This window comes from Rhodococcus triatomae (assembly GCF_014217785.1).
GTDB lineage: Bacteria > Actinomycetota > Actinomycetes > Mycobacteriales > Mycobacteriaceae > Rhodococcus_F > Rhodococcus_F triatomae.
Genome location: NZ_CP048814.1, coordinates 690,763 through 748,213, shown reverse-complemented (window position 1 = coordinate 748,213; position 57,451 = coordinate 690,763). Strand labels below are relative to the sequence as shown.

Sequence of the window (57,451 nt, the reverse complement as noted above, 5' to 3'; positions counted from 1 at the left end):
CGAATCCGGCGATCATGACCGACCTGCAGGCCGACGTGAACATGGTCGTCTGGGTCACCAGCGCCTATCTGCTGACCTACGCGGTGCCGTTGCTGGTGACGGGGCGGCTCGGAGATCGGTTCGGCCCCAAGAACATCTACCTGATCGGCCTGGTCCTGTTCACGGGAGCGTCGTTCTGGTGCGGTGTGTCCGGGGACATCTCGATGCTCATCGTCGCCCGCGCCTTCCAGGGTCTGGGCGCCGCACTCATGACTCCGCAGACGATGTCGGTCATCACCCGGACGTTTCCGCCGGACCGTCGCGGCACCGCGATGGGCCTGTGGGGCGCGGTGGCGGGGGTCGCCACCCTCGTCGGTCCACTCGCCGGTGGCGTGCTGGTGGACAGTCTGGGCTGGGAGTGGATCTTCTTCGTCAACGTCCCCGTCGGCATCCTGGCCTTCGTCCTCGCCTGGAAGCTGGTGCCGTCGTTGCCGACGCACACCCACCGGTTCGACATCCCCGGCGTCGTGCTCAGCGCGGCAGGCATGTTCCTGCTCGTGTTCGGCATCCAGGAGGGCAGCACGTACGACTGGGGCCGAGGGGTGTGGATCTGCATCGGTGCCGGCCTGCTGGTGCTCGCCGCGTTCGTGGTGAACCAGGCGCGCAACACCGACGAGCCGCTGCTGCCACTGGGATTGTTCAAGGACCGCAACTTCTCGCTCGCCAACATCGCGATCAGCTCCATGGGATTCGCGGTCACGTCGATGGTCCTGCCGCTGATGTTCTATGCCCAGGCCGTGCGCGGCCTCTCGCCCACGGGGGCGGCGCTGCTCATGGTGCCGATGGCGGTCATCACCGGTGTCTGCGCGCCGTTCGTCGGCAAGCTCGTGGACCGTACCCATCCGCGGTACATCGCGGGATCCGGATTCCTGCTCTTCGCCGTCTCGCTGGGTTGGCTGGCTCTGGTGATGACGCCGGACTCCGCGACGTGGGAGTTGCTGATCCCGATCGGGCTCATCGGTCTGGCCAACTCGTGCATCTGGTCTCCGCTGGCCGCCACGGCAACACACAACCTGCCGCCGCAGCAGGCGGGCGCCGGGTCGGGCGTGTACAACACGACCCGACAGGTCGGTGCCGTCCTCGGCAGCGCGGCGATCGGTGCGCTCATCACCGCGCGTCTCGCCGCCCAGGGTCTCGGCGGCGGGGCATCCGAGCACGAGGGGGTCCAGGATCTCCCCGACGTGGTCCGCGAACCGTTCAGTACAGCCATGTCGCAGTCGGTCTGGTTGCCCGCCGCGGTGCTGCTCGTCGGGTTCCTGGCGTCGGTGGCCTTCGCCCGCCCGCTGCGGGCCGGCGACCGGGAGAAGTCCTCGGCGAGGTGACCGGGGGCGGGGTCCGGGCGATGTGGCAATCTGACGGCCATGACTGATTCCGCCGCTCCCCGCGCCACCCGACTCGAGCGCCACACCACTGCTGCGGGCGCGGAGGTCGCCGTCCTGACCTTCGCGCACGGTGAGCTGAACCTGTTCGACCAGGCCATGTTCGACTCCGTGATCGGTCACGTCGCCGAGCTGGCGGAGGCTCCTCCGCGTGCACTGCTGCTCCGCGCCGAGGGACGAGTCGTCTCCGGCGGCGTCGACGTCCACGTGTTCGACGGGCTCACCGTCGATCAGGGCCGCGAACTCTGGGAGGACCTGTTCGCCCGGATCTGCCACCCCCTCGAGGCACTACCGTGCCCGGTGGTCTACTCGGCGCACGCGCTCACCCTGACCGCGGCGTTCGAGATCGCGTTGGCCTGCGACATCGTCCTGGCCGGCCCGAAGGCGAAGTTCGGACTCGTCGAGACCGTCGTCGGGCTCACGCCGTCGATGGGGGGTCCGCAGCGGCTGGCCGAGCGCGCAGGTTCGGGACGGGCCCGAGAATTCGTCATGACCGGAGACCTCTACGACGCCGAGACCCTGCACTCGTGGGGCGTGGTCAACGCGATTCACGAGGACGTCGACGCGGCCGCCCGGGCACTGACGGACCGGCTCGCGGACGGACCCACCCGCGCCCACGACGCGACCAAGCAGATCATCTCGGCCTGGCGGTCGGGAGGCGTCGCACACGCGGATTCGATCACCCCCGAGGTGTCGGGGGCGTTGTTCGGCACGGACGATCTGCGTGGCGCGGTCCGCAGTTTCCTCGAGGTCGGTCCGGGCAAGGCGACCTACCGCGGACGCTGAACGCGGCGAAGGGGGAGCAGCCGGGAGAATTGCTCGCCCGGGAGGGCATGCCGACCTATAGTCGTCGGTAACGCCGGTCCGTCGCCCGGCAGGGAGGTCGCGATGCCGTCGTCGCTGGTCGAGTACCCGGATGTCGCGCGGTTCTACCCCGACACGAGAATCGCCCGCGAGGCGGACGGGCTGCTGCACTACGACGGTCTCTACCCCTCGCTGAGCGAGCTGCTCGACGTCGTCGTACACAAGTACCCGAGGCGGATCGCCGTCGACGACGGCACCCGGTCGGTCACCTATGCGCAACTCTGGAACGCGGCCGCGCACGTCGCCGGTGGGCTGAATGCTCGGGGCGCCTCGATCGGCGATCGCATCGCGGTCGGTGGCCCGCACACGGTCGGATGGGTCGAGGCGTTCGTCGGTGCCGTCCTCGCGGGCGGGGTTCCCACACCGCTCGCGGACGAACTCGACATCCGGTCGCGGCTCGAGGTGCTCGACGACAGCGGGTCGGCGTTCCTGCTCGACGGGTCGCTGCCGGACGGGATCTCGTTCATCGACGACGGAGCAGGTCTCGACGAGCTGGCGTTGCTCTGCTACGGCGACGACGGCATCGGTGTCGAACTCAGCAACGAGAACATGCTCTCCGCGGTCGAGTCGATCATCCACGCCCGCGGATTCGACGACGGCGGGCTGCGGAACCTGGTGGTGACGGCGGGTGTCGAATCCGTGACGGTCGTCGTCGAGTTGCTGTCGACGTTCGTGGTCGGGGGCACGGTGGTGATCACCGACTCCGTCGATCCGCGCTTCTGGCGCGGTACCGGTGCCGACGTTCTCACCGCGTCGCCGAGGGTGCTCGCCAGGGCCGTGTCCGAGCATCCGGTCACCGGGTTCGGACGCCGTGCCGTGCGCTGGATCGACTACTCCGCGGCCACTGCGGACGAGGCGGAACTGTTGCGGGACGCATTTCCCTCGGCACGTCACTTCTCGGGTTGGGGGCGGACGGAGACCTGTGGCAGCGGATTCGTCCTGCCCGCCGGGTTCGCGCGCAGCCATGCCGACAGCATCGGAGTTCCGTTCGGGGGCATGGAGGTTGCGCTGCTCGGTCCGGACGCCCACCACGGTGTAGGGGAGTTGCTGTGCCGCGGTCCCGCCGTCACCCGTGGTTACTGGCACCGCCCGGAGGAGACCGAGCGCCGCCTGCGGGGTGGCTGGTTTCACACCGGTGACACCGCGACGGTGGATGTCGACGGCTTCATCCGTATCGTCCAGGACGAGCAGGCCGCGTGAGAGCCTGCACGGTATCGGAAAGGCCCTGAACTCGTGAACTCGTCCGCAGCTCGTCCCCACCCGCATTCGGCCGTCGCGCTGCACCGGCGGTATCCGGCAGCCGAGCTGCACATGCACATCGAGGGCTCGCTCGAACCGGAACTGATCTTCGAACTCGCCGAACGCAACCGGGTGAGCCTGCCGTACGCGACGATCGAGGAGCTGCGCGCGCGGTACGAGTTCGCCGACCTGCAGTCCTTCCTCGATCTCTACTTCGAGAACATGCAGGTACTGCGCACGGCCCAAGATTTCGCGGACCTCACCCGCGCCTACCTGGCGCGGGCAGCGGCCGGCGGCCTCGTCCATGTCGAGTTCTTCTTCAATCCGCAGGCCCATGTCAATCGCGGGGTTCCGCTCGCCGCCGTCGTCGACGGAATCATGGACGCGGCCGCTGCGAGCGAGCGCGAGTTCGGGATCAGTTGTGGGGTCATTCCCGCGATCCTGCGCGACCGGCCGGTGACCGAGGCGGACGAGGTGTTCTCGGAGATCCTGCGCCTGGGAGCGCCCGTCATCGGGCTGGGTCTGGACTCCGCGGAGGTCGGCTATCCGCCGTCGCTGTTCGAGGACGTGTTCGCCCGTGCGCGGGCGGAGGGTCTGCACGTGGTGGCCCACGCCGGTGAGGAAGGGCCGCCCGAGTACGTCTGGCAGGCGCTCGATCTGCTCGGTGCCGAGCGTATCGACCACGGGATCCGGGCACTCGAGGATCCGGCGCTGGTGCAGCGCCTGGTGGACGAGGAGATCCCGCTGACGGTGTGTCCGCTGTCCAACGAGCGTCTCAAGGTGGTGGATCGGCTCGAGGAACACCCGTTGCGCCGGATGCTCGACGCCGGGCTGACCGTGACGGTGAACTCGGACGACCCGGCCTACTTCGGTGGGTACGTCGACGACAACGTGACGCAGCTGCACGAGCGTCTCGGGCTCACCGAGGGGGAGTGGGAGACGCTGGCGCGCAACTCGATCCGTGCCTCGTTCCTCGGTGACGCCCGAAAGTCCGAGCTGTTGCGCTGATTCAGGGCCGTTGCGCTGTTCAGGGGCCGAGGATCCGGCGCAGGTATCCGTTGTCGAACACCCTGGTGGGGTCGTACTTGTCGCGGACGGCGACGAACTCGTCGAGGTGGGTGTAGGTCGGCCTCAGGTCCGCATACGTCCTCGAGTGCATCTTTCCCCAGTGGGGGCGCCCGTCGACGCCGCGAGCGATCCGCTCGACCGCGTCGAAGTAGTCGCGGTGGTCGCGGCGATGGAACTGGTGGACCGCGACGTATGCGGTCTCCCGGTCGTTCGCCGTGGACAGCCAGACGTCGTCGGCAGCGGCGAACCGGACCTCGATCGGGAAGGCGACCCGGAACCCGGACCCCTCGATCCACCGGTCGATCTCGGTGAGGACGTCGGGCAGTGTGGCGACCGGAACGGCGTACTCCATCTCCCGGAATCGCACTCGGCGGGGCGAGGCGTACACGCGGTAGCTCCGCTCGGTGTAGGCCCGCGGGCTGAGGGCGCGGGAGGTGATCGCGTTGATCGTCGGGATGCTCGCGGGGAGCGCCGTCCCGAGGACGTTGAGCGCGCCGAACACCCCGTTGGAGAGCAACTCGTCGTCGACGAAACCCTTCACCGGGTGGATGGGGTCGACCGGAGTGTCGCCGGGCAGTCGGGTGTTGCGCTTGGTCAGCACCCGACGGGTGTGTGGAAACCAGTAGAACTCGAAGTGATCCACCCCGGCGCGGTCCTCGTCCAGGCGATCGAGCGTCGCGTCGAGGGTTTCCGGTGCCTCCACCGCGCGGAGGGCGAACGCCGGGACGCACGCCAGGGTGACCGTGGTGATGATCCCCAGGGCTCCCAACCCGAGCCGGGCCGCCTCGAACAGGGCAGTGTTCTCGGTGGCGGAGCACCGGGCGACGCTGCCGTCGGCGAGAACGACCTCCAGTGCACGGACCTGGGTGACGAGACCGCCGAATGCCGCACCGGTGCCGTGGGTTCCCGTGGAGAAGGCTCCGGCGACGGACTGGACGTCGATGTCGCCGAGGTTGGCCAGCGCGAGTCCCCGGTCCCACAGCGCGCGATTGAGGTCGTACAGCCGGGTACCCGCATGGACCGTGACCAGGGCGCCGTCGGGCTCGGTCGGCGAGACCGAGACGATTCCGGTGAGCCGGTCGAGGCGTACGAGCACACCGTCGGTGACCGCTGCCCCGGTGAACGAGTGGCCGGCGCCGACGGCCTTCACGTGCAGGCCCTGCGCGGCGGCGTCCGCGACGATCGTGGCGAGTTCTTCCGCGGTGCGCGGGGTCGCGATGCGGTGTGGTCGCGCGTGCTCGGTCCCCGACCAGTTGTGCCACGTGTCACGTTCCATGCGCCCATCATGAACCTGGACGCTCGTCCAGGCAAATGTACGGAAGAGATCGGCCCCGTGGCCCTAGGATCAGAGGATGCTGAACAGGCTTCCCGCGGACGAACGTCGCGCCCAACTCGTCGAGTCTGCCCTGACCATCGCGGAGCGCAGCGGAGTGGCCTCCGTGACGGTGCGCGCGGTCGCCGAGGAAGCGGGAGTCTCGCTCGGAGTGGTGCACTACTGCTTCGAGAGCAAGGACGAATTGCTCGCGGCCATGGGCGAGGCGCTCATCCGCCAGCTGAGCGAGTCGATGAGTGCGTCGTTCTCGCAGGTTCGGCACGCGTCCGAGCTTCGGGGCGTCACCGGGCTGCGTGAGCTCCTGCACATCGGCCTCAGCGGCATGTGGCCGATCATCGAGGCGACACCGGACCGTCAGCTGCTCACCTACGAGATCACCGCGCAGGCGCTGCGGCACCGAGCGGTGGGTGCCGGGCGCGCGGGGGCGATCGCCGACGAGCAGTACCGCATCATGGACGAGGAGGCGGTGGCCTTCCTCGACGAATGCGCCGCCATCGCGGGGATCGAGTGGAACATGCCGGTCGCGGACATCGCGCGCAGTGGGCTGGCGATGATCGACGGCCTGGTGTTGCGCTGGCTGGTCGACCGCGACGCCGAGGCGATCGTCGCGGCCCTGGACGATCTCGCCCGCAGCATCTCGGACAAGGCGATTCCGAAGGAGTCCTGAGCCGGGCGCGACGCCACCGTCCTGGACAGTCGTCCAGAATGGTGGTTGACTGCGGAGAACCGTGACCGCAGCCGGCTTCCGCCGACGCGCGCGATGCGCCCGACCGCGAGCGATGCACACGAGCGACGCAAAGGACGAGACCGTGACGCCGACCCTCGACCGACTGGCCATCGCGACACGTGAGTGGGATCCACCACTCGCGGCGCTCGACCTGCGAACCCTGACGGCCAACGCCGGGGAACTGGTGCGGCGCGCCGGCGGTACCCGGGTCCGGGTGGCGAGCAAGTCGGTGCGCTGTCGATCGGTGCTCGAGACGGTGCTCGGTCCCGACCTGACCGCCTCCGGTGGCTTCGCCGGAATCATGTCCTACTCGTTGCGCGAGTCGATCTGGTTGGCCCGGGCCGGAGCGGGAGACATCCTCATGGGATACCCGACCGTGGATCGGGCTGCGCTCGCCGAGTTCGCCGCGGATCCTGTTCTGCGGGAACGGATCACCCTGATGATCGACTCCGACGAGCACCTCGATCTGCTGCGCGTCGCGTTCGGGTCGGACGCGGTCCGCGCCCGCGTGTGCCTGGACGTCGACGCGTCGTTGCGGCTCGGGCCTGTGCACATCGGTGTGCGCCGCTCACCGTTGAGGACTCCGGGTGCCGTGGCCGCTCTCGCGGCCCGCGCGCGGGGCCGCGGCTTCCAGGTCGCCGGGGTCATGTTCTACGAGGCGCAGATCGCGGGAGTGCCGGACTCCTCGGCTCCGGTGGTCTGGATGAAGAAGCGCTCGGCTGCCGAACTCGCCACGCGCAGAACGGCGGTGGTCGACGCCGTGCAGTCGGAGGTGGGGGAGCTCGAGATCGTCAACGGCGGGGGTACCGGCTCGCTGGAAGTGACGTCCGCGGATCCGTCCGTCACCGAGGTCACCGCGGGCTCGGGCCTGTTCGTGCCCACCCTGTTCGACCGGTATCGGGCCTTCCGTCCCGACCCGGCGCTCTACTTCGCCCTTCCGGCGGTACGGCGCCCGACCCCGAAGATCGCCACCCTGTTCGGTGGCGGATACATCGCGTCCGGCCCGGCCGGAGCCGCACGGGTGCCGACGCCGGTGTTTCCGCGAGGACTGAAGTTGCTGCGCAACGAGGGGGCGGGCGAGGTGCAGACCCCGGTGACCGGGAAGGCGGCGTCCGACGTGCAGATCGGCGACCGCGTGTGGTTCCGGCACGCCAAGGCGGGCGAGTTGTGCGAACGATTCGACTCCCTCCACGTCGTCGCCGACGGCGCATGCACCCCGGTCCCCACCTATCGGGGCGAAGGGAAGTGCTTCGGCTGACGGTGTTCTCGTCCGGGTAGGTGTCGGCACGTCACCGGCGCCCGCACGAGAAAGCACCGGGAACCGTGTCGGCTCCCGGTGCTGTCTCGTGTCTGGGCCGGTCGCTCGTCGAACGACCCGGCCGCCGATCGACTTACACGTAGATCGACTCGATGATCGCTCCGCGCTCCTTGTGGATGATGTTGCGCTTGAGCTTGAGCGTCGGAGTGAGTTCGCCGGTCTCGATGGTGAAATCGGAGTCGATGACCTTGTACTTCTTGATCTGCTCCGGGTTGGACACCTTCGTGTTCGCCTCGGCGACGGCGGCATCGATCTCGGCGATCAGCTCGGGGTGATCGAGCAACGAGCCGACCGGAGTATCCGCATCGATACCGTTGCGCTCCTTCCAGCCCGGCAGCGTCTCGGCGTCGAGCGTGATGATGGCGCCGATGAACGGCTTGCCGTCGCCGACGACGAGGCACTGGCTGACGAGCGGGTGTGCACGAAGGGCGTCCTCGAGTACCGCGGGGGCGACGTTCTTGCCACCGGCGGTCACGATGATCTCCTTCTTGCGGCCCGTGATGGAGACGTAGCCCTCCTCGTCGATCGAGCCGAGGTCACCGGTGTGGAACCAGCCGTCGCGGATCGCGTCGGCGGTGGCCTCTTCGTTGTGCCAGTAGCCGCCGAAGACGACCGGTCCCTGGAGGAGCAGCTCGCCGTCCTCGCCGATCTTCGCGGCGTGGCCGTCGATCGGCTTGCCCACGGTGCCGACCTTCTGCGCGTTCGTCGTGTTGACCGTGATCGCGGCGCTGGTCTCGGTGAGTCCGTAGCCCTCGTAGACCGGGACGCCGATGCCGCGGAAGAAGTGGCCCAGGCGGGCACCGAGCGCGGCACCGCCGGAGACGGCGCGGTCGCATTCGCCGCCCAGGGCGGTACGCAGCTTCGAGTACACGAGCTTGTCGAACAGTGCGTGCTTGAGCTTGAGTCCCAGCCCGGGGCCGCCGGTGTCCTGTGCCTCGCTCCACGCGATGGCGGTGGCGGACGCCTTCTCGAAGATGCTGCCCTTGCCGCCGTCGTAGGCCTTCTGCTTCGCCGAGTTGTACACCTTCTCGAACACGCGGGGGACGGAGAGGATGAAGTTCGGCTGGAAGGCGGCGAACTGATCGAGCAGGGTCGTCAGATCGGACGTGTGCGCGACGGTGACCTTCGCGTCGAAGGCGCCGAAGGAGACGGCCCTCGCGAACACGTGCGCGAGCGGCAGGAACATCAGCGTGCGCCGGCCCTTGTACATCGAGTCGCCGAGGGCGAGCTGCACCGCCGCCGACTCGGCGTAGAAGTTGGAGTGCGTGAGCTGAACGCCCTTCGGGCGGCCCGTGGTGCCCGACGTGTAGATCAGGGTGGCGGGCGACTCGGCCCGCACCTGGTGGCGACGCTCGTCGAGCTGCTCGTCTGTGACGGATGCACCGCGCTCGACGAGTGTGTCGATTGCTCCGGCCTCGATCTGGAGGACCTCGCGCAGGGCGGGGGCAGCCTCCGTGACCTCGGTGAGGGCCGTCGCGTGCTCCGGCTTCTCGACGACGAGGACGGACGTCGCGGAGTCCTCGAGAATCCAGCTGGCCTGGTCGGGCGCGGAGGTCTCGTAGATCGCGACGGTGCAGCCACCGGCGGTCCAGATGGCGTAGTCGAGGACGACCCACTCGTAGCGGGTGGACGACAGGATCGCCACGCGGTCGCCGAGCTCGATGCCCGAGGCGATCAGGCCCTTGGCGACGGCCGACACCTGCTTGGCGAACTCGGCTGCGGTGACGTCGACCCAGGCGCCATCGACGGGTCGCTTGAACGGGACGAACGTCGGATCCTCCGCAGCATGGCGGAAGACGGAGTCCGCCATCGAGGCGTCCTCCGGGATAGAGAACGTCTGTGGAACCGAGAATTCACGCACGATGATCCCTCCAGTGAAACAACAGGTCGGATGTGCATTCGATCACATCTTCCTCGATTCTGCACTATCGCCACTGCCCGGTTTGTCGTGCTTCGTGCGTCACCTGCGGATTTGACCGTAACTTGGCGTGCACGGGTAATTCTTCACGACCCACCGGAGTGCGGCGTGAGGTCTGGTCGGTCGTCCAGAAGCTCCGTCACCTCCGCGTCCGCCAGCTGATGGAAATCGGCGTATGCCCCGCCCACTCCGGTGAGGTCGTCGGGCGTGTAGGGACAGACGACTCGGTCGGCCACCACCTGCACCCGCCGCACCGCCTCCGGCATCGCGATCGGCACCGCGACCAGCACCCGGTTCGCCCCGGCGGACCGGGCGAACTGGCAGGCCACCGCGGCGGTGGCACCCGTCGCCATACCGTCGTCGACGATGACCGCGGTCCGGTCGCGCAGGCGCAGAGCGGGCCGTCCGGACCGAAGAAGGTGCGCGCGCCGTTCGAGCTCGTGCGATTCGGCGCGCTCGACCCGCGCCACGTCCCCGGAGCCCACGCGGGAACTGCGGATGACGTCCTCGTTGAGTACCCGGGCGCCGCCTTCGCCGATCGCACCCATGGCCAGTTCGGGGTGCCACGGAACGCCGAGCTTGCGGACCAGCACGATGTCCAGCGGGAGCCCGAGGGCGTGGGCGACGGCATGCGCGACCGGGACTCCGCCGCGGGGAAGCCCGAGGACGACGGCCCCGGTGCCCCGCAATTCTTCCAGCGAGGCCGCCAGCCGACGGCCCGCCGATGCCCGGTCGCGATAGTGCACGCGCCCTCCGTGACCGATCGTGAGCGAACCGCTCGCGATCCGCGTCCGGGTTCGCTCGTCGTGCAGGGTCGTGATCGACGTTACGCCGTCACCGGACGTCGCGCGTGGCGATCGGATCCCGCTCCGTGACCGTGAACCGCCGCAGTGCCAGCGCCGGATTCCGCTCGCGCACCTGAGCCAGCCGGTCCGGTTCGACTCGGGCGGACGCGGTCCCCACCCGTTCGCCCAGCGCGGCGAGGACGACACCCATCGGATCGACGATCATGCTTCCTCCCGCCCCCGTCCGTGCGCTCTGGTCGGCGGCGGCGACGTAGACGGTGTTCTCGATCGCCCTGGCCCGGATCAGGGTGGCCCAGTGGTCCTCCTTCAGCGGGCCGGGAACCCACTGGGCGGGCAGGCACAGCACGTGCGCCCCGGCGTCCACGATGCGCCGGGTCACCTCGGGAAACCGGAGGTCGTAGCAGGTCTGCATGCCGAAGACGAGGTCGTCGACGGCGAACGTCTGTGGGCTCTCGATCGTGCCGGCGCGGATGACGTCCGATTCGGCGACTCCGAACGCGTCGTAGAGGTGCAGTTTGCGGTAGGTCGCCGCGAGCTCGCCTTCCGGACCGAGTGCGACGAGTGTGTTGGAGATCCGGTCCTCCCCGGGGATCTCCTCGTTGATTCCGGCCACCAGATGGATGCGTAGCTCCGCGGCGACGTCGGCGAGTCCGGAGACGAACTCGCCGTCCAGGGATTCGGCCGAGGCCACCAAGCGCTCGTCGGTGCGCGGCGCGGTGAACATCGCATACTCCGGGGCGATCACCACCCGGGCACCGCGTCCGGCGGCCTCGGCGGCGAGCGCGCGTACGGTGCGCAGGTTCTCGCGCTTGTCCGTGCCCGGTGCGAACTGACATACGGCGACGTCGACCATGTCCCTCACGCTAGCGTCCGTCGGTGGTCCGGGGGCCGGTGGCCGAGATCAGGGGGCTGAGATCAGGGGGGCGGGGACCAGGGGTCAGGGGATCGGGCCGCACTCGTCGTCCACCGCCTCGCCGGCGAAGCGGCCGACGGTCCACTCGATCAGTTCGGGGACGAGTGGGGACTCGGCGGCGATGACGCTGTTGTGGTCCGCGCCGGGATACGTCCGGTAGTCGATCTGTCGCGGTTGTTCGCAGAGCTTCGCGACGAACCCGGTCTGCACGGACTCGAGGATGAGCGGGTCGGCGGCACCCTGGCCGATCAGCACCGGCACGTCGATCGGTCCGTCCGGGGTGTTCTCGGCCAGGCGGTGCAGGAACCGCTCGTCGGGCTGTCCGTCCGCGAGGATGTCGGGTACGGCGAGTGCCGTTCCGACCGACACGGCGATCGCGCCTTCCCCGAGACAGCGGCCGGCGTCCTCCCGGGCGAGTGTCCGGGCCTCGGGTGCGACGACCTCGGCGAAGTCCACATCGGGGTAGGTGCGGCTGTAGGCGTCGGCCACGTACGACGCGAAGACGGCGCCGCCCGCGATCTCGGCGAGATAGCCGACCAGTCCGGGGAGGTCGGTGGCGGGGGAGAGAGCGGCGACGCCGGAGAGCCGTACGTCCGGTGCGTAGGTCGGCCCCAGGATGCCGGTCCACAGGGCGGCGTTCCCGCCCTGGGAGTGGCCCCAGACGACGGTGCGCTCGTCCAGGGCAGGCACCAGCTCCAGGGCAGGCACCAGTTGGTGTGCGGCGCGGACGGAGTCGAGCACCGAACGCCCCTGACCCTGCCCGATGAGGTAGGGGTGCGGGCCTTCCGTACCCAGGCCCACATAGTCCGTCGCGACCACGGCCCAGCCGTTCGCCGTCGCGGCCCCGAGGATCGCGTCGGCAGTCCCGTACGGCTCCTGGGACAGCGACGGCGCGCACTTGGGTGCGACCCCGGTCGTACCGTGTGCCCAGGCGAGGACGGGAAGGGGCTCGGGCGAGCTTGTCTCGGGAAGGACGACGACGCCACTCGCGACCGCGGGAACGCCCTCGTCGCGAGTGGTGGTGTAGAGGATTCGCCAGGCACGGGTGTCGTCCGGGATGCCGTCGGCGGTCCAGGGCTCACTGCGCAGCAGGACACCGGAAGTGTCCGGGACGTCGGCCGGGGCCGCGTAGAACGCGTCGGGGCCGGTGAAGCGTTCGCTGTTCAGCCGCACGCTGAGCGCCAGCGATCCCAGTGCCGCCACGAGGGCGAGCACCGAGGCGACGGCGGCCACCCTGCGAGGACGGTGAGCGGTGGGCCGCAGTGCCCGAATGCCGGTCGCGAACCCGAACAGCACCGCCACCGGGCCGGTGAGCACCGCCAGCGCGAGCAGCGTGGCGTCGGGCCAGGACAGTGCGACGGCCCCGAAGATCACCGAAGCGGCACCGGCCGCGATCGACGTGACCGAAGCGGCACCGGCCGCGATCGACGTGACCGAAGCGGCACCGGCCGCGATCGACGTGCGATGGCCGTTCCGTATTCCGGAGAGCACCTTGACGATTCCGCCGACGATCAGTGTGAGCGCCGTGAGCGGTGCCAGACCGGAGAGCGTGGCGCCCGGCCAGGCAACGACGGCCGCCGCTCCCACCAGGAAGATCACGCCGGTGGCGACGGACAGCCATCGCTGCCGTATCCGTGTGGCACCGGCGATCTCGGCGACGCCGACTCCGGCCAGCGCGGTACCGAGCAGGACGACCAGGGCGTCGAGTGAGGCGGCGGGTCGGAGCGTCAGCGCGAGACCGGCGGCGATGCAGACGAGGGCGGCGACGCCGAGGAGCCACCGCGGGAGTCGGATGTCGCTCTCGCTCATGTCCGTTCACCACTTCCCGGGTCGGCATCCGATTCGCCCCGCTCGGCGGGCTTCACCGGCGCGGTGGACCCGCCGATCAGCGCCCCCGTCCACCGGGTTGCCGGATCGATGTCGAGGAGCAGGGATTTCACGAGTAGTGACAGCGGAATCGCCAGGAGCGCTCCGAGGGCACCGAGCACCCAGCTCCAGAACACCAGCGCGAGAAACGTCATCGTCACCGACAGCCCCACCGCGTCTCCCACGAACTTCGGCTGGATGATCGACTGGATCACGAAGTTGATCACCGAGTAGACGACGATCACCCAGAACATCAACCACGGTCCGCCCTCGAGCAGGGCCAGCAGCGCGGGCGGGACCAGACCGAGGACGAATCCGATGTTGGGGATGTAGTTGGTGATGAAGGACAGCAGCGCCCATAGGACGGGCAGGGGGATACCCAGCATCCACAGCGCGATGCCGTCGCACACTGCGACGATCAGACCGAACACGGTCGAGACGACGAGGTACTTGCGGGTTCCGACGGCGAAGGAGTGCAGCGCGTAGGCGATTTCGGGACGTTCCTGCGCGACCACCTTCATCCGGGCGCCCAGGGACATGCCGTCGAAGCACATGAACAGCACCAGGGCGAAGACGAACACCAGATTCGACAGGATGCCCAGTGTCCCGCTGACACCGGCTTCGAGTGCCTCGACGACTCGGCCCAGGTCGAGACCGGCGACGGTGTCGTGGATACGTTGGTTGTCGACTCCCCACTGTTCGAGGTGGTGTCGGCCGTTGTCGACCATGTTCTCGACAGTGTCCTGGTATTGCGGCAGGTGGGACGCCAACTGTGCCACCGACAGTGCCATGGCTCCGACCAGTCCCAGCAGTGTGAGATAGACGGTGGAGACGGCGAGAACCATTCCGATCCACGCGGGAATCGCTCGTCGGTGGCACCAGTCCTGGATGGGCTGCACCGCGATACACAGCATCAAGGCGAGGAACACCGGGCCGATGACTCCGGAGAACGCTGCAATTCCGGCCACTACGATGACCGTCGCGGCCAGGCCCAGCAACACGATCAGACCACGCGGAATGGCCCATCCGGAATCGGTGCGCACCGTCGGCACAGGCGCCGCGGGCGGCGCCTCCCGTCGGAGGCGCCGCCCGGTCATCGAACCCTCCGGTCGTGAACCGCGTCAGTCGTTCGCGCTGTCGACCCAGCTGCGGATCTGGAACGCGGCGATCACGACCATCACGCCGAAGAGGATCGCGTACCAGCCGAGTACCCAGGTGAGACCGATGATTCCGGCGGCGGGGTTGGCCACCAGCAGGACGATGCCCAGCGCCACCGCCAGCAGGCTGGCGAAGAGCAACCACCCCCATCCGGAGCCGGGAATGTCCTTGAGCTTGAACGAGCCGACAGCGCCGAGGATGCCGAAGAAGATGGCGTAGAACGCGATCAGGTACAGCAGCACCACTGCGGTGATCCCCGGCCAGACCAGGGCGACGATGCCGGCGACGACGGACACGACGCCGAGTGCGGCCCACCATCCCCACCCGGAGTCGATCTTCCGGTGCTGGACTGCGCGGGCCACCGCGACGACGCCGTCGATGATCGCGTAGACGCCGAAGACGACGACGAGGGCGAGGACGGTGATCTGGGGCCAGGCCAGGGCGATGATGCCGAAGATGATCGCGAAGATGCCGCGGATCAAGGCGATCCACCACACCTGCTTGGCCAGGCTCGAACTCTGTGTAACCACGGCATGCCCCTTCGGTCCATGAGCGAGGATCCTGTTGTCCTTGGAGAATAGGAGGCGCGCTGGCTCTTCGGGGTCGATCGAGGTATCTGGTGTGCAGGTCACACCTCGTCGAGCGCAATCGTGCGTGGTGCCCGTGGACGACGGGCGACCTTCCTGACACGGGTTCCGGGTGCGGTCCCCGCGAGTGCGGGTACCTGTCTCGGTACTACGCGCGCTGCCCGGGTTGCTGACGGGAGCGGATCCGGAGGCGCTGAGTTCCTCGGTGCGGACCGCTACCGACGGGGCCGGCCCGGTCGCCGGCCGCGCGCTGGGATCTCGAGTTTTCGCCGGTGGATGACGCGCTCCGGGCATGGGCCCGGCATCTCACCCGGGAATCGGGTGTGGCGGCCACGGGGGAAGGTGATCGCGGCTGCTCCGGCCCGCCTCGAGTACTAGCGAAATATCCGATGCTTTCATGGGATAAACTGCTGGTCAATGAGTGATACCGAGCGTGACCCAGAACCCCCCACCTTTGCCGACCTCGACATCGACGAGCGGGTGTTGAAGGCGCTGTCGGATGTGGGGTACGAGTCACCCTCCCCGATCCAGGCCGCCACGATCCCGCCGCTGCTCGAAGGCAACGACGTCGTCGGTCTCGCGCAGACCGGCACCGGTAAGACCGCCGCATTCGCGGTCCCGATCCTGTCTCGAATCGACCTGTCGCAGAAGGCGCCACAGGCGCTGGTCCTCGCGCCGACGCGCGAGCTGGCGTTGCAGGTCGCCGAGGCGTTCGGGAAGTACTCCGCGCACATCCCCGGTCTCCACGTCCTGCCGATCTACGGTGGTCAGAGCTACGGCGTGCAGCTCTCCGGGCTGCGGCGTGGTGCACACGTCGTCGTCGGCACCCCGGGCCGCGTCATCGACCATCTCGAGAAGGGCACGCTGGATCTGTCCAAGCTCGCGTACCTGGTACTCGACGAGGCCGACGAGATGCTCAAGATGGGTTTCCAGGAGGACGTCGAGCGCATCCTCGCCGATACTCCCGAGCACAAGCAGGTGGCGCTGTTCTCGGCCACCATGCCCGGCGCGATCCGCAAGATCTCCAAGCAGTACCTGCACGACCCGGTGGAGATCACGGTCAAGTCGAAGACCACGACGTCGTCGAACATCTCCCAGCGCTACATCCAGGTCGCACACCAGCGCAAGCTCGATGCGCTGACCCGGATCCTCGAGGTCGAGAGCTTCGAGGCGATGATCATCTTCGTCCGCACCAAGCAGGCCACCGAGGACCTCGCGGAGAAACTGCGTGCGCGCGGGTTCTCGGCGGCGGCGATCAACGGTGACATCGTCCAGGCGCAGCGTGAACGCACCATCGGGCAGCTCAAGAGCGGCGCCCTGGACATCCTGGTCGCCACCGATGTCGCTGCCCGTGGGCTCGATGTGGACCGGATCTCCCACGTCGTCAACTACGACATCCCGCACGACACCGAGTCGTACGTCCACCGGATCGGTCGCACCGGCCGGGCCGGCCGCACCGGCGAAGCGCTGTTGTTCGTCGCCCCACGCGAGCGGCACCTGCTCAAGGCCATCGAGAAGGCCACCCGGCAGCCCCTCGCCGAGATGCAGCTGCCGAGCGTCGAGGACGTCAATGCCCAGCGGGTCGCGAAGTTCGAGGACTCGATCACCGAGAGCCTCGCTGCGGACAACCTGGGCCTGTTCCGCAAGATGATCGAGGACTACGAGCGCGAGCACGACGTGCCCCTGGTCGACATCGCGGCGGCGCTGGCACTGCAGTCCCGCGACGGAGCCGACTTCCTCATGGCGCCGGAGCCACCGCCGCCGCCCCGGCGGGAGCGTGAGCCGCGGGAACGGCCTGCGAGGAAGTTCGACGACGGCCCGAAACAGGCCAAGTCGGGTGCCGATCTGATGACCTACCGGATCGCGGTCGGCAAGCGGCACCGGGTGGTGCCCGGTGCCATCGTCGGTGCCATCGCGAACGAGGGTGGCCTGCGCCGGAGCGATTTCGGGCATATCAGCATTCGCCCCGACCACAGCCTGGTGGAACTGCCCGCAGACCTGTCCCGGGAGACGCTCGAAGCCCTGCGCCGCACCCGGATCTCCGGAGTGCTCATCCAGTTGCAGCCCGATTCCGGCCCCCCACACGGTCGACCGACCGGGGACACCTACAGCCGTGATCGCGGCAAGCCCAAGAAGTTCGGGAAACAGGAGCGCCGCCCTCGTCGCGACTGACCCCCCACCCCCTGGATGAAGGGACCCTTTGCCTCGTCAGATCGGGCAAAGGGTCCCTTCACCCAGGGAGGAGGCGGGGCGGGCGGATCAGGCGGGGGCGTCCTCGGGCGGCGCGACATGATCCGCGGGCAGCGGGCCTTCCTCCGGGACGAAGAACATGCCGACCGTGGGGAGGACGTGGCAGGTGGCGTTCGTGTAGCTCACCGACCCGAAGATCGAGGCCACGACGGTGCCGGAGCCGGTCGGCACCACCTTCGCCAGCGAGGGATAGCCGCCGTCGGTGGTGCCGTCGAGAGGGGCGACGCCGCTGGCGCCGGTAGCCGTGTTGAGCCAGGCGACGTTCAATCCGGATGCGGTGACGACGCCGGGATAGGCGGACAGTGCCTGGAAGTTCACCTCGTCGGCGCGGATCTCGGCGGACGGCCCCGTGGTGGCCGACGCCATCGTCATCGTGACGGGCGCGAACGTGCCGCAGCCGATGGTCGGGGCCGAGTAGAAGAACGGCGTGTACTCGCCCGCGATGTCGCCGAGCACGGTCGATGCGGCCAGCGCGTCGACGGCGTCCCGGGCGGCCTGGTCGCCGTCGGTCTGCTCGCGCAGGTCCGCAAGACCGGGCGCGGTGTCCTCGGGGGCCGCGTGGGCGGCACCGGAGAGCGCCAGGGGAGCGGACAGCGTGATCGCGGCTACCGCGACGGCACGGCGAACGAGGCGGGGCGTGGAGCGGAGAGGCGTGCGGCCGACTACATCCGTGTGCGCTGCCCGACCGTTCACGTGAGTGCCTCCTGAGGTTCGCCGAGTACCGAAAGTCGCCGAGTTTCTGTTCGCCAAGCTGTCGAGGCGACAACTTACCCCAGAGTCACGATTTCGTCAGTACCTGCCGAGAGGGCCGCCGGTCAGCCGTGCACGAGCCCGTTCTCGAGCGGTTCCGCGGCGGGCGCGAACTGAGTGCGGTACAGGTCCGCGTATCGACCGCCGGCGTCGAGGAGAGTGTCGTGGTTACCGCGTTCGACGACACGGCCGTTCTCGACCACGAGAATCAGGTCGGCGGCCCGAATGGTCGACAGACGGTGTGCGATCACGAGCGATGTGCGACCCGCCAGTGCCTCACCGAGGGCTTCCTGCACCGCTGCCTCGGACGTCGAGTCCAGGTGGGCGGTCGCCTCGTCGAGGATCACCACTCGCTGCCCCGCGAGCAGCAGGCGCGCGATGGTCAGACGTTGACGCTCCCCGCCGGAGAGCCGGTAGCCGCGTTCTCCGACCACCGTGTCCAGGCCGTCCGGTAGCGCGGCGATCAGGTCGTCGAGCCGGGCCCTTCGCAGCGCGTCGGCCAGATCGTCCGCGGTCGCGTCCGGGCGGGCGAGTAGGAGGTTCGCCCGCACCGTGTCGTGGAATAGGTGGCCGTCCTGGGTGACCATGCCCACCGTGTGCCGGAGGGACTCGGCGGTCAGGTCACGGACGTCGGTGCCGCCGATCCGGATCGCCCCGTGGTCCACGTCGTACAGGCGGGGTACCAACTGGGCGATCGTGGACTTTCCGGCCCCGGAGGACCCCACGAGGGCCACCATCTGGCCGGGCCGGGCGGTGAACGAGACATCGCGCAGCACCGTCACCCCACCACGGGTGTCGAGGGTCGCGACCTCCTCGAGCGAGGCGAGCGACACCTGGTCCGCGGACGGGTAGGCGAAGTCCACCGAGTCGAACTCGACGGAGACCGGGCCCGCGTCGACCGCCGTCGCGCCCGGCCGCTCGCGCACGAGCGGCTCGAGGTCCAGGACCTCGAAGACCCGCTCGAAGCTGACCAGTGCGCTCATGACGTCCATCCGGGCACTGGCCAGGGAGGTCAGCGGTGAATACAGCCGGGTGAGCAGCATGGCCATGGCCACCACCGCACCGGCGTCCAGGGTGCCGGCCAGGGCATAGAACCCGCCGAGCCCGTACACCAGCGCGAGCGCCAACGCCGAGACGAGTGTCAGTGCCGTGACGAACACCGACTGCAGCATCGCGGTACGGACGCCGATGTCCCGTACGCGGCGTGCCCGGACGGCGAACTCGGCGGACTCCTCGTCCGGCCGGCCGAAGAGCTTGACCAGCGTGGCGCCCGGTGCGGAGAACCGTTCCGTCATCTGGGTGCTCATCACCGAGTTGTGGTTGGCGGCCTCCCGGCTGAGCTGGGCCAGACGGGTGCCCATCCACTTGGCCGGGATCACGAACACCGGCAGGAGCAGTAGTGCGACCAGCGTGATCTGCCAGGAGATCCCGACCATCACGACCAGGGTGATCGCCAGGGTGACGACGTTGCCGACCACCCCGGACAGGGTGTCACTGAAGGCGCGCTGCGCGCCGATGACGTCGTTGTTGAGCCGGGAGACCAGGGCCCCGGTCCGGGTCCTCGTGAAGAACGCCACCGGCATCTTCTGCACGTGATCGAAGACGGCGGTGCGTAGATCGAGGATCAGGTTCTCGCCGATGGTGGCGGACAGGTAGCGCGTGACCAGTGCGAGGGCGGCCTCGAGGAGCGCGATGACCGCGATGAGCAACGCAAGACCGACGACGACCCCGGTACCGTCACCGTCCACGATCGCGTTGATCACGCGTCCGGCGAGCACCGGTGTTGCCACCGCGAGTACCGCGGTGACCACACTGAGCAGCAGATAGACCAGGAGGCTACGGCGGTGCGGCGTCGCGAACCGCCCGATCCGGCGCAGGGTGGCGCGGGAGAACGGCCGCCGGTCCTCCTGCGCGTGCATCGCGTTGTACATCGAATTCCACGCGGTGACTTCCATGCTCACGGTGTTCTCCCTCGCGTCGGCCCCACCGTACGGAGGGGGTACGACACGAACGTAGAACCTCGAGTTAACTCGAGGTCAAGTCGCGGGAGTGCTCCGGTTCAGTGGGCGACGTCGACCACGACGCGTGCCGGATCGCTCAGCGCGGTCACGGCGAACGGCCGGTCACCGGAGGAGACGCCGACGAAGGACTGGGCCACCCCTTCGAAGACCAGTGCGTCCGTCACCTCGACCACGGCGCCGTCGGGCACTCCGGGTACCGGAGCGGGTCCGGCGAAGGGCTCGATCCCGGTGTCGAAGGGGTAGGCGGACCCGTCGATACGCACCTCGAGTACGCCCGCACCGGACACCGGCAGGACCCGGCCGCTTCCGTCCTGGACGGCCTCGTCCACGTATCCCACGCGCCAGCCCGGGCTGCCTTCGCCGTCGAGTTCGTAGACGACCCGGTCGAATCCGTCGTGGCGACCCACCCGGATGTCGGTGACGGTCAGCTTTGCCCCCGCGCTCGCCGTGGCCGAGGACTCGGTGGTGTCCGTGGGCACCTCGTCGGCGGCCTCCGGGGCGGTGGAGACGACGCTGGTGGTGGCCGCGACGGGCCCGGCCTCCTCGGTGCTCCCGCAGGCGGTGAGGGCCAGCACGGCGGCTGCGAGGACTGCGACGGGGAGGATCCGCTCGGTGCTCATCATGGTCCCGATCGTAGATCCGGGAGTGCGCGCAGCCGGGGACCCACCGCCGTGCGGGGTGGTCACCATCCGGTCACCGTCGCCGGCCGCGTCATCGCCGATGGGTCCCGTCCAGGTACGCCCATCGGCCGCCGTCACGCACGAATCGGCTGTGCTCGTGCATCGGTGGCGCACCGCGCCGGTGTGCGACGAACTCGACCGTTCCCTCGCTGTCGAATACTCCGCCACCGGTCGTCGCGAGGACGTCGAGACCCGTCCACCGGTCGCCGGGATCGAGGTCGAGCCGGTCGGGCCGGGTCCGGGGATGCCAGGTGTCCCGCAGGTAGTCGGACAGCCCCCGGGCGAAGGCGCTGTATCGCGACCGCATCAACCGCTCGGCGGTCGGAGCCGCTGCTCCCCGGTGGAAGCGTCCGCAACAGGCGTCGTACGTCTCGGGAAGCCCACAGGGGCAGGGGCGAGATGTGGAGGTCACCGAGCCAGTATCGGGTTCAGGGTGATTCCCGATGGCGCGCGGGGGCCCCGATCGACAAGATGGACGGTAAAGACTGCAGACGTGTTCGGCCGGTACCGCTCGACGAAAGGCTGCCATGACCACCCCTGCCCCCGACTCACCTGGCCCTGAATCACCTGCCCCCGACTCACCCGCTCCGGACGTCGCCGCCCGGGCGGTGGGCCTGTCGAAGATCTACGGCACCGGGGACACCCGCGTCGCGGCGCTGAGCGAGGTGTCGGTGGAGTTCGCGAAGGGCGAGTTCACCGCGATCATGGGCCCCTCGGGGTCCGGGAAGTCGACGCTGATGCACTGCCTCGCGGGTCTCGACGACGCGACGGAGGGTGCGGTGTTCCTCGGGGACACGGACCTGACGTCGCTGTCCGACAAGGAGATGACCCGGCTGCGACGTGATCGCGTCGGCTTCGTGTTCCAGTCGTTCAACCTGGTGCCTACACTCACGGCACTCGAGAACATCACGCTGCCGTCGGCGATCGCGGGGCGCAGTCCGGATGCGGAGTGGCTGGACGACGTGCTGAGCCGGCTCGGTTTGAAGGATCGGCTCGATCATCGGCCGGGTGAGTTGTCCGGCGGTCAGCAGCAGCGTGTGGCGTGTGCACGCGCGCTCGCCTCACAGCCGGAGATCATCTTCGGTGACGAGCCCACCGGAAACCTCGATTCGCGATCGTCCGGTGAGGTCCTGTCGATTCTGCGCGCTGCGGTCGACGAGTTCCACCAGACCGTCGTCATCGTCACCCACGACCCGCGTGCCGCCGCGTACGCGGACCGGGTGGTGTTCCTGGCGGACGGGCGGACCGTGGACGAACTCCGCGGACCCACCGCCGAGTCCGTCCTGGACCGGATGAAGCAACTCGACGAGGTCGCTGCCGCGACCGGGAACGGCTGAGCCGTGACCGCCGACACCCGAAGCCGCGACGTCCCTTCCGCCGACTTCCGTGGCGGAGCACACCCGATGCGCAAGGTCTCGCTGCGCAACCTCGCCGCGCACAAGGTTCGCCTCGCCCTCACCGTCCTGTCGGTGGTGCTCGGAACCGCCTTCGTCGCCGGGTCCTTCGTGTTCACCGACACGCTGAGGCACACTTTCGATTCCATCTTCGCGCAGGACGCACAGGGTGTGGATGTGCGCGTGTCCACCGAGGGCGCGAACTCCCGGGGCGTTCCCCTCGACGACATTGCCGCGGTGGAGTCCGTTCCCGGAGTGCGTGCGGTGGTCCCCGCGGTGAGCGGTCAGGTGGTACTGCTCGACGAGGAGGGCGTCGCCGTCCAGACCGGTGGGGCGCCGAGCATCGGCGTCAACTACGTTCCGCCGGAGCAGGCCCTGGGGCCCGTGGACACGTTCGTCGACGGGGCCGCGCCGGCCGCATCGGGTGAGGTCGCCGTCAACCGGAGCGCCGCCGAGCGGGCCGACCTCGCGGTCGGCGATGCGACGCGGATTCTCGTTCCCGCACGCGGAATCATCGACGTGACGGTGTCCGGAATCTACGACATCGACACGGACACCGGTGGATTCATCGGTGTCTCCTTCGTCGACCCGCAGGCGCGGGAGCTGTTCACCGACGGACGGCACGTCGAGTACGTCGATGTCGGTGGCGACGGTATCGCCCCGGAGGAGCTTCGTGACCGGGTGGCGGCTGCGTTTCCGGATCTGCAGGTGCAGACCGGTGACGAGGTGCGCGAGGAGACCAAGGCCGAAGTCTCCCAGGCTCTCGACTTCGTCAACTACTTCATGCTCGCATTCGGGGCGATCGCGCTCCTCGTGGGCACCTTCATCATCTACAACACCTTCTCGATGATCGTGGCGCAACGGCTGCGTGAACTCGCCCTGCTTCGCGCCGTCGGTGCCAGCCGTGGGCAGGTGGGCCGCTCCGTCGTGCTCGAGGCCGTCGTGGTCGGTGTGGTGGGCAGTGCGATAGGCATCGTCGCGGGAATCGGCCTGGCCTACGGGTTGCGCGGGCTGCTCAACACTTTCGACGTGGGGCTGCCGGAGGGCGCGCTGCAATTACGACCCCGCACGATTCTGATCGCGCTGTTCATCGGGATGGTCGTCACGGTGGTCAGCGCCTATGCGCCCGCACGGAGGGCATCCCGGGTGCCGCCGGTCGCGGCGATGCGGGAGGAGTTCGCCTCGGCGGGGGACTCGTTGCGGATCAGGACGATCGCCGGTGCCGTGCTGGCGGTGCTCGGTGTGGGCGCGCTCGTCGTCGGCGCATCGGGCACCGGTGAGCCCGCCGCGATCACGGTGGGGCTCGGCGCGTTCGCCCTGGTCCTGTCGGTGATGTTCGCGGCACCGGCACTGTCGCGACCGTTCGTCGGGGCGCTCGGCAGAGTACTCGGAAAGCCCTTCGGCGCGGTCGGCCGGCTGGCCCGGACGAACGCCGTACGCAATCCGCGCCGTACCGCGGCGACAGCCTTCGCGCTCACTCTGGGGCTGATGCTCGTGTCGGTGATCGGGGTGTTCGGTGCCTCCGCGAAGAGCAGTGTCGACGCCCTGGTCGACACCGGTGTCACGGCCGACTACATCCTGAGCGGGCCACAGGGAATCGGCGTTCCGGGCGGGGTCGCGCCGGCTGTCGGAGCCCTGTCGGACGTGCGTTCGGTCGTCGCTCTCAACGGGGTCGTCGCGAAGGTCGGCGGAGACGAGGAGACCGAGTTCGGGGCGTCGCTCGACGGCCCCTTCGACGGGGTCCTCGAGATCGAGATCCTCGAGGGAACCGACCGGCTCGACGACGGCACGGTGATCGTCGCGGACACCGAGGCGGAGGAGCGGGGATGGAGCCTCGGCGACACGGTGTCGTTCGAGAGCGGCGACGGCGACAGCGTGCCGGCCGTCGTCGGCGGGATCTTCGCACACACCCAGCTGCTCGGAAGCTGGATCGTGTCGGACGACGTGTTCGCGGAGCTCATGCCGTCCGCGCTGGTCACCCCGTTCGCGGTGTTCGTCGATGCGGAACCGGGCGCCGACCTGGACACACTGCGCACCGAGCTGGAAGACGCGACCGAGCAGTTCGTGGTGGTACAGGTGCAGGATGCCGAGCAGTTCAAGGGGACCCAGGCGCAGCAGATCGACACGCTGCTGGCGATCCTGTACGGCCTGCTCGCGCTGGCGGTGGTGATCGCCGTTCTCGGGATCGTCAACACGCTCGCCCTGTCGGTGGTGGAGCGGCGTCGCGAGATCGGTATGTTGCGCGCGATCGGTATGCAACGCGCACAGATTCGGCGCACGATCTATCTCGAATCCGTGTTGATCGCGGTGTTCGGCGCGGTCGTCGGTGTTCTCCTCGGGATCTCCTTCGGTTGGGGATTCGTTCGGACCCTGCGGGATCAGGGCTTGGACACCTTCGTGGTGCCGTGGACGCAGGTCGTCGTCATGCTCGTGGCCTCCGGAGTCGTCGGCGTCCTCGCTGCCCTGTGGCCCGCCGCTCGGGCGGCGCGGACCCCGCCGTTGGCGGCCATCGCGGACGTGTAGTGCGCAAACCCGCCCGGGCGCAGCGGGGCCGGCGGTACGGTCTGGAGGTCACCTGTATCGCGGCTCGGACGAAGGGCAACCGATGGATCTGGCACTGACCGAGGAGGAGGCGGCGTTCCGGGAGGAGATGCGGACGTTCTTCACGACGCAGATCCCGGAGGAGATTCGCGAGCGCAATGCTCTCGGCGAGCATCTCGGCAAGGACGACTTCGTCGCCTCGCAGCGGATTCTGAATGCGGCGGGTCTGGCGGTGCCGCATTGGCCGGTGGAGTGGGGTGGCCGGGAGTGGTCTGCGGTGCAGAAGCACATCTGGTTGGACGAGATGCAATTGGCGTCGGTGCCGGAGCCGTTGGCGTTCAACGCGAACATGGTGGGTCCGGTGATTGCCGCGTTCGGGTCGCGGGAGTTGAAGGAGCGGTTTCTGCCGGCGACGGCGAATTTGGATATCTGGTGGTGTCAGGGGTTTTCGGAGCCGGAGGCGGGGTCGGATCTGGCGTCGTTGAAGACGCGTGCGGTGCGTGATGGTGACGAGTATGTGCTGAACGGTCAGAAGACGTGGACGACGTTGGCGCAGTATGCGGACTGGATTTTCGTGTTGGCGCGGACGAATCCGGATGCGCCGAAGCGTCAGGCGGGGATTTCGTTTCTGTTGGTGGATCTGGCGTCGCCGGGGGTGACGGTGCGGCCGATTCAGTTGATCGATGGTGGGTACGAGGTCAACGAGGTGTTCTTCGAGGATGTGCGGGTGCCTGCGGAGAATGTGGTGGGTGAGGAGAACGCGGGGTGGGGGTATGCGAAGTTCCTGCTCGGTAACGAGCGGGCAGGGGTGACGCGGTTGGGGTTTTCGAAGGTGCGTCTGGCTCAGGCGAAGGAGCATGCGTCGCGGGTGGTGGTGGGTTCGGGGTCGTTGGCGGAGGATCCGTTGTTCGCGGCGCGGGTGGCGGAGCTCGAGAACGAGTTGGTGGCGTTGGAGTTGACGCAGTTGCGGGTGGTGGCTGATTCGGCGGGGGGTAAGCCGAGTCCGGCGTCGTCGTTGTTGAAGTTGCGGGGTTCGGAGTTGCAGCAGGCGACGTTGGAGTTGCTGGTGGACGTGGCAGGGCGTGACAGTCTTCCCTTCGGGGCGGGCCCGGGCATTTCGTCGCCGGTGTGGGCGCAGCACGCTGCGCCGACGTATCTGAACTATCGCAAGGTGTCCATCTACAGCGGGTCGAGTGAAGTGCAGCGCAGCATCATTGCGTCCTCGATTCTCGGATTGTGAGGCCGGGGCATGGATTTCGAACTGACCGACGAACAGCGACTGTTGCGGGACACCACCCGGGAGGTGCTGTCCCGTAGCTCCGATGCCGAGCGCCGCCGCGCCGTCGTGGCGACCGACCCGGGCTGGGACCGTCAGGTGTGGCGTCAGATGGCGGATATCGGACTGCTGGGTCTGTCCTTCGCCGAGGACGACGGCGGGATGGGAGCCGGTCCGGTCGAGGTGGCCGCGGTCATGACCGAACTCGGCAGAACTCTCGCACCCGAGCCGGTACTCGACTGTGCCCTGGTCCCGGGCGAGCTCGTCGGTCGCGCCGGCACTGCCGCACAACGAGGCAGCCTGTTGCCGGACGTGGCTTCGGGGGAGCGGTTGCTCGCGCTCGCGCACAACGAACCCGGGGTGCGCTGGCCGTCCTCGGTCGTGAGTACAACGGCTACCGAGTCCGACGGTGGATGGGTGCTGACCGGAGTGAAGAATCCGGTGCCGCACGGCGCCGATGCCGATGTACTCCTCGTCAGTGCTGCCCTGCCGGACGACCGCGTGGCGCTGTTTCTGGTCGATGCCGACGGGGCGGGCGTTCAGCGCCACGGATACGCCACGTTCGACGGGCTGCGTGGCGCGCAGATCGAGTTCGTCGATGCCCCTGCCGAGCAACTGGGCGAACCTCTCGGCAGTGCGGACGCCCCGGACGGGTCTGCTCTGATCGCGGACACGGTCATCCGTGCCCAGGCGGCGCTGTGTGCCGAAGCAGTAGGTGTCATGGAGGAAGCGCTGCGCCTGACCACCGACTACCTGAAGTCCCGGAAGCAGTTCGGGGTACCTCTGGCGAAGTTCCAGGCACTGACCCATCGTGCCGCGGACATGTACGTGGCGCTCGAGCTGGCTCGGAGCATGAGCCTGTACGCGACGTTGTCGCTCGCCGACGGGGTGGTGGACCCGGTGGTGGCGTCGCGAGCGAAGCTCCGGATCGGGCGGTCTGCCCGGCTGATCGGCCAGGAGGCGATCCAGATGCACGGCGGTATCGGGATGACCGACGAGTATCCCGTCGGTCACTACACGGCGCGGCTGACGGCCATCGAGCACACCCTCGGCGGGGTGGACGATCATCTGCGGATCCTCGCCGCCCACCCGAATCGATCGGTCACCCTGCTCTGACGAGTTTCCCGCGCCTGGCCGCGGTGACGGTCGAACGACACGGCCGATCGACAGGGGCCGAACGATATCGGAACGGTATCGGTACCGATGTTCCTGTCGTGTCGCGCGTGGCGTCCGCACGTGACGGTGCTTACAGTGCTCTGTGCATTATCCGTGAAATCGGCTGTGGAATGTGTGGGGGTTCGCATCCCAGGGTGAAGGAGCACGAGACATGAGGACTGCACTGAAGTCGGTCATGTGGTGCCTTTTCGTGACAGGGCTCGTCGGATTCGGGATCGCACTGTCCGAGCTCCACGTCGAGTGGAGCGTTGCGTCCCTCATCGCCGCCTCGGTGTCCGGGCTGGTGCTACTGCGCATCAGGGCGGATTCGCACCTGGATTTCGAGCACGACCGGATGGCGACGGGCTGAGATGCCGTCATCGCAGCTCGTCCAGCAGTAGCCGACGCCGTTCGATCCCGCGGGCGGCGTCACCGAACGCGCGCGCCCATTCGGTATCCCGCGTGGACTCGGCGACGGCCTCGAGCATCGGTACCGCCGAGAACGGGAAGTGTGCCTCCACTCTGCGCAACGTCGTGTGGTGGCTGTGCCGGGAGAGCGGGCCGAGCGAACGCCCGGAGTCGGCATGCAGTTCGGCCGTGCGGACCAGCAGTTCCACCACCTTGGCCACGACCGGTTCCGGCCACGGGTGGGGGAGTCCGTCCAGGAGGGCCTGCCCGTCGACGTCGAGCAGATATCCGTCGGCACGCCCGGATCCGATGTCGTGGATCCGTTGTCGGCTCGGTGCCAGAGCCACGACGTTCCGCGGGGTCTCCCGGCCCCGTGCCTCGAGCAGGGCACCAGCCCACCGTGCGTCGCGTTGGAGCACCGTCGCCGAGGTCCAGGCCTCCCACATCAGTGACCGCCAGGTGTCCTCGATCCGAATCTCCCACGCCCGCTCAGCGGAGCCGAGTACGTCCTCCCAGACCGCGAGCGGTGTGGCGACGACGACCATGCGGAGCCACCACCGCCGGATGCCCTTGTTCTTGAACTGGGCGGTCTCGATTCCGTCGCGTTGTGCCGACCGATCCAGTGAGGCGGGCACGTTCACCACCAGACGGGACCGGAGTGGCTTGCGCTCGAGCCGTACCCACGCCCGCGCACGGGCGGCCATCCGCTCGGCGAACGGGGAATCCGGGAGCTTGCGGAGCAGTTGCACCGCGAGTAGTCGTACCTCCCGGAGCGGGTCGTCGAGGGCGCTTTCGAGCAGGGCGATGTCGTGGGAGCCCAGCCCGGTGCCGAGCGCCCGGAGGAACGCTGTCCGGTCATGGGTGTTCTCCGCGTGCCAGCGGGCCGCGAGATGAGTTGCCGCGTCGGCAGGGTCGGTGCGGCGCCGGTCCTGCAGCCATCGGAGCCGCTCGTCGAACGAGTCGGAAGACCATGCCGCGTCCCCGCGGAATCGTCGCAACGAGGCCCACTCCGGTCTCTCGGCGGCCGCATCCCGGCCGCGGGAACCCGCCAGATCGAGCAGTTCCTCACGGTAGGCCGGATACGACGGCACGACGTCCAGCAGGCGGGGAATCAGGTCGTCGGAGGCACGGAATCGGGATGCCGCCGCAAACCATTCGGGCAGTGTCCAGGATTTCGTCGCGAGAAGCTCGAGCAGATGCTCGGCGGCGGAATCCGGCAGCGTCGGCCGCCGATCGGGTTCCGCTGCGTCGGTCATCCTCGACACGCTAGCCATCGCCGAGGATTTCGCGCCCTGCCCACGCCGAAGCGCGTCGGCGGAAGGCTCTGTGACGGTGACGGCCGGCCTCGCGTTCTCGAATTGTGACCGACTCGGCGGCCGGTGTCACGGCGAGGTGGCCGGTGTTCGTAGCAGGATGGCCGGAAGTTCACCGAAATGCAGATGTCACGGATCGGAGGTTCGGATGCGCGAGTACTCGCGTCCGGCGAGTTCCGCAGTAGCCGACCACGAGAACGCCGTGTTGTCGGTTTTCGCCCATGCGCAGTCGACGCCGGGGCTCGTCGTGTTCAGTCGCCCCGAGGCGTCCGGCTGGGTGGATGTGACGGCAGAGGACTTCGCCGCGCTGGTCACCGGAGTGGCGAAGGGCCTGATCGTGGCGGGAGTCGGGGAGGGCGACCGAGTCGCGTTGCTCTCCTCCACCAGGTTCGAGTGGACACTCCTCGACTACGCGATCTGGGCCTGCGGCGGGGTGTCGGTACCCATCTACGATTCGTCCTCACCCGATCAGATCCGCTGGATCCTCGAGGACTCCGGTGCGACGGTCGCGATCGTCGAGACACCCGAGCACGCCCGACACGTCGACACCGGTGCTCCGGACACTCCGAGCCGCGTGTTCACCGTGGACGAGGATGCCGTCGGAACCCTCATCACGGAGGGCCGCGATATCGAGGATTCCGAGGTGTTCCGCAGGGTCGTCGCCCTGACCGCCAACGACCTCGCCTCCCTCGTCTACACCTCGGGCACGACGGGGCGCCCCAAGGGATGTGTTCTCAGCCACCGCAATCTGCTCGCCGAGGTCCGCGCGCTGACGTCGGCGCCGGTGGGTGCGGTGGCCCGGCCCGGCCATCGTGCACTGACGTTCCTCCCGTTGGCGCACGTGCTGGCCCGGGCGGTGTCGATGGCGATGTTCGAGGCGGGCGTCACCCAGGCACACTGGTCGGACTTCTCCTCGATCACCCACGAGTTCGAGCGTTTCCGTCCACACACGATCCTGGGCGTCCCCCGGGTGTTCGAAAAGATCCGTGAGGGCGCAGCCCGGAGCGCGGCCGCACGCGGCGGATTCGCTCGCCGGATGTTCGCGTTCGCGGAACGTACCGCGGTGCGGTACAGCCGATCGGAGGACGAGGGCGGACCGTCGGCCCTGCTACGCCTGCAGCGCGCGGTCGCCGACCGGCTGGTGTACCGGAAGCTGCGAGGTGCGCTCGGCGGCGACTGCTGGTGGGCGATCTCCGGCGGCGGGGCGTTGTCGGAGGAACTCGGTCACTTCTTCCGTGGGCTCGGTGTGCCGGTGTACGAGGGCTACGGGCTCACCGAGTCGACGGCCGCGCACACGGTGAACGGGCCGGGCGAGCAGAAGATCGGGACCGTCGGACCGCCTCTGGCCGGCAACGCGGTACGGATTGCCGACGACGGTGAGATCGAACTCCGCGGTCCCGTGGTGTTCGAGGGCTACTGGCGTAATCGCAAGGCGACGGAGGCGGCGTTCGACGACGGCTGGTTCCGCACCGGCGACCTCGGCGAACTCGACGACGACGGCTACCTCACGGTGACCGGCCGGAAGAAGGACCTGATCGTCACTGCGGGTGGCAAGAACATCTCGCCAGGTCCGCTCGAGGACCGGATGCGCGGGCACGAACTGGTGTCGCACGCGGTGGTGATCGGGGACGGACGGCCGTTCGTCGGCGCACTGTTGGCGCTCGATCCGGTGCCGTTCGGGAAATGGAAGCAGGCGCACGACAAGCCCGAATCCGCCACACCGGACGACCTCGCCGACGATCCCGATCTCCGAGCGGAGTTGCAGTCGGTGATCGACGACGCGAACACCACCGTCTCGCACGCGGAGTCGGTGAAGAAGTTCGCCGTCCTCGGCCGGGATCTCACCGAGGAGGACGGCGATCTCACCGTGACGGGGAAGGTCAAGCGCAACGTCGTCACCGCCCACTTCGCCGCGCTGATCGACGGGATCTACACCGGCGACAAGGCTCAAGCATGACGGGAGTGACACGGTGACCACGGCATTCGTACTGTCCGGTGGCGCCAGCCTCGGTGCCGTCCAGGTGGGCATGCTGGAGGCGCTGTGGGAGAGGGACGTCCGTCCGGACCTGATCGTGGGAACCTCGGTGGGTGCTCTCAACGGAGCGTGGTTGGCCGGTGGCTACGACGCACAGGGGCTGGCTCGACTCGCCGGCATCTGGCGAGGACTGCGCCGGAGCCGGGTGTTCCGCCCTGCGCCCTTGACCGGACTGGGCGGCTTCCTGGGACTGCGCGATCACCTGGTGTCGGATCGTGGTCTGCGCGCACTGATCAGGAATCATCTCGCGTTCGACCGGCTCGAGGATGCGCCGATCCCGCTGCACGTGATCGCCGTCGACATCCTCGAAGGTGCCGACGTGCGACTGTCGCAGGGTCCGGCGGAGGACGCGATCGTGGCGAGTGCCTCCATCCCGGGGCTGCTTCCCCCGGTTCGGATCGACGGTCGGTCACTCGTCGACGGCGGGGTGGTGGACAACTCGCCGATCGCGCACGCCGTGGAGTTGGGCGCCGATCGCGTGTGGGTCCTGCCGACCGGGTATCCGTGCAGCCTCGACGTGCTGCCTCGCGGCGCGCTGGGAATGGCGCTGGCCGGAGCGACCCTTGCGATCAACCAACGTCTCGCCCTGGACGTCGAGCGGTACAGCTCCCGGGTGGACCTGCGTGTGCTGCCGCCCCTGTGTCCGCTGGGCACGTCCCCGGCGGACTTCCGGCACGCCGACGACCTCATCACTCGCGGGCGCGCAGAGTCGGCACGCTGGCTGGACGAGACCCATCCGCCCGGGCACAGCGAATCCGACCCCGCGGAACTGCTCGCTCCGCACGGGCATTCGTAGGGAGGAGGGAGGCACGGATCCGGCTCACCGGCCGGCGCAGCCGTCCGGAGCCGGCAGGCCCGCGAGCCTGTCGTCGATCCAGGAGAGAACTTCGGGGAGTGGGGTGAGCGCCCCGATCAGGTGCTCACCCGCATGGGGTGAGTACCTCACGTTCGCACCCCGGGCGCACCACTCCTGCTGTAGCGCCCGGGGACCGGACTCGGGAATCCAGAGATCTCCGAGGAACACCGACGAGTCCCCGTGGTAGAGCAGAACCGGAGCATCGGGAGCTTCGGCACCCATCCGATTGTGCGACACGACTTCTCGTGCCACCGGTGTTCCGAACGGGTCCGGTGAGTTCGCCAGGATCTGGACCGGGACGTGCCCGACGCCCAGGGTCGCCAGGGGGATCACACACTGGTCCCGGAGCGGACTCGAGGCGAGTGCTCGGCCGAGAGGGTTTGCCAGCGAGAGCATTTCCGGATACTCACGAGCGAGGCCGAGGATCGCCGCCAGGTACAGGCCCGAGCCGATTCCCCCGTTCATGGTGTGCCGGAGCAGGCCGAAGTCGGTCGGTGTGCCGCCGGCAGCCACCCCGGCGAGCGGCACCTCCGGTGCATAGCCGGGCTGGAGCTCGGCTGTCCACCCGGTGGCGATCGCACCCCCGCTGTATCCCGTGACGGCCACCGGGCTGTCGGCCGGTCCGGCGCCGGGCAACTGCTTCGCGCCGCGGATGCCGTCCAGAACCGCGTGGCCGGCCATGCGGCCCGCCGCGTAGGCCATTCGCGGACCCTGATGGTCGGTGACCAGCACCGTGTACCCCTTGGCGAGGAACAGTGAGATGAGCGGCGGGACGTCCTGGTCGATCAGGTGCCAGTCGTGGGCGATGCGGTAGGAGGGGGTGCACTCGGCCCCCAGCGAGTCGATCGGCATGTTGTAGGCCACGATCGGGCGCGCGCCGTCGCCCTTCCACGGCGCCTTCGGGGTGATCACCGTCGCGGTGACCGGCACCGCTCGTCCCCGGGAATCGTTGGAGCGCACCATGATCTGTCGGGTGGTGTGGGGGATGACGATGTTCACCACTGCGGTCGGACGGATTTCCCGAGACCGGATGATCTGCCCGGGGGCGACGTCCGCCACGTTCTCCGGCCAGTCGAAGAAGGAGTCGTCGGTGATCGGCGTGGGCTGGATGGCCCCCGCGTCGGGTACGGCGTCGGGTTCCGCATCGGCCGGCGGTGCGGCGCCTGCTGTTCCGGCCTGCACCAGGGCCCACGGCGCGGTGAGCGACACCGTCAGACATGTGAGAACTACGAAACGAATCAGCCTCTTCATCGTCCACCCCCGTACGAGCCGTCGAGCCTGTCTCCCGGTGCGGCGGTTCTCACCCACCGCGCGCGGACCGTGGTCCGTGCCTGTGACGTGACGTTTCCCCGCTTCGGATCCTGGCACACCCGGTGGGCGGGCACCGGCGAAGTGTCCGGTCCGTTATCTGGCTACTGTGAGCGAATGACGGTTACGGTGCGGCAGGCGCGTGCGGAGGACGCAGAGGACATCGTCCAATTGCAGTGGGACGCCGAGGACTGGCTGGCCGAGCGGGGGCTCGCGGATCCGGACGATTCCGACGTCTCCCTGGCGGATGTCCGAGAGAACATCGGCGCCGGCCGGTGGTATGTCGCGCAATCGGCCGGGATCGTGGTCGGCACGTTCCGGCTGACCTGGCCCGTCGGGTCCGGTGCGGGAACCTCGGCGATCCTCGACCGTCTCGTGGTGGACCGCGCGAGCGCGGGACTGGGCGGCGAACTGCTCCGCTGGATCGGTGACCATGTGCGGTCCCACGACGTCGAGTGCCTGCGGGTTGCGTGCGTCGAGGACAACGGCCGGTTGCTGGAGTACTACCGTGACCAGGGGTTCACCGAGCTCACGACGACCGCCGGGGCCGGCCTGCTGCTGCTCGAACGTCGGGCGTGACCGGGTCTCAGCTGCCCGACCGTAGGTAGGCGATGTCGTCGGCCATCCCGTCCGCCGGTGTCTCGAGCACGATGGGGGCATCCGCGGCGCGGGCGATCTCGGCGAGCACCTCGGGGGCGATCGTGCCCTCCGCGAGGTTGGCGTGCCGGTCGCGCGCCGAGTCGAACTCGTCCCGGGAGTTGTTCAGGTGCACCAGGTCGATGCGTCCGGTCACCGCGAGAACACGGTCGACCAGACCGGCCAGGTCCTCCCCTCCCGCCCAGGCGTGGCACGTGTCGAGGCAGAATCCGGCACCGTAGTCACCCACCGCGTCCCACAGCCGGGCAATGGTGTCCAGATGGCGCGCCATCGCGAAGTCACCGCCCGCGGTGTTCTCGACGAGGATGGGGACGGCGAACCCGCCCTTGTCCTCCTGGCGTTGGAACAGTTTGCGCCAGTTGTCGATTCCGGCCGAGACGTCCTCACCGTCGCGGACGTGACCGCCGTGCACGACCAATCCGAAGGCGCCGATGTCCGCGGCGGCCGTCGCATGTTCGGCCACGGCCTTGCGGGACGGCATCCGCAGCCGGTTGTTCAGGCTCGCGACGTTGATCACGTACGGCGAGTGCACCACGACGTCGATCGGGCTGGCGAGGATCTCGTCGCGCCTCGGGTGGGCGCCCGGGGTGTCCCACTTCTGTGGGTCGGTGAGGAACAGCTGGACCAGATCGGCGCCCAGCTCGGTTCCGGCCCCGACGGGGTCCTCGTCGCGCCGGACGTGTGCTCCCACTCGCATGCCGTCGAGGCTACCGCCGTCCTGGTGGGATCCGGTGGTTTCTGGAACAGTGGAGGCACAGTGGAGGAGGTGCCGTGACCGAGGCAGAGGCCGACGACGTGTTCGGGACCGAGCGGCGGGATCGGATGGCGGCCGAGGTCCGTCGTCGGTGTGTTTCGGCGCGGGTGGACGAACCGGTGGTCGACCTGTCGGCACCGACGGCCCTGCTGCTCGCCGCCGGTCACCTCGACGGGGACCTGCGGCGCGCCGTGGTGTGCAGACTGAAGGCGGGCCGGGAGTTTCCGGCACCCGGCAGCTACGGGGACCTGCGGCGCCTCCGCGACGAGCACGAGTTGCTCACCGCCAGGATCGCGGACCTGCGGGCCGGCCCCGTCTACCTCCTGGTACGGCACCGGCTGGCCGAGGTGGGTCGCCGGCTCGCGGCCTGGCGCTCGGAGGTGGTGGGGCCGGGGCGCAGCTACAGCACCGGAGTGCGGGCCGTCCGCCGCGACCGCCGCGACGGCGTGCATCTGGACCCTGCGCAGCGTGAGTTGCTGTTCGAGGCACTCGCCCGCACCCCGGCACCGGTCACGGGTACCGCGTTCGACCGCCTCGGTGCCACGGTCCGCTCCGTCACCGCGGAGAGGCTGGGGCAGGCAGGCGCCGGCTCGCCCGTGTCCACGATGCTCGACCGGGTGGCCGCCGCGGTCGGTGGTGACTCGTCCGGACAGAGTTTCACGGACGGATACGACACCCTGCTCTACCTCGCCGGCCGAGGCTACGAGCGGATCGAGGGGTCGAGCGCCTGGAGGTCCGAGCACTTCGCGGTGCAGCGCTATCAGGTGGATCTCGCAGACGAGTTGGTCCAGATCGCGACGGACACGGCCGATCTGCGCGTCATTCGGGACGAGCTGTCGGTCCTGAGTGGGCTGGCCCGCACGGACGCGGCCCGTGCGCAGGTGCGTGCTCGCGAGGCGGCGCTCGACCCGGTGTGGGATCAGTTGGTCGAGCGGGTCGCGGGACTGGCACGGATCGGTGATCTGCTCGAACGGGCGGACCTCCACCTGCGGTCGGCTCGTGCCATCGACCGGACGGTGAGCCTGGACAGCCGCATCGACGACCTGATCGCGCGGTCGGGCAGTCGCGAGCTGTCCACCGACAACCTGCACCACGTCGGGGACCAGATCGGCGACGTCGACGCCCTCGTGCTCGACTACCGCGCGACGCTGCATCGCGAACTGAGCGAGCTCACTTCCGGGCGGTGAGGACCACCCCGCGGGTCAGCCTTCGGCGGCGTCGGACAATGTGGTGAGCCGAGTCAGTTCGTCGGTGGTGAGGATGACCGAGGCCGCGTCGAGCAGGCTCGGCACCTGATCCACCGAGCTGGCACTGGCGAGAGGGGCGGTGACCCCGTGCCGGGTCAGCAGCCAAGCGAGGGCGATCGTCGAGATCTCCACCTCGTGGTTCGCCGCTATCTCGTCGAGCGCCGACACGACTGCGAGCGCCGCGTCGGAGAAGTAACTGCTCGCCATCCGCCGGCGCGGCGACCCCTCGAGGTCGGCCTGCTTCCGGTATTTCCCGGTGAGGAATCCTGCGGCGAGCGAGTAGTACGGCAGTACGGCCAGGCTCTCGGCCAGCGCCAGCGGCGCGAACTCCTTCTCGTACACGCGGCGATGGACGAGGTTGTAGTGCGGTTGCAGGGCCACCGGGCGGGCGAAGCCGTGGCTGTCGGCGATCTCGAGCCACTCCCGAATCCGGTCCGGCGTGTAGTTGGAGACGCCGACGTAGCGCACCGTGCCCTCGCGCACCAGGCCGTCGAACGCTTCGAGCGTCTCGGCCAGCGGTGTGTCCGGGTCGTCGTAGTGGGCGTAGTAGAGGTCGATGTGATCGACCTGGAGCCGAGCCAGCGATGCTCGAGCTGCCGCTCGGATGTTGTCCGGGGCGAGGCCGGGAAAGTCCGGATGCCGACTCACCTTGGTCGCGACGACCACCTCGTCCCGGATGCGTCGCGAACTCATCCACTTGCCGATGACGGTCTCGGACTCGCCGCCGGAGTTGCCCGGTGCGAAGGCGGAGTAGGAATCTGCGGTGTCGATCATGTTGCCGCCCGATGCGGTGTAGGCGTCGAGGATGTCGAACGAGGTCGATTCGTCGGCCGTCCAGCCGAAAGTATTGCCGCCGAGCGCCACCGGGAAGATGTCGAGGTCCGAACTTCCGATCGCGACCACCTGGGTACTCCGTTCCGTCGAGAGTGTCGGGATGCTCCGACGGTATCGCAGGATCGCGCGCCGGTCGGCGTGACCCGCAGGCGAGGGCCCGTCGTCGCTCGCCGGTCGGTTGCCCTACCATCGGCTCCACACAGGAGCAGGAACGGAAAGGCACGGCAGATGAGCACTCCCGAACCGATCGTGGTGGTCGACGGCGCACGTACACCGATCGGCAGCTTCGGCGGCGCACTGAAGGACGTCCCCGCACACGAACTCGGTGCCACTGCCGCGAGGGCCGCTCTCGCACGTGCCGGCGTCGACGGCGCCGATATCGGCGAGGTGGTGATGGGCTGCATCGGCCAGGTCGGTCCGGATGCGTACAACGCGCGGCGGGTGGCTCTCGCCGCGGGGCTCGCCGAGAGCACCCCCGCCTACACCGTCAACCGCCTGTGCGGCAGCGGCCTTCAGGCGGTGTGGTCCGCCGCGATGCAGATGCGTTGGGGCGGGCCGAAGTTCACACTCGCCGGTGGCGACGAGAACATGTCCCGGATGCCGTTCTACGACTTCGCGGCGCGCTCGGGATACAAGCTCGGAGACCGTGCACTCGTGGACGGCACGGTGGCGATGCTCACCGATCCGTTCGGTGGCGTGCACATGGGCCGCACCGCAGAAGCGGTGGCCCGCAGGTACGACGTGAGCCGTGAGCAGCAGGACGAGTTCGCCGTCGAATCCCAGCGCCGCGCGGCCACGGACGCGGCGAAGGCGGTGTTCGCCGAGGAGATCACTTCCGTCGAGACCGGTGGGCGCAGGTCGGTCACCGTCGACACCGACGAGCATCCCAAGCCGGCTACCACGCTCGAGACGCTCGCCGGGTTGCGCCCGGCGTTCGAGAAGGACGGCTCGGTGACCGCGGGCAATGCGTCGGGCATCAACGACGGTGCCGCGGCCCTGGTGCTCGCCACGCAGTCCGCGGCGCGAGAGAAGGGGTTGACCGGGCTCGTGACCCTCGAGGCGGTCGCCACCGCGGCGATGGATCCGGGACTGATGGGGTACGCGCCCGTCCTCGCGCTGCAGAATCTGTTCGAGCAGACGGGCATCACCCCGGGCGACGTCGACGTCGTCGAACTCAACGAGGCGTTCGCGTCGCAGGCCGTCGCGGTGATCCGGGATGCGAAGCTCGATCCGGAGAAGACGAACCCCTACGGCGGAGCGATCGCGCTCGGCCACCCGGTGGGTGCGACCGGCGCGATCCTCAGCCTGCGCGTGGCCCGTGACCTGGTGCGCCGGGATCTGGAGTGGGGCGTGGTGACCATGTGCATCGGTGGAGGACAGGCCCTGGCGGCCCTCTTCCGTCGCATCTGACGGTGGAGCCCGACCACGTCCGCCGATGAGACCGGACTCCGTCCGCCGATGAGACCGCTGAGGACTGCCGTGCGCGATACCGTGCATGTATGTCCCGGATCGACAACGCCCCGGCCTACACGATGCGCCAGCTCGCGGCGTTCGTCGCGGTGGCGGAAACCGGGACGATCAGCGGGGCCGCCGAGCGGGTACATCAGTCGCAGTCCGCGTTGTCGGCGGCGGTCACCGATCTCGAGAAGGCGCTCGGAGTGCAGCTCTGTGTGCGCAGGCGGGCCCGCGGTATCCAGCTGACACCCACGGGCGAGGCGGTGCTGACTCGGGCTCGCCTGTTGCTGCAGCAGGCGAGCGAGCTCCAGGACGACGCGTCCGGGGCGTCCGGGGAGGTGAGCGGGCCGGTCGCGGTCGGGTGCCATCCGGAGCTGGGTGCGCTGCCTGCGCCGTCGATCGTCGCGGCGTTCACGGCGCGGTACCCGCGGGCGAGAGTCGCGTTCCGGGAGGAGACCCAGAACCGGCTGCGCGCGCAGATCGAGGACGGTGAACTCGACGTCGCGATCGTCTACGACTTGGACCTGCCTCATCAATGGCGGACCCAGCGCCTGGCGTCCCTACAGCCGACGGTCGCGCTCGATCCCCGTCATCGATGGGCTTCGGGCGATCGGCCGGTCGTGCTCGCGGAGCTCGCCGACGAGCCGATGGTGTTGCTCGACGTTCCCCCGGGCTCGCACCACGTGACCGGTGTGTGCCGTCAGGCCGGCTTCGCGCCTCGGATCGCCTACCGGACGGCGAGCCCGGAAACGGCTCGCGCCTTCGTCGCGCGTGGCCTCGGATGGACGCTGCTGCTGCAGCGCCCGCGGATCGAGGTCACCTCGGAGGGGCTCGACGTGGTGGTGAAGCCGGTCGCCGGGCCGAGCCAGGCGGTCGACGTGGTGCTCGCGTGGCATGCGGAAGCGGTTCTCAGCCGGGTGGCGCGCGAGTTCGTCGCGTTCGCGGGACGGGCGGCGAGCACCCCGCCCACGAATCAGGCCGCGGTGCCGAACGCGCCGCGGTAGGGCGTCGAGTGGCTCCATCTCAGGGCGGCGGCGGTGAGATCGGAATCCGGCAGCGCGTCGTGATGTTCGCGTACGAACGAGATCAAGGCCCGGGCGGTCCGTCCCAGACCCACCTTCCGTTCGCGGGAGACGGCGGCGAGTTCGTCGAACGCGGCGTCCTCGGAGCAGCCGCGATGTGCGATCAGAACCCCCACCGCGATGTCGACGGCGGTGCGGGTCGGGTAGGTGGTGCTCGTCATTGCGGGTCCCTCCCTGGGTGGCTCGCAGGCGTCGGCGGTGGGTGCCTTCCATTGTCCCTCGTCCCGTCGTGGAGGCAAGGGTTCCGATCGCAGCGACTCGATCGCTACCGCGTCGAGTGCGGGTCGCACGGCGTGTTTCCCTTACAGTCAGGGCATGGCTACCGTCTGGACTGTTCCGCTCGACATCACTTCCCGCTGGCTCGCCTCCGCGGAGGTCCAGAATTTCCTCGCGTCCAACGACCTCCCGGACGCATCCGCGGATCCGTTGGTGCGCATCGCTCAGTTCGGTGATGTCACCCGTTCGCTCGAGCGCAACATCGGCCGCACCTTCTCGTCGGTACAGGCGGCGTCGACCGCGCTGTTCGACGGCATCGAGGGCGGCGTCCCGGTGGCCCTCAAGCTGGCTTCGCTGCGATTGATCCTGCGGGAGGTGTACCAGACCCGGCCTGCACCTCAGCCGTTGCCGCCCCGGGTCGCCGAGGAACTCGGCAGGTACGTGTACCTGCTGCTCGATCCGCGGACTCGTTCGGTGTTCCACGTCGGCGTCGGGTCGGGTGATCGCGTCTACGGGTACGTGTGGGAGGCGTTGGCGGAGAACGAGCGTCGGCAGTCGTTGACGGATCCGGAGCCCGCGGACGAGGACGTGCGTGCGGCGACGATCAGCCGGATCCGGGAGATCTACGATTCCGGTCTGGAAGTGGACCACTACATCGCCGCCCACCGGCTGGCCGACGACGTCTCGGTCGACACCGCGTTGGCGACACTCGTGGGCGGGCTCGAACTGGCCGAGCCGGGCGTGCTGACCAACAGGATCGGCGACGCTCAGGTGCAGGCGGTCGACAGTCTCGTCCTGAGGTACGCGGCCGAACCGGCCCCGGAGTTGCCGACTCCCTGTCTGTTGCTCGACGTTCCGGCAGCGGGCCGCCGCGGCATCACCGACGAGCAGATCTACGCGCTGGCCCGCGGCCCGTGGGATGCGGGGACGGCAGTCCGCGGATCGGCGGGCATCCCGGTCATCGTGTTCGCGGACAACGTCGTACGCGCGGCGTATCGAGCGCGGTCCTGGTCGATGACGGGAAGCGGGGAGGGGCAGCGCTGGCAGTACGACGCGGAACCGGACGCGGAGCTCGCCGATCGGTTCGTGGGCCGGAGGATCACGCCGGATCGTGTCGGCCTCAAGAAGTGGCCCGCACACGGGTGGATTCCGCACCTGACCCACGCACGCCCCGGGCGCTGAGCCGGGGCGCTCGCCCGCGGACTCAGGAGGATACGCCGGGCGCCATGATCTCACCGAACGCGGCCTCGGCGGCATCGATGCCGGACACGGTGCTCGCGTGCAATTCGGCACCGGCGGCCGAGACGTGGACGAGCACGCGCCGTCGGTCGAAGCTGTCCACCTCGCGGTGGGCGAGGGCATCGGTGATCAGCCGGTCCACGGTCCGGGTGAGGGTGGCGCCCGCCATTCCGGTGAGGGCACGGAGATCACTCATCGAGAGTCCGGAATCCCGGTGCCGCACCAGGAGCTCGAGAGTCAGCCACTGATCGACGCTCAGGCCGGCGTCGGCGGTGGCATCGGCCAGGCTCTCCGTCGCGAGCCGGGCAGCCCGTAGCAGTGCGAGAACGGGCCGGACCTCCGGTGTCGATTCGCCAGTCGTCACTCGCCTCACCACTCGATGTCTCCGTTCGGAACGTTTCCGACCGGTCTCGCTTCCTCACTCGGATTATGGCACGACGTCGCGCGCCCCGGGCCCGGCGCGCAGGCGGCCCGAAGGTTCACGATCGCGTAATCGGTCCGTGACCGGCACGAAAACGGGGCATCCTGTACTGGGTGGCGGGCGCACCGTTGCGTATCCGCCCTCGACGGTTTTCGATGGAAGTGATGGTCGGAGCTGTGACCGGGGGGCGCGTCGCAGCAGGTGAGAAGGCGAGAGGGAATGTCGGACGCGGGAGTGTTTCGCGTTGCCATGGTGATCCCGTTGCAGGGCACGGGAGGCATCTTCGGCCCCTCCTGCCGGTCGGTCGCCGAGCTCGCCTCCCACGAGATCAACGAGTCCGGCGGCATCCTCGGCCGCGAGGTCGAGTTGGTGTTCGTCGATTCCGGCCGGCCGGACGATCTGCTCACTGCCGAGGTGGATGCCCTGATCCGTGCGGGAAGAATCGACGCGATCACCGGGTGGCACATCTCCTCGCACCGTCACCTGCTCGCGGACGTCGTACGTGGCCGCATCCCCTACATCTACACGGCGCTCTACGAGGGTGGAGAAACCCGTCCCGGAGTGTTCGCTTCCGGTGAGGTTCCCGGAACCCAGGTGGCGCCCGCATTCGCGTGGCTGGGCCGGAATCTCGGTCTGCGTGACTGGGCCGTGGTCGGCCACGACTACGTCTGGCCGCGCACATCGGCCGCATTCGTCCGGACGGCTGCGCCCGCGCTCGGGATGCGGGTACACGGTGCGGCGTTCGCGACGATGGGTGACGAGGAGGCGGTGTTCCGGCTCGTCGATCACGTCGAGCATGCCGCGGTGGACGGCGTGGCGATGTTCCTGGTGGGCCAGGACGCCGTGGTGTTCAACCGGGAGTTCGCCCGACGCGGCCTGCACGAACGTACCGTCCGGTTCAGTCCGTTGATGGACGAGAACATGCTGCTCGGCAGTGGCGACGGGTGTACCGAGTCGTTGTTCTCCTCGGCCGGGTACTTTCGCTCGCTGGTCACGGCGGACACGCTGGACCTGCAGAGCCGGTACCTCGGCTACCACGGTGCGTACGCCCCGGCATTGAACAACACCGCCGAGAGTTGCTACGAGGGGATGGTGACTCTCGCTCGTCTGGTCGATCGGGCCGGGTCCACGGACATGGACCGGGTCAACGCCGCGGTGGACGGTCTCGCCTACGACGGCCCGCGTGGTGTCGTGGAATTCCGTGGCGCACAGGGTGTTCACGACGTGTATCTGGCCAAGGCCGACGGTTACGACTTCGACGTCGTCGCCGCTCTCTGACGCTCGAGTGACAGTTCGGGCGTACCCGTCGCCGGGCCTGCCTCCGGTCGCCGTGGCGTGACATCTCCATCCGATTCCGTCTCGGGTGTTGCGCTCTGCCCGCCCGCCTTCTATGTTCATGTGAACTATTTCCAAATGGAAATAGATCCGGAAGCAGCAGGCAACGGGAACAGGAGCACCAACGATGCGACACGGAGACATCTCGTCGAGCCCGGACACCGTCGGAGTGGCGGTGGTGAACTACAAGATGCCGCGGCTGCACACCAAGGCCGAGGTCGTGGAGAACTGCTACAGGATCGCCGACATGATCGACGGGATGAAACTGGGCCTTCCCGGGATGGATCTGGTGGTGTTCCCGGAGTACTCCACACAGGGGATCATGTACGACAACGAGGAGATGTTCGCCACCGCGGCAACGGTTCCGGGCGAGGAGACGCACATCTTCGCCGAGGCGTGCCGGCGCAACAAGGTGTGGGGAGTCTTCTCGATCACCGGGGAGCAGCACGAAGATCATCCGAAGAAGCCGCCGTACAACACTCTCGTGCTCATCGACGACACCGGTGAGATCGTCCAGAGGTACCGCAAGATCATGCCCTGGTGTCCGATCGAGGGGTGGTACCCCGGCGACACCACCTACGTCTGCACCGGGCCGAAGGGGATGAAGCTGTCACTCATCATCTGTGACGACGGCAACTACCCGGAGATCTGGCGTGACTGTGCGATGAAGGGTGCCGAACTGATCGTGCGATGCCAGGGCTACATGTACCCGGCGAAGGATCAGCAGGTCCTCATGTCCAAGGCGATGGCCTGGGCGAACGGATGCTATGTGGCGGTGGCCAATGCGGCCGGATTCGACGGGGTGTACTCGTATTTCGGGCACTCGGCGATCATCGGGTTCGACGGTCGCACCCTCGGGGAGACCGGCGAGGAGGAGTTCGGAATCCAGTACGCACAGCTGTCGATCTCGGCGGTGCGCGATGCCCGTCGATACGACCAGTCGCAGAACCACATGTTCAAGCTTCTCCATCGCGGCTACACCGGAGTGCACGCCGGCGGGGACGGGGACAAGGGTGTCGCCGACTGCCCGTTCGACTTCTACAAGACGTGGGTGACCGATGCGCAGCGAGCCCAGGAGCAGGTGGAGGCTCTCACCCGGTCGACGGTGGGCGTCGAGGAATGCCCGGTCGGAGTCCTGCCGACGGAGAAGACGGCCACGGCCTGACATCGGAATCGGAGGAAAGTGGAACGGCCGATGCCGTACATCAACGACCGGATCGAGCAGACGCGTCGCGCCGTCGCCGATACCGGGGACGACCGGCCCGACGCGCCGGTGTCTCGTGAGCGTACGCAGGGCTTGGCCGACGAACTCCGGCAGAGGATCGTCGGCCAGGACGGCGCCGTGGCCGCTGTCGCGCACGCCGTGGAGCTCGGCCGGTCCGGGCTGGGCGAGCCCGATCGGCCGCTTTCGTGCACGCTCCTGGTCGGCCCCACCGGAGTGGGAAAGACCGAACTGGTCCGGCAGGTGGCCGCGGCGTTGCGTACCGGCAGGGACGATCTGTGCCGGATCGACATGTCCTCACTCGCCCAGGAGCACTACATGGCGTCCCTGTCCGGCTCGCCACCGGGCTATGCGGGAAGTAGGGAGGACTTCAGCCTGTTCGACCGCAGTCGAGTGGAAGGCGACCCGTATCTGCCGGGAATCGTGCTGTTCGACGAACTCGAGAAGGCGCACTCCGCCGTCCTGAGGTCGTTGCTGCACGTGATGGACCACGGGATCCTGCGTCTGGCCAACGGCAACCAGACGATCAACTTCCGCAACGCGCACCTTTTCTTCACCTCGAACCTCGGTGCCCGAGAACTGTTCGCGGTACAGCGCAATCCGCTGTGGCGGATGCGACGCGCGGCCCGGATGCGCCTCGGGCGCCGGCCCGGAAGAACGTCGCTGTTCGATCGTGGCCCGGACCCGTCGGCAGCCATCGTCCGGCGCTCGCTCGAGCGGCACTTCGACCCGGAGTTCCTCAACCGGTTCGACGACATCGTCGCGTTCGATGCACTGGACGACGAGAGTGCCCGCACCGTGGTGGATCTCGAGATCGATGCGCTGATCCGACGATGTGCACGACGGGGGATCACGCTCGAGGTGGAGCGGTCGGTGGCCGAACTCGTCCACCGGCGCGGGTTCGACCGCGGCTACGGCGCGCGGAGTGTGCGGCGTGCGGTGCGCGCCTCGGTCGCGACGTCGGTCGCCGAGGCTGCGTGGGAGCGACGAGGCAGGACGGGTGACCCGCTCGCACTCCGAGCGGTCGTGGCAGGAGAGGAGGTCGTCGTTCGCGCGGCAACGGAGCCGTGACCGCGAACCGATGCCCCGCAGCGGGGCGAACGGCTCGGGCACATCGACGTGGTTCGAACAGTGAGTGGTTCGGGCAGTGAGCGTCGGGGCTCGTGAAATGTCGTGACGACACAGAAGGACTGACAGATGAGAAGGTCGTACGGAACCGCGGCGACGATCGCGGTGGTGACAGTGGCAGGGTTGGTGCTGAGTTCGTGTGGGAGTCGCGCCTCGGACACCGCAGGGGGAGCGCCCGCTCCCGGGGCGTCGTGCCTCGACACCTCCGGGCCCTCCGTGAAGGTCGGAACGGTCAATTCCCTGTCGGGGGCGACCGCGATCAACGAGGTCGTGATCAGGGACGTCACCGAGATGGCGATCGAGCAGATCAACGCGGACGGTGGAGTGCTGGGCAAGCAGCTCGAGCTGATCTCCGAGGACGGCGCGTCCGAACCCGCCGTCTTCGCCGAGAAGGCGCAGAAGCTGGTCCGGAGTGATTGTGTGGCAGCGGTGTTCGGTGGCTACACGTCGGCCTCGCGCAAGGCGATGTTGCCGGTGTTCGAGGACGACGACGCGTTGCTGTACTACGGCACCTACTACGAGGGCATGGAGGCGTCGCCGAACATCTTCTACACGGGCGCCGCGCCCAACCAGCAGACCGTGCCTGCGCTCGAATTCCTCGTCGAGCAGGGGGTGACCTCGCTCTACCTGGTGGGCAGCGACTACGTGTACCCGCGCACCTCCAACGCGATCGTCAAGGCGTTCGCCGAGGCACACGGGATCGAGATCAAGGGGGAGGACTACGTCCCCCTGGGCGGGACCGAGTTCTCCACGATCGCGAACAAGATCCGTGCCGCGCAACCCGATGCGGTGTTCAACGTCGTCGTCGGCGACTCGTTGGTTCCGTTCTTCCGGGAGTACCGCAACTCGGGAATGAGCCCGGACAACATCCCGGTGATCTCGATGTCGGTGGGCGAGGAGGAAATCCGTTCGATCGGTGCTGCCACCGTCGCGGGGAACTGGTCGACCTGGAACTACTTCCAGACCCTGGACTCGCCGGAGAACGCGGCATTCGTGGCGGAATTCAGGGCGCGACACGGGGTGGACCGGGTCACGTCCGACGCCATGGAATCGGCGTACACCTCGATCTTCCTGTGGAGGGAGATGGTGGAGAAGGCGGGATCGTTCGACGCCGCCGCCGTGCGCGAAGCAGCCGACGGGGTGACCTTCGACGCCCCCGAGGGGCGCGTCACGGTCGACGGGGACAACAACCACATCTTCAAGACCGCCCGGATCGGCGAGATCCGCGACGACGGGCTCATCCATGCCGTCTGGGATTCCGGGGAACCGATCCGACCGGACCCCTTCCTGGACGGCTACGACTGGGCAGCCGAGCTGTCGGGGCGGTGAGTCCGGCTTCCGGCCGCGAGGTTTCGATCACGTGTGATTCAACCCTGGCGGCGAGTGTCCACCACGGCGACAATCGAGCCGGACAGGAGGATTGTGCCCATCGTGAAGACAACTGTAATCGCAGGAAATCCGAAGGCCGGATCGCGCACGCTCGACGCGTCCCGACTGGTTGCCGAGGCGCTGACCGGGAGCGCGCCGGACCAGATCGTCGATGTCATCGAGCTCGGGCCGGGGCTACTCGGGTGGGGTGACGACGCGGTGGCGGCCGCCGTGGAGACAGTGTCGTCGTCCGACCTGATCGTGGTCGCCAGCCCGACGTTCAAGGCGACCTACACGGGTGTGCTCAAGCTGTTCCTCGATCAGTTCGGCACCGGGGACGGGCTTGCCGGTGTCGTGGCCGTGCCGCTGATGCTGGGTGGCGGGCCCGCGCACGCACTGGCGCCGGATCTGCTGCTCAAGCCGGTACTCGTCGAACTGGGTGCGACCACCCCGGCCCCGGGGTTGTACCTGCTGGACAGCACGTACACCACCGATTCGCGGATTTCCGACTACGTGGCCCGATGGGGCGGTGTGCTCACCGCGGCGACCCGGGTGCCGGCCGAATGAGCGCGGTCGCCCGGCCGGCCCTCGACGCCCGCGCACTGCGGGACGCGTTCGGTCACTTCCCCAGTGGAGTGGTCGCGGTGGGCGCCGAACAGGACGGTGTGCGGGTCGCGATGGCGGCCAGTTCCTTCGTGTCGGTCTCCCTCGAACCACCGCTCGTGGCGTTCTGCGTGCAGAACACGTCGACGACGTGGCCACGGCTCGCCGAGCACCCGCGAATCGGGATCAGCGTGCTGGGCGAGAGTCACGACCGTGCCGCACGCACCCTGGCGTCGAAGACGGGGGATCGGTTCGCGGGCTTGACCACGACGTCGGGACGCGGTGGTGCGCTCTTCGTCGACGGCGCACCGGTGTGGCTGAACACCACGATCACCCAGCAGATTCCGGCAGGCGACCATGCGATCGTGTTGCTCGGTGTCGAGGAACTGTACGTGCGGGACGACGTCGATCCGGTGGTGTTCCACCGCAGCGTCTTCCGGCGGCTACACCCGGGCGGGTGAGCTCGTCACGTGACGGACATCGGGCGAAACGTACCCGAAATATGTGAATAGTTGACTATCTGACGTTCGCTTCCCCGAGCGCCGGAGGTTCGCCCGTGTCCGACACATTCGCCCGCAACGCCGCCGAAATCCTCACCCGTGGCCTCGGCCGACGGCGATTCATGAAGGCGGTGGTGGCGGTCGGGGCAGGTGCCGGCATGGCGGGAACGGCAGTGGCGTGTGCGTCCGACTCCTCGGACACCTCCCCGACGGCGTCCGCGACGGGGCTGCCTTTCGGCGGGGACGTACCGATTCTCCAGTCCGGACAGGGCGATATCAGCGGGGACCACTACCTGGCGTCGGTGCCCGACGAGGTGCTCTGGGGCTACGTGCCGAACATCCACTCCGAGGCCGTGCTTCGGATGAGATCGGGCCAGACCGTCACCATCGACGCCGTCTCCCACGAGGGGATCCTCGAGGACCAGGGCCGTGACCCGATCACCTATTTCGGCGGCAAGGGGGTCGCGGAGAGCGATGTGCTCGAGGACGCGGTGGCCATCGCCGCCGAGTACGACCGTACGCCGCGCGACTTCGACAAGGACGGACCGCACGTCGTCACCGGTCCCGTCTTCGTCGAAGGTGCGGAGCCGGGGGACGTGCTCGAGATCGAAACCCTGGAGGCCACCCCACGGGTGCCGTACGGCGTGGTGTCGAGCCGTCACGGGAAGGGATCCCTCGCCCGCACTGCCGACGGCGGCGCACCCGCGGGGATCACGCTGGACGAGGTGATGCCGCCGATCGACACGGACGGGCGCCCTGCCGACCCGACGGAACAGGGCAATGTCTCGGTCTTCACGCCCATCGAGGACGGGCGCGGCGTGATGACGTTCGGTGAGGGCCGGGTGCGTTTCCCGTTGAAACCCTTCATGGGAATGATGGGCGTCGCCTTCACCGCGGACGAGGAACCCACCTCACCCAACGCCCATTCGGTGCCGCCGACGCTCGGTGGAGGCAACATCGACATCAATCTGCTCGGCACCGGGTCGAAGTTCTATCTCCCGGTCTTCGCCGAGGGCGCTCTGTTCTATGTCGGCGACCCCCACATGGCGATGGGAGACGGCGAAGTGGCACTCACCGCGATGGAAGGGTCGCTGCGTGGCACGTTCCGGCTCACGGTGCACAAGCCCGGGTCCGGTGACGCGCCGTCGGTGGCATACGACTATCCGTTCGCGGAGACGGAGGAAGCCTGGATCCCGATCGGTCTGTCGGACCCGGACGGTGCCGTGGACGGGCAGAGCAGCGATCTGAACATCGCGATGCGTCGCGCCGTGGTCAATGCTCTCGACTTCCTCGAACACGACCAGGGGATGGACCGGGCCACCGCGTACGCGTACCTGTCGGCGGCCGCCGACTTCACGATCTCGCAGGTGGTCGATCGTACGGTCGGTGTCCACGCCCAGATCGTCAAGTCGCATTTCGGCTGAGGCAACTCAGCCGACCGGCGTCGCGAACACGATCACGTTGTCGGCGTATCCCCAGGGAGCTCCGACGAATTCGCCCCCGCAGGTGATCAGGGCCAGAACCTCGGGGCCGTCGAGGCTGTTGAGCCGATCCACCGGTAGCTCACCGTCCTTCGCGGTCGAGTCGATCTCCTGGATGCGGTAGCGGCGCTCGGTGCCGTCGGCGAGGGTCAGTACCGCGTCCGCACCGGGAGTCAGATCGGGGAACCGCGCGGCGTACCCGTCGCCCTGGTCTGCGTCGTCGACATGGCCGGTGACCACGATCGTCCCCGCCCCGGATCCGGGTAGCGCCGAATCCGCCCACCAGCCGACGCGCTCCACGTCCTGGGGCGGTAGCAGTGCCCCGGCGACATCGGTGGCCACCGGGTCGATCACCGCATCCACTCCGTCGATCCCGAGGTTCACCGGCTGGGCCGGATCGTCGACTACTGCAGGAACCGGCGCCGGGAGGTCGGTCTGGGCAATGGGCCCACCGTCCGGCCCGTTCCCCGGGGCGCCTCCACACGCAACGAGAAGTAGGGCGGTGGCCGCGAGTGCGGTGACGAGACGCGGCACGCCTCAGCCCGCCACGATCGATCCCGACGGCACCGATTGCAGCCGGTGGCGTTGATCCGGGTTCCGGAACACCGGCTGCTGATCCGCCGCCAGATTGAGGACACTCACGGTGAAGTACCGACCGGGATCGACCCGGAACCAGAGCGGCTCGCCTGCGACGTAGCCGACGGGGGCCACCGTCTCCACGGCGCGGTAGCAGCCGGGCACCAGTGTGAGGTTCTGCTGTCCGCCTGCGGGGATCGAGACCTGTTCGACGAATTCGCCACCGCAGGTGAACACCTCGAACACGGCGCCGGGGAGCAGCGCGCCGGTGATCCGATCCTGCTTCACGATGCGTCCGCGGACACTGTCCGTCGGCGGCTCGGCTCGTCCGATCACGAAGTGGGCCACCGCGACCTGGCCCGGCGCGGTCAGCTCGACCCGGGAGACACTCGCTGACACGAGGGCGCTGTCCGCGGGTAGCCCGACGGCGCGAACGACATAACACCCGAGCGATGCGCTCGCCGAAGCCTGTCCGTCAGGCCCCGTGGTGACCTCGCCGACGAGGCGCTGGCCGTGGCAGCTCTCGATCGTGGCGTACACGCCCGCCACCGGTGTGCCGGCGGACTCGCTGCGAGCGTCGACCACCACCGTTCCGGTCTCGATCCCCATTACCGGCTGGAAATGGAAACCCACCTGTGCTCGAGGCGAATCGGCGGTCAGGGCCACCGTGTGCGGGCCGGGCGTCACCGTCTGGTAGCCGCTCGGTGTCGCGGTGAGCATCACCGTGTAGCAGCCCAGGGTGAGGGCGCTGACGGAGGTGTAGCCGTCGTCCCGGGTGACCAGTGTGTTGGTCGGTCCTCCCTCGCATCCGGTGACCTCGAGTACGGCTCCGGGCACCGGCGCGTCCTCGGAGATCGTGGACGCCTGGACCGAGATCGAGCCGAGGAGGGTGTGCTCGGAGACTTCGCTGCGCGGGGATTCCGGGACTTCGCTGCGCGGGAATTCCGGGACTTCGCTGCGCGGGGATTCCGGGACTTCGCTGCGCGGGGATTCGGGGACTTCGCTCCGCGGGGATTCCGGCACCGTGGTGTCCTGCGGTGCCGAGGTTTCCTCCGACACCGTGGCCGGAGGCAGGCCGGGATCCGAGGCGTCGGGTACGGGATCGGCGTGGGCACTGACCGTCGATGCGGTGATCAGAGTGAGGCCGAAGAGTGCGGCGAGGAGGGATCTGGTCTTCATGCTGGGTGCTCCTGGGCGTTGTGCGGCTACAGGTCACCCCCGACACTGGATACGTCCCTCCGGAGCGCGAATTCGTTAGCGACGTCACGAAAGCGTTATGTGGCGTCCTCCTCACCGGTCCGCATCCGGGAGGAACCGGTCTTCGAGGAACTCCTGGTAGTCGGGTATCCGTGCCCCGGCGTCGATCGACCCCTGCGCCTGTGCCCACTGCCCCAACTCGTCCAGCTTCTCGGCGAGTTCGGGGCGCAGTTGCAGGGCGAAGTCGAACTGGGGGAGGACACTCCTCAGCAGGTCCGGATCCAACTGCGTCGCGGAAGCCACGGCGGACACGGCGGAGTCGGAGTTGGCGGTCAACTCGGCGCCCGCGTCGGCCAGGGCGGCGAAGAACGCGGAGAGTGCGGTGCTCTTGTCCTCGACCGCGGCCGCAGTCGCGAGGTACAGGCTGTGCTGTCGGTAGGTCCCGCCGGCCAGCTCGACGGCGTCGTCACCGAGAGCGGCGACGACCTGGGCTTGATACGGCTGGAAGATCGAGACGGCGTCGACGTTCTGCTGGGTCGCGGCGGTCACCATCGCCGACGGTGAGACCTGGACGAGTTCCGCCTCGATCCCGTTCTGGTGCAGGACATCGGCCGCGAAGTACGAGGCGCTGGTTCCGATCGGCGTGCCGATGGAGGCACCGGCGAGGTCACCGACATCGGTGATCCCGGCACTGCGTCGGGCGACGATACGAGACCCCTCCCACCGGGATCCGTCCCCGATGACGCGGAGCGACGGCGAGCGGGTGAGCACGGCCGAGGTGGGGACGTCGGCTGCGGTGGCCACGTCGACCTGGCCCGCGGCGACGGCCTGGAGGGCCTCGACCCCGGACTGGAAGTTCACCACCTCCACGTCGACCCCGTGTTCGTCGAAGAACCCCTCGGCGGCGGCGACGGGTATCTGGGCCCAGGACGGGTCGACGACGAATCCGACGGTGAGTGCCGAGGAGTCGGTGGGACCCGCGTCGGTGCACGCCACGACGGACATCAGGGCCGCGGCAGCTCCCAGGGTGGAAGCCAGTAGTCGGGTGAGTGATCTGTTCACGGGAGACGGTCCTTTGCTGTGGGAGCTACCGATGGGCATGGTCCACCCCGAGTTCGTGGTGGAGGGTCTTGCGCAGCGCGCTGTAGCCGGGCTGGTCCGCGAGCGAGTCGGCGGGACGTGGACGGGGGAGGGGATTGGAGATCTGTTCGACGATCCGTCCACCGCGCAGGACGCTCACCGTGTCCGCGAGGCGGATGGCCTCGTCGATGTCGTGGGTGACGAACACGACCGTCCGGCCGAGTGTCGTCCACAGGTCGATGAGAAGGTCCTGCATCTTCAGCCGGGTCAGTGCGTCGAGCGCAGCGAACGGCTCGTCCATGAGCATGACGGCGGGCTCCCCGGCCAGCACCCGCGCGATACCGACCCGTTGCCGCATGCCTCCGGACAGTTCGCTGGGCCGTTGTCCTCCGACACTCGGGGAGAGTCCGACGAGGTCGAGCAGTTCCGCTGTCCTGGAACGCCGTTGTGCCGTTCGCAGACCACGGGCGCGGAGGGCGAAGTCGATGTTGTCGGCGACGCTCATCCAGGGAAAGAGGACGTCCCGCTGGAACGCGACGCCCCGGCAGGGGTCGGGGGCCCGCACCACCTCGCCGTTGTCGGTGACCGTGCCGGCGGTCGGTGTGATCAGTCCGGCGAGGCAGTGCAGCAGGGTCGACTTCCCGCTGCCGGATGCTCCGACGAGCACCCTGAACGATCCTTCCGCAACGGTGATGTCGATGCCGTCGAGCGTCGGCTCCGGTTGGCGGGGAAATCGGACGACGAGGTCGTGTGTCCGGATGGTCATGTCAGTGCTCCTCACGGGCCCAACGGGTGAGTGGTGACGTGGCCGAGGAGATCGCGAGATCACAGAGAGCGCCGACGACGCCGAGGACGATCAGGCAGAAGATCAGCCGATCGGCTTGGGAGAACAGCTGGGCCTGATAGATCCGATACCCCAACCCTGCTGTCGTACCGGTCATTTCGGCGACGACGATCAGCACGAACGCCATCGCGGCGCCGACGCGCAGGCCCGACACGATGTCGGGAGCGGCTTCGGGGAGGACCACGCGTGCCAGGGTCTGCATTCGGCCCGCACCGAGACACCGCGCGGCCTTCAGGTAGTCGACCGGGGTCGTCGCCAGGCCCGCATGGCTGTTGATCCAGACCGGAACGAACACGCCCAGGGCGATGACCAGCATCTTGCTGCTCTCGCCGAGGCCGAACCAGAGGATTGCCAGCGGCACGAGGCCGATCGTGGGTATCGGTGCCAGGAGCCGGAGGACGGGTTGCAGGAGATTTCGACCGGCGGTCGTGTTCGCGGTGATCATCGCGGCAGCGATTCCTGCGACCGCCCCGGTGACGAAGCCGGTGGCGGCCCGTTGGAGGCTGGCCGCGACGTCGCCGGTCAGCAGGCCGTCGGCCCACAGCGTGTGACCGGCCCACGCGATCTCGGGAACGCTCGGGAACAGCTCGCGCGGAAATCGTCCCGTGGCGACGACGAGCGTCCACACCAGGGCGGCCAGGGCGAGCCCGACGACCGTCCAGCCGAGTGTGCGCGAGTGCGGCACCCATGTCCCGAGTCGGGATCTCCATGTCGTCGGCGGTGGGGGTGGCGAGGCCGCGAGGCGGTTCTCCGAGGTCGTGCTTCGTACGCTGGTGGTCACCTCATCGACCTTCCTGGGAGTGTGTCGTGTCGGACGGGAAACGGTGCGGGGTGTCAGCGATGCGGGCGGCGATCGACGGCGCGTGGCGGGGTCTTCGCCGTGCCTTCCGGAACCCAGTCGAAGGGCACTGCCTGCGCGCGGTAGACCAAGGGGGTCACCGTGAGTCGGTCGACGCCCGGCACCCGGGGTTCCCGTACTTCCGGCTCGCCGGCGACACCGCGGCCCAGGTACGGGCTGTGATACTCCCAGGCGACGTCTCCGTCGGGCGTCACCTGGAAGAGTCGTCCCCGCATCCCCTCCGTGACGAGCGTGTTGCCGCCGGGAAGGCGTTGCGCGTTGCTGACGAAGGAGCTGAAGAACTCCCACGGTGGGAGTCCCGAATCCTCGGCCGTGTATTGCCACACGATCTGCTCCGTCGTGGGATCGATCTCGAGTACCCGTGAACCGGCGTAGATGCCCAGTGCGGCAGGGGGGTAGCCGGCGCCGCCCTGATTGTCGAAGACGAGGATGTTGCCGGCGCCGGGGAGCCCCGGGGCGATCATGTGGGGGTTGTGTTGCCCGGAGATCTGATCGAGGGGCCGGGGAACCTTGTGGACGTTGATGCGCTGATGCTGTTCTCCGGGCGTGGCGTCGAAATACGGCCCGAGCTTCCACACGACTGATCCGGAGGACTTCTCGATCAACGCGACGATGTTGGCCTTGCGGAAGCTGACGAGGACGTTGTCGGGATGGAACACCGTGCCCGGATCGCGGTCGTGCCATCGGTTGGCGCCCAGCGTCTTGGCGCTGTTCATCTCGAGGTAGCCCCAGGGATCGTCGGGGTCGCGGGCCACCGTCTCGCGGAGGGCGTGCCATCCGGCCTCGGAGAATCCCAACTCGCCGAGGTGGTCGCCGGCCAGCCATGTCCACACGATCTCGCCGTTCGGGTCCACCTCGTAGAGGCCTTGGTCGCCGACGGTGGCGGAGCCCAGGGCTTCCACCACGCGGGGCACGGTGACCAGGATCAGCCGATTGCCGTTCGGGAGGAGTTCCCAGTCGTGGTTCTGGCGGGCGGCTCCTCCGGGTGCCTGGTGGCCCCACTCCCAGACCCGTTCGCCGGACCAGTCGAGCTGACCGATCGTTCCGTTGGCATAGATCCCGCCCCGTGGATCACCGCTGTCGGACAGTTGTACTCCGATGTCGCCCACGCGTCCGCCGTTGACGGCGGGGTCGAGGAGGCGGGGCGGAACCCCCGGGTGCGGCCATTCGTGTGCCACCGCCCCGGCGAGGTCGATCAGGCGAGTGACCGAGTCGGCTCCGGTGAAGAGAACGTAGCTCTCGTATGCAATTTCGGGGTCGTAGAAAGTGACTTCGGTGACTCGTACGTATGCCATGTCTGCTACTCCACCAGTGTTCTGTTGCGTCCGTGAGTCGTCCACGTAACTGTTCTAATCGATTAGATTAGAGTGAGCCGGAGAGCCGGCACAGTGTAAGAATCGAGATGATCGCAACCCTTGGCGCTGGTGCCACCGACCTGACTGGATCCGATTCGTGAGAGCCAAACGCCCTACCCTCGCCGACGTCGCGGAACGCGCCGGAACGTCCACGGCGGTGGTCAGCTACGTGCTGAACAACGGTCCGCGTCCGGTGTCGGACGCGCTCCGTGCCCGAGTCGTCGAGGCACTCGACGAATTGAACTATCGGCCCGACCGTATCGCGCAGGCGCTACGGCGCCCACGGCGATGGAGGCAGGTCGGGCTCCTCGTCCCCGATCTCTCGATGCCGTTGTTCCGGACGCTCGTGGCCCGCGTCGAGTTCGAGGCGAGGGAGCGCCGGCACCTGACCATGATCGGCAGCACCGGGTTCGACCCCGAACGGGAAGTGGAGTTCGCCCGGTCCTTCACCGACGTGGGCATCGACGGACTGCTGGTCGTCGGTGCGGTCGATGCGCCGGCCACCGCCGAACTCTGTGCTCGGGCACGTATTCCGGTGGTCTGGGTGCACAACAGCCGGGGCCGGATCGAGGCGCCCGTCATCGGCGCGGACCATGTCGCCGCCGGGCGGCTGGCGACGCGGCACCTCGTGGACGAACACGGCTGCGACGACGTCGTCTTCGTCGGCGGGTTCACCGCGGAAGAGGTCCGGCACGGGGACCGGGAGACCGTCGCCCAGAGGCTACAGGGGTTCAGGTCGGTGGTCGGGGAGAGTGCCGAGGTGGTCGGGACCGACCTGTCGGCCGCGGGTGCCTACGCCGCGGTCGGCGACTTCCTCCGGCGCCGCGGTCGTGTTCCGCAGGGAATGGTCGTCGGCACCTACGGCCAGTCCGCAGCCGCCGTTCGTGCGGTCACCGACGCGGGCCTGGGTGTCCCCGGCGACATCCGGATCGTGGGATTCGACGCCGACACCGCCAACGACTACCGGCAGATCAGCCTCACCGCGGTACAGCAGCGGATCGACGCCATTGCCGGGCGCGCCCTCGGCTGCCTCCTCGACGAGAGCGGATCCGGTGGCGCGGATCCGGCACCGGACTGGTCCGATGTCCTGCTGAATCTCCGCGAATCGTGTGGATGTGCCGCGGGAGGAGGCCCCGTTCGTCCGTGAACCCCGAGAGGGGCGCACGTGCCTCGGCACGCGCGCCCCTCGGTCGGGAGGCGGTGGCGTCTACCCGGCGACACCGGCGGGAGCGGGCGCCTGCCTGGGTTCGGCGACAGGCGCGACGGGCGCCGGGGCCTGCGGCAGAGTGGGCGTCCGGGGCGCGGCGAACGTCGCAACGAGCACGTACGCGGCGAGCGAGACACCGGCCGCCAGGAAGGTGGTCCACCCGTCGACCTCCGCCCCGACGAGGTCGTTCGGGAAGTACAACAGCGTGTTGTCGACGCCGTAGATGGTGGGGGTGAGCACGAAGAACCCGACCCGCACGGTGATGCCGGTGACCACGGCCGCCGCCACCGCCCGCGCATCACCCCGCTTCCAGTACAGCCCGAGGATGAACGGCACGACGATGCTGGCCAGGAGCAGGTCGAACGTGAGGGTGAGCAGGATCCCGGTCTGCGGAACCCGCAGCGCCACGATCGCACCGAGCGCGGCCATCGGGAGCATGGCGAGCCGGGTGGCCTTCATGACGTCCGCGGACATCTCGGCGTGCTCGCCGCCGACTCGGAGCACGTTGCGTACGAGCACCGTTGCCGTCGAGAGCAGGATGCCACTGACGGTGGTGAGCGAGGCGATCACCAGGCCGGAGATGACCGTGATGCCGAGCCAGGCTGGTGCGTACTCACCGAGCAGCACGTAGAGGATCGGCCCGTGCGCGGCGTCCTCGCCGACGATCGTCACAGCCGCCAGCGCGACCAGGGAAAGCGGTACGCAGAGAACGAGAATGCCCGCGGCGGCCGAGAAGCAGGCACGCTGGGCGGTCTCCGGTGACCTGGCCGAGAACACGCGCTGCATCAGGTCGATCGCCACCAGATTGCCCAGTCCGAGAGCGAGGATGGTCGCCCAGTTGATCGCTGCCCCTTCCGCGGCGCTCGTCAACTGGCCCATGCCGCCGATGCCGAGCCCCTCCGGTGCGCTGAAGCCGGGGCCGAAACCGACCCAGAACGCGAGAGAGATGCTGCCGACGGTGAGGATTCCGAACTGGACGATCCCGGTGTACACGCTCGCGAACATTCCGCCCGCCATCGTGTAGGCGAGCACGAACGGGATGAGGGCGAGTACGGCCCACGAGTAGCTGATTCCGATGAAGTACTCGAGCAGGAAGCCGAGCGCAACGAGGTTGCCCGCGAGCAGGATTCCGAAACTCGCGACGGTGAGGACGGAGGCGGTGACCTCGGTGCCGCGCCCGAAGCGACGGGCGAAGAACTCCGGCAGCGTGACGATCTCGGTGGCCCGGAGCTTGCGCGCGAAGAACAGCCCGACGAGCAACACACTGAGTGCGATACCGATCGGCATCGCCGCGCCGGCCCAGAATCCGAACGACGCCGCGAGGTCTGCGCTGCCGAGCGTGGCGTTGGAGTCGACCACCTGCGACATGAGGATGACGGCGACGACAGGGGCGCTCAGTGAGCGTCCGGCGAGCAGGAAGTTGCCGGTCTTGCCGCGCACCTTGCGAGTCGAGTAGAAGCCGGCGGCCAGGAGTACTGCCAGACAGACCGCGACACCGGTGATGATCATGGAATCTCCAGGGGGTGAGGGGGAGTGGGTGGACGCGGCGTCGGGTCCAGGGACGGAAGGCGAGGATTCAGTGGAGTCCG

At 68.6% G+C, this 57,451-nt stretch carries 52 protein-coding genes (2 of these 52 running past the window's edge); 27 read left to right on the top strand and 25 right to left on the bottom strand.

Translation table 11 applies throughout. The features are described 5' to 3' along the window. The 4 genes from G4H71_RS03485 to G4H71_RS03470 form a co-directional block, all read left to right on the top strand. Positions 1-1,361 carry the 3' portion of a DHA2 family efflux MFS transporter permease subunit gene (locus G4H71_RS03485; protein ID WP_072736780.1) on the top strand. 91 nt of this gene lie to the left of the window's left edge, so the window shows 1,361 of its 1,452 coding nt (coding positions 92-1,452); its start codon lies off the left edge, out of view; it ends in the stop codon at positions 1,359-1,361. Between the two features lie 39 nt (positions 1,362-1,400). Continuing rightward, the gene (locus tag G4H71_RS03480) at positions 1,401-2,204 is read left to right on the top strand and encodes an enoyl-CoA hydratase/isomerase family protein (RefSeq protein ID WP_072736781.1); all 804 of its coding nucleotides are present in this window, start codon (positions 1,401-1,403) and stop codon (positions 2,202-2,204) included. Between the two features lie 102 nt (positions 2,205-2,306). Continuing rightward, entirely contained in the window at positions 2,307-3,482 is a 1,176-nt protein-coding gene (locus tag G4H71_RS03475) for a class I adenylate-forming enzyme family protein (RefSeq protein WP_072736782.1), read from the top strand. 78 nt (positions 3,483-3,560) lie between these two features. Then, on the top strand, positions 3,561-4,529 hold the full coding sequence (locus G4H71_RS03470) for an adenosine deaminase (RefSeq protein WP_255314908.1): 969 nt from the start codon (positions 3,561-3,563) through the stop codon (positions 4,527-4,529). 19 nt (positions 4,530-4,548) lie between these two features. On the opposite strand, the gene G4H71_RS03465 is transcribed toward G4H71_RS03470, so the two are convergent. Then, the gene (locus tag G4H71_RS03465; protein WP_072736784.1) at positions 4,549-5,865 is read right to left on the bottom strand and encodes a D-arabinono-1,4-lactone oxidase; all 1,317 of its coding nucleotides are present in this window, start codon (positions 5,863-5,865) and stop codon (positions 4,549-4,551) included. A 76-nt stretch (positions 5,866-5,941) separates the two neighbouring features. On the opposite strand from G4H71_RS03465, the gene G4H71_RS03460 reads away from it, so the two are divergent. Next, positions 5,942-6,589, top strand: a complete 648-nt coding sequence (locus tag G4H71_RS03460; protein WP_072736785.1) for a TetR/AcrR family transcriptional regulator — start codon at positions 5,942-5,944, stop codon at positions 6,587-6,589. Positions 6,590-6,731: 142 nt separating this feature from the next. Then, complete coding sequence (locus tag G4H71_RS03455) at positions 6,732-7,907, top strand: amino acid deaminase/aldolase (protein WP_072736965.1); 1,176 nt, start codon at positions 6,732-6,734, stop codon at positions 7,905-7,907. Between the two features lie 133 nt (positions 7,908-8,040). Here the strand turns inward: G4H71_RS03455 and G4H71_RS03450 are convergent, their stop codons facing one another. The 6 genes from G4H71_RS03450 to G4H71_RS22510 form a co-directional block, all read right to left on the bottom strand. After that, complete coding sequence (locus tag G4H71_RS03450; protein ID WP_072736786.1) at positions 8,041-9,828, bottom strand: AMP-dependent synthetase/ligase; 1,788 nt, start codon at positions 9,826-9,828, stop codon at positions 8,041-8,043. 143 nt (positions 9,829-9,971) lie between these two features. Continuing rightward, complete coding sequence (locus tag G4H71_RS03445; RefSeq protein ID WP_072736787.1) at positions 9,972-10,631, bottom strand: phosphoribosyltransferase; 660 nt, start codon at positions 10,629-10,631, stop codon at positions 9,972-9,974. 88 nt (positions 10,632-10,719) lie between these two features. Continuing rightward, the gene (locus G4H71_RS03440) at positions 10,720-11,544 is read right to left on the bottom strand and encodes a carbon-nitrogen hydrolase family protein (protein WP_072736788.1); all 825 of its coding nucleotides are present in this window, start codon (positions 11,542-11,544) and stop codon (positions 10,720-10,722) included. Positions 11,545-11,628: 84 nt separating this feature from the next. Next, positions 11,629-13,413, bottom strand: coding sequence for a lipase family protein (locus G4H71_RS03435; RefSeq protein WP_072736789.1), 1,785 nt, complete (start codon positions 13,411-13,413; stop codon positions 11,629-11,631). Beyond that, positions 13,410-14,567, bottom strand: a complete 1,158-nt coding sequence (locus G4H71_RS03430) for an AI-2E family transporter (RefSeq protein WP_083342754.1) — start codon at positions 14,565-14,567, stop codon at positions 13,410-13,412. Before G4H71_RS03430 ends, G4H71_RS03435 begins: the two co-directional genes overlap by 4 nt. Positions 14,568-14,591: 24 nt before the next feature. After that, positions 14,592-15,158: an HdeD family acid-resistance protein gene (locus tag G4H71_RS22510; protein WP_072736790.1), complete on the bottom strand. Its 567-nt coding sequence runs from the start codon at positions 15,156-15,158 to the stop codon at positions 14,592-14,594. A gap of 474 nt (positions 15,159-15,632) precedes the next feature. Between G4H71_RS22510 and G4H71_RS03420 the strand changes: the two genes are divergently transcribed. Further along, positions 15,633-17,387 (top strand): DEAD/DEAH box helicase, encoded by a 1,755-nt coding sequence (locus G4H71_RS03420; RefSeq protein ID WP_072736791.1) that lies wholly within the window; start codon positions 15,633-15,635, stop codon positions 17,385-17,387. 87 nt (positions 17,388-17,474) lie between these two features. Here G4H71_RS03420 and G4H71_RS03415 read toward each other — a convergent pair whose 3' ends face one another. The 4 genes from G4H71_RS03415 to G4H71_RS03400 form a co-directional block, all read right to left on the bottom strand. Beyond that, a complete protein-coding gene (locus G4H71_RS03415; RefSeq protein WP_246442587.1) occupies positions 17,475-18,158 on the bottom strand; it encodes a hypothetical protein in 684 nt (227 codons plus the stop codon). Positions 18,159-18,280: 122 nt separating this feature from the next. Continuing rightward, a complete protein-coding gene (locus G4H71_RS03410; RefSeq protein WP_072736792.1) occupies positions 18,281-20,176 on the bottom strand; it encodes an ABC transporter ATP-binding protein in 1,896 nt (631 codons plus the stop codon). 98 nt (positions 20,177-20,274) lie between these two features. Beyond that, positions 20,275-20,856, bottom strand: a complete 582-nt coding sequence (locus G4H71_RS03405; protein ID WP_072736968.1) for an AMIN-like domain-containing (lipo)protein — start codon at positions 20,854-20,856, stop codon at positions 20,275-20,277. A 91-nt stretch (positions 20,857-20,947) separates the two neighbouring features. Further along, entirely contained in the window at positions 20,948-21,328 is a 381-nt protein-coding gene (locus G4H71_RS03400) for a YchJ family protein (protein WP_072736793.1), read from the bottom strand. 115 nt (positions 21,329-21,443) lie between these two features. Here G4H71_RS03400 and G4H71_RS03395 point away from each other — a divergent pair, with 115 nt between their 5' ends. The 5 genes from G4H71_RS03395 (at position 21,444) to G4H71_RS03375 (ending at position 27,652) form a co-directional block, all read left to right on the top strand. Beyond that, on the top strand, positions 21,444-22,253 hold the full coding sequence (locus tag G4H71_RS03395) for an ABC transporter ATP-binding protein (RefSeq protein WP_072736794.1): 810 nt from the start codon (positions 21,444-21,446) through the stop codon (positions 22,251-22,253). Between the two features lie 66 nt (positions 22,254-22,319). Then, positions 22,320-24,833 carry an ABC transporter permease gene (locus tag G4H71_RS03390; protein WP_072736969.1) on the top strand — a complete coding sequence of 838 codons (2,514 nt, stop codon included), beginning with the start codon at positions 22,320-22,322 and terminating at the stop codon, positions 24,831-24,833. Between the two features lie 82 nt (positions 24,834-24,915). Next, entirely contained in the window at positions 24,916-26,091 is a 1,176-nt protein-coding gene (locus G4H71_RS03385; protein ID WP_072736795.1) for an acyl-CoA dehydrogenase family protein, read from the top strand. A 9-nt stretch (positions 26,092-26,100) separates the two neighbouring features. Next, entirely contained in the window at positions 26,101-27,243 is a 1,143-nt protein-coding gene (locus G4H71_RS03380; protein ID WP_072736796.1) for an acyl-CoA dehydrogenase family protein, read from the top strand. A 211-nt stretch (positions 27,244-27,454) separates the two neighbouring features. Further along, entirely contained in the window at positions 27,455-27,652 is a 198-nt protein-coding gene (locus G4H71_RS03375) for a hypothetical protein (RefSeq protein WP_072736797.1), read from the top strand. 7 nt (positions 27,653-27,659) lie between these two features. Here G4H71_RS03375 and G4H71_RS03370 read toward each other — a convergent pair whose 3' ends face one another. Next, complete coding sequence (locus G4H71_RS03370) at positions 27,660-28,946, bottom strand: DUF5691 domain-containing protein (protein ID WP_246442598.1); 1,287 nt, start codon at positions 28,944-28,946, stop codon at positions 27,660-27,662. Between the two features lie 205 nt (positions 28,947-29,151). On the opposite strand from G4H71_RS03370, the gene G4H71_RS03365 reads away from it, so the two are divergent. After that, on the top strand, positions 29,152-30,960 hold the full coding sequence (locus G4H71_RS03365; RefSeq protein ID WP_072736799.1) for an AMP-dependent synthetase/ligase: 1,809 nt from the start codon (positions 29,152-29,154) through the stop codon (positions 30,958-30,960). Positions 30,961-30,973: 13 nt separating this feature from the next. Beyond that, on the top strand, positions 30,974-31,834 hold the full coding sequence (locus tag G4H71_RS03360) for a patatin-like phospholipase family protein (protein WP_072736800.1): 861 nt from the start codon (positions 30,974-30,976) through the stop codon (positions 31,832-31,834). A 24-nt stretch (positions 31,835-31,858) separates the two neighbouring features. Here the strand turns inward: G4H71_RS03360 and G4H71_RS03355 are convergent, their stop codons facing one another. After that, positions 31,859-33,145 (bottom strand): lipase family protein, encoded by a 1,287-nt coding sequence (locus G4H71_RS03355; protein WP_072736801.1) that lies wholly within the window; start codon positions 33,143-33,145, stop codon positions 31,859-31,861. 174 nt (positions 33,146-33,319) lie between these two features. On the opposite strand from G4H71_RS03355, the gene G4H71_RS03350 reads away from it, so the two are divergent. Beyond that, positions 33,320-33,781 (top strand): GNAT family N-acetyltransferase, encoded by a 462-nt coding sequence (locus tag G4H71_RS03350; RefSeq protein ID WP_083343181.1) that lies wholly within the window; start codon positions 33,320-33,322, stop codon positions 33,779-33,781. Between the two features lie 7 nt (positions 33,782-33,788). Here G4H71_RS03350 and G4H71_RS03345 read toward each other — a convergent pair whose 3' ends face one another. Beyond that, complete coding sequence (locus G4H71_RS03345; protein ID WP_072736803.1) at positions 33,789-34,556, bottom strand: deoxyribonuclease IV; 768 nt, start codon at positions 34,554-34,556, stop codon at positions 33,789-33,791. 74 nt (positions 34,557-34,630) lie between these two features. On the opposite strand from G4H71_RS03345, the gene G4H71_RS03340 reads away from it, so the two are divergent. Beyond that, entirely contained in the window at positions 34,631-35,800 is a 1,170-nt protein-coding gene (locus G4H71_RS03340; protein WP_246442604.1) for a hypothetical protein, read from the top strand. A gap of 15 nt (positions 35,801-35,815) precedes the next feature. Here G4H71_RS03340 and G4H71_RS03335 read toward each other — a convergent pair whose 3' ends face one another. Further along, on the bottom strand, positions 35,816-36,763 hold the full coding sequence (locus G4H71_RS03335) for an aldo/keto reductase (RefSeq protein WP_072736804.1): 948 nt from the start codon (positions 36,761-36,763) through the stop codon (positions 35,816-35,818). A gap of 159 nt (positions 36,764-36,922) precedes the next feature. Here G4H71_RS03335 and G4H71_RS03330 point away from each other — a divergent pair, with 159 nt between their 5' ends. Together G4H71_RS03330 and G4H71_RS03325 are read left to right on the top strand one after the other, a co-directional pair. Further along, complete coding sequence (locus tag G4H71_RS03330; RefSeq protein WP_072736805.1) at positions 36,923-38,104, top strand: thiolase family protein; 1,182 nt, start codon at positions 36,923-36,925, stop codon at positions 38,102-38,104. An 89-nt stretch (positions 38,105-38,193) separates the two neighbouring features. Further along, a complete protein-coding gene (locus tag G4H71_RS03325) occupies positions 38,194-39,153 on the top strand; it encodes a LysR substrate-binding domain-containing protein (RefSeq protein WP_072736806.1) in 960 nt (319 codons plus the stop codon). On the opposite strand, the gene G4H71_RS03320 is transcribed toward G4H71_RS03325, so the two are convergent. Continuing rightward, positions 39,123-39,392 carry an ANTAR domain-containing protein gene (locus G4H71_RS03320; protein ID WP_072736807.1) on the bottom strand — a complete coding sequence of 90 codons (270 nt, stop codon included), beginning with the start codon at positions 39,390-39,392 and terminating at the stop codon, positions 39,123-39,125. The genes G4H71_RS03325 and G4H71_RS03320 overlap by 31 nt on opposite strands. Before the next feature lie 154 nt (positions 39,393-39,546). Between G4H71_RS03320 and G4H71_RS03315 the strand changes: the two genes are divergently transcribed. After that, positions 39,547-40,629 (top strand): GIY-YIG nuclease family protein, encoded by a 1,083-nt coding sequence (locus tag G4H71_RS03315; protein ID WP_072736808.1) that lies wholly within the window; start codon positions 39,547-39,549, stop codon positions 40,627-40,629. Between the two features lie 22 nt (positions 40,630-40,651). Here G4H71_RS03315 and G4H71_RS03310 read toward each other — a convergent pair whose 3' ends face one another. Then, on the bottom strand, positions 40,652-41,050 hold the full coding sequence (locus G4H71_RS03310) for a MarR family winged helix-turn-helix transcriptional regulator (RefSeq protein ID WP_072736809.1): 399 nt from the start codon (positions 41,048-41,050) through the stop codon (positions 40,652-40,654). Positions 41,051-41,326: 276 nt separating this feature from the next. Here G4H71_RS03310 and G4H71_RS03305 point away from each other — a divergent pair, with 276 nt between their 5' ends. The 7 genes from G4H71_RS03305 to G4H71_RS03275 all read left to right on the top strand — a co-directional run bounded on the left by G4H71_RS03305 (position 41,327) and on the right by G4H71_RS03275 (position 48,687). Then, positions 41,327-42,385: a substrate-binding domain-containing protein gene (locus G4H71_RS03305; RefSeq protein ID WP_246442606.1), complete on the top strand. Its 1,059-nt coding sequence runs from the start codon at positions 41,327-41,329 to the stop codon at positions 42,383-42,385. Between the two features lie 184 nt (positions 42,386-42,569). After that, positions 42,570-43,607, top strand: a complete 1,038-nt coding sequence (locus tag G4H71_RS03300; protein ID WP_072736811.1) for an aliphatic amidase — start codon at positions 42,570-42,572, stop codon at positions 43,605-43,607. A 30-nt stretch (positions 43,608-43,637) separates the two neighbouring features. Continuing rightward, positions 43,638-44,735 carry an AAA family ATPase gene (locus tag G4H71_RS03295; protein WP_072736971.1) on the top strand — a complete coding sequence of 366 codons (1,098 nt, stop codon included), beginning with the start codon at positions 43,638-43,640 and terminating at the stop codon, positions 44,733-44,735. Between the two features lie 126 nt (positions 44,736-44,861). After that, the gene (gene urtA, locus G4H71_RS03290) at positions 44,862-46,121 is read left to right on the top strand and encodes an urea ABC transporter substrate-binding protein (RefSeq protein WP_072736812.1); all 1,260 of its coding nucleotides are present in this window, start codon (positions 44,862-44,864) and stop codon (positions 46,119-46,121) included. Between the two features lie 102 nt (positions 46,122-46,223). Next, a complete protein-coding gene (locus G4H71_RS03285) occupies positions 46,224-46,727 on the top strand; it encodes an NADPH-dependent FMN reductase (RefSeq protein ID WP_072736972.1) in 504 nt (167 codons plus the stop codon). Continuing rightward, on the top strand, positions 46,724-47,224 hold the full coding sequence (locus G4H71_RS03280) for a flavin reductase family protein (protein WP_072736973.1): 501 nt from the start codon (positions 46,724-46,726) through the stop codon (positions 47,222-47,224). The genes G4H71_RS03285 and G4H71_RS03280 overlap by 4 nt, the downstream gene beginning before the upstream one ends. Before the next feature lie 95 nt (positions 47,225-47,319). Beyond that, positions 47,320-48,687, top strand: a complete 1,368-nt coding sequence (locus G4H71_RS03275; RefSeq protein ID WP_072736813.1) for an acetamidase/formamidase family protein — start codon at positions 47,320-47,322, stop codon at positions 48,685-48,687. Positions 48,688-48,693: 6 nt separating this feature from the next. On the opposite strand, the gene G4H71_RS03270 is transcribed toward G4H71_RS03275, so the two are convergent. The 6 genes from G4H71_RS03270 to G4H71_RS03245 form a co-directional block, all read right to left on the bottom strand. Then, positions 48,694-49,278: a class F sortase gene (locus G4H71_RS03270; protein WP_072736814.1), complete on the bottom strand. Its 585-nt coding sequence runs from the start codon at positions 49,276-49,278 to the stop codon at positions 48,694-48,696. Positions 49,279-49,281: 3 nt separating this feature from the next. Next, positions 49,282-50,499, bottom strand: coding sequence for an MSCRAMM family protein (locus G4H71_RS03265; protein ID WP_072736815.1), 1,218 nt, complete (start codon positions 50,497-50,499; stop codon positions 49,282-49,284). A gap of 111 nt (positions 50,500-50,610) precedes the next feature. Further along, a complete protein-coding gene (locus G4H71_RS03260) occupies positions 50,611-51,579 on the bottom strand; it encodes an ABC transporter substrate-binding protein (protein WP_139183297.1) in 969 nt (322 codons plus the stop codon). 25 nt (positions 51,580-51,604) lie between these two features. Then, the gene (locus G4H71_RS03255) at positions 51,605-52,363 is read right to left on the bottom strand and encodes an ABC transporter ATP-binding protein (protein ID WP_072736817.1); all 759 of its coding nucleotides are present in this window, start codon (positions 52,361-52,363) and stop codon (positions 51,605-51,607) included. A gap of 1 nt (position 52,364) precedes the next feature. Beyond that, a complete protein-coding gene (locus G4H71_RS03250) occupies positions 52,365-53,222 on the bottom strand; it encodes an ABC transporter permease (RefSeq protein ID WP_246442608.1) in 858 nt (285 codons plus the stop codon). A 53-nt stretch (positions 53,223-53,275) separates the two neighbouring features. Next, the gene (locus G4H71_RS03245; RefSeq protein ID WP_072736819.1) at positions 53,276-54,595 is read right to left on the bottom strand and encodes an aryl-sulfate sulfotransferase; all 1,320 of its coding nucleotides are present in this window, start codon (positions 54,593-54,595) and stop codon (positions 53,276-53,278) included. A gap of 157 nt (positions 54,596-54,752) precedes the next feature. Here G4H71_RS03245 and G4H71_RS03240 point away from each other — a divergent pair, with 157 nt between their 5' ends. Then, complete coding sequence (locus tag G4H71_RS03240; protein WP_072736820.1) at positions 54,753-55,802, top strand: LacI family DNA-binding transcriptional regulator; 1,050 nt, start codon at positions 54,753-54,755, stop codon at positions 55,800-55,802. A 60-nt stretch (positions 55,803-55,862) separates the two neighbouring features. On the opposite strand, the gene G4H71_RS03235 is transcribed toward G4H71_RS03240, so the two are convergent. Both G4H71_RS03235 and G4H71_RS03230 read right to left on the bottom strand, forming a co-directional pair. After that, positions 55,863-57,371, bottom strand: coding sequence for a high affinity choline transporter 1 (locus G4H71_RS03235; protein WP_072736821.1), 1,509 nt, complete (start codon positions 57,369-57,371; stop codon positions 55,863-55,865). Between the two features lie 67 nt (positions 57,372-57,438). Continuing rightward, positions 57,439-57,451 carry the 3' end of an isopenicillin N synthase family dioxygenase gene (locus G4H71_RS03230; protein ID WP_072736974.1) on the bottom strand. The gene runs 1,019 nt beyond the window's last position, so the window shows 13 of its 1,032 coding nt (coding positions 1,020-1,032); its start codon lies off the right edge, out of view — the gene reads right to left on this strand; its stop codon occupies positions 57,439-57,441.

Excerpts from the sequence above, each read along its gene's own strand:
- urtA (WP_072736812.1), top strand. The coding sequence starts at position 44,862 with ATGAGAAGGTCGTACGGAACCGCGGCGACGATCGCGGTGGTGACAGTG.
- G4H71_RS03465 (WP_072736784.1), bottom strand. The coding sequence starts at position 5,865 with ATGGAACGTGACACGTGGCACAACTGGTCGGGGACCGAGCACGCGCGA.
- G4H71_RS03235 (WP_072736821.1), bottom strand. The coding sequence starts at position 57,371 with ATGATCATCACCGGTGTCGCGGTCTGTCTGGCAGTACTCCTGGCCGCC.
- G4H71_RS03350 (WP_083343181.1), top strand. The coding sequence starts at position 33,320 with ATGACGGTTACGGTGCGGCAGGCGCGTGCGGAGGACGCAGAGGACATC.
- G4H71_RS03295 (WP_072736971.1), top strand. The coding sequence starts at position 43,638 with ATGCCGTACATCAACGACCGGATCGAGCAGACGCGTCGCGCCGTCGCC.
- G4H71_RS03430 (WP_083342754.1), bottom strand. The coding sequence starts at position 14,567 with ATGACCGGGCGGCGCCTCCGACGGGAGGCGCCGCCCGCGGCGCCTGTG.
- G4H71_RS03300 (WP_072736811.1), top strand. The coding sequence starts at position 42,570 with ATGCGACACGGAGACATCTCGTCGAGCCCGGACACCGTCGGAGTGGCG.
- G4H71_RS03480 (WP_072736781.1), top strand. The coding sequence starts at position 1,401 with ATGACTGATTCCGCCGCTCCCCGCGCCACCCGACTCGAGCGCCACACC.
- G4H71_RS03330 (WP_072736805.1), top strand. The coding sequence starts at position 36,923 with ATGAGCACTCCCGAACCGATCGTGGTGGTCGACGGCGCACGTACACCG.
- G4H71_RS03280 (WP_072736973.1), top strand. The coding sequence starts at position 46,724 with ATGAGCGCGGTCGCCCGGCCGGCCCTCGACGCCCGCGCACTGCGGGAC.
- G4H71_RS03265 (WP_072736815.1), bottom strand. The coding sequence starts at position 50,499 with ATGAAGACCAGATCCCTCCTCGCCGCACTCTTCGGCCTCACTCTGATC.
- G4H71_RS03325 (WP_072736806.1), top strand. The coding sequence starts at position 38,194 with ATGTCCCGGATCGACAACGCCCCGGCCTACACGATGCGCCAGCTCGCG.
- G4H71_RS03355 (WP_072736801.1), bottom strand. The coding sequence starts at position 33,145 with ATGAAGAGGCTGATTCGTTTCGTAGTTCTCACATGTCTGACGGTGTCG.
- G4H71_RS03420 (WP_072736791.1), top strand. The coding sequence starts at position 15,633 with ATGAGTGATACCGAGCGTGACCCAGAACCCCCCACCTTTGCCGACCTC.
- G4H71_RS03375 (WP_072736797.1), top strand. The coding sequence starts at position 27,455 with ATGAGGACTGCACTGAAGTCGGTCATGTGGTGCCTTTTCGTGACAGGG.
- G4H71_RS03405 (WP_072736968.1), bottom strand. The coding sequence starts at position 20,856 with ATGAGCACCGAGCGGATCCTCCCCGTCGCAGTCCTCGCAGCCGCCGTG.
- G4H71_RS03380 (WP_072736796.1), top strand. The coding sequence starts at position 26,101 with ATGGATTTCGAACTGACCGACGAACAGCGACTGTTGCGGGACACCACC.
- G4H71_RS03395 (WP_072736794.1), top strand. The coding sequence starts at position 21,444 with ATGACCACCCCTGCCCCCGACTCACCTGGCCCTGAATCACCTGCCCCC.
- G4H71_RS03460 (WP_072736785.1), top strand. The coding sequence starts at position 5,942 with ATGCTGAACAGGCTTCCCGCGGACGAACGTCGCGCCCAACTCGTCGAG.
- G4H71_RS03365 (WP_072736799.1), top strand. The coding sequence starts at position 29,152 with ATGCGCGAGTACTCGCGTCCGGCGAGTTCCGCAGTAGCCGACCACGAG.
- G4H71_RS03435 (WP_072736789.1), bottom strand. The coding sequence starts at position 13,413 with ATGAGCGAGAGCGACATCCGACTCCCGCGGTGGCTCCTCGGCGTCGCC.
- G4H71_RS03345 (WP_072736803.1), bottom strand. The coding sequence starts at position 34,556 with ATGCGAGTGGGAGCACACGTCCGGCGCGACGAGGACCCCGTCGGGGCC.
- G4H71_RS03320 (WP_072736807.1), bottom strand. The coding sequence starts at position 39,392 with ATGACGAGCACCACCTACCCGACCCGCACCGCCGTCGACATCGCGGTG.
- G4H71_RS03370 (WP_246442598.1), bottom strand. The coding sequence starts at position 28,946 with ATGACCGACGCAGCGGAACCCGATCGGCGGCCGACGCTGCCGGATTCC.
- G4H71_RS03255 (WP_072736817.1), bottom strand. The coding sequence starts at position 52,363 with ATGACCATCCGGACACACGACCTCGTCGTCCGATTTCCCCGCCAACCG.
- G4H71_RS03245 (WP_072736819.1), bottom strand. The coding sequence starts at position 54,595 with ATGGCATACGTACGAGTCACCGAAGTCACTTTCTACGACCCCGAAATT.
- G4H71_RS03305 (WP_246442606.1), top strand. The coding sequence starts at position 41,327 with ATGTCGGACGCGGGAGTGTTTCGCGTTGCCATGGTGATCCCGTTGCAG.
- G4H71_RS03390 (WP_072736969.1), top strand. The coding sequence starts at position 22,320 with ATGCGCAAGGTCTCGCTGCGCAACCTCGCCGCGCACAAGGTTCGCCTC.
- G4H71_RS03385 (WP_072736795.1), top strand. The coding sequence starts at position 24,916 with ATGGATCTGGCACTGACCGAGGAGGAGGCGGCGTTCCGGGAGGAGATG.
- G4H71_RS03315 (WP_072736808.1), top strand. The coding sequence starts at position 39,547 with ATGGCTACCGTCTGGACTGTTCCGCTCGACATCACTTCCCGCTGGCTC.
- G4H71_RS03475 (WP_072736782.1), top strand. The coding sequence starts at position 2,307 with ATGCCGTCGTCGCTGGTCGAGTACCCGGATGTCGCGCGGTTCTACCCC.
- G4H71_RS03440 (WP_072736788.1), bottom strand. The coding sequence starts at position 11,544 with ATGGTCGACGTCGCCGTATGTCAGTTCGCACCGGGCACGGACAAGCGC.